The 56745-nt window shown below is 68.2% G+C and carries 54 protein-coding genes and 1 pseudogene (1 of these 55 running past the window's edge); 22 read left to right on the top strand and 33 right to left on the bottom strand.

Annotated features, from left to right (window positions below):
* Positions 1-291, bottom strand: partial view of an ABC transporter permease gene (locus WFH23_RS12500; RefSeq protein ID WP_176698266.1) — the beginning only. The gene continues 579 nt to the left of window position 1, outside the view; only the first 291 of its 870 coding nucleotides appear in the window; the start codon lies at positions 289-291; the stop codon falls past the left edge of the window.
* 373 nt (positions 292-664) lie between these two features.
* On the opposite strand from WFH23_RS12500, the gene WFH23_RS12495 reads away from it, so the two are divergent.
* From WFH23_RS12495 to WFH23_RS12485, 3 genes are all read left to right on the top strand, one after another.
* Positions 665-1156, top strand: a complete 492-nt coding sequence (locus WFH23_RS12495) for an Atu1372/SO_1960 family protein (protein ID WP_090146529.1) — start codon at positions 665-667, stop codon at positions 1154-1156.
* A 98-nt stretch (positions 1157-1254) separates the two neighbouring features.
* Positions 1255-2778: an aldehyde dehydrogenase family protein gene (locus WFH23_RS12490; protein WP_090146526.1), complete on the top strand. Its 1524-nt coding sequence runs from the start codon at positions 1255-1257 to the stop codon at positions 2776-2778.
* A 4-nt stretch (positions 2779-2782) separates the two neighbouring features.
* Positions 2783-3913, top strand: a complete 1131-nt coding sequence (locus WFH23_RS12485; protein ID WP_200330224.1) for a mannose-1-phosphate guanylyltransferase — start codon at positions 2783-2785, stop codon at positions 3911-3913.
* A gap of 13 nt (positions 3914-3926) precedes the next feature.
* Here the strand turns inward: WFH23_RS12485 and WFH23_RS12480 are convergent, their stop codons facing one another.
* Both WFH23_RS12480 and WFH23_RS12475 read right to left on the bottom strand, forming a co-directional pair.
* Positions 3927-4667: a hypothetical protein gene (locus tag WFH23_RS12480; protein ID WP_090146522.1), complete on the bottom strand. Its 741-nt coding sequence runs from the start codon at positions 4665-4667 to the stop codon at positions 3927-3929.
* 36 nt (positions 4668-4703) lie between these two features.
* The gene (locus WFH23_RS12475) at positions 4704-5510 is read right to left on the bottom strand and encodes a GntR family transcriptional regulator (protein WP_090146520.1); all 807 of its coding nucleotides are present in this window, start codon (positions 5508-5510) and stop codon (positions 4704-4706) included.
* A 175-nt stretch (positions 5511-5685) separates the two neighbouring features.
* Here WFH23_RS12475 and WFH23_RS12470 point away from each other — a divergent pair, with 175 nt between their 5' ends.
* From WFH23_RS12470 to WFH23_RS12455, 4 genes are all read left to right on the top strand, one after another.
* Positions 5686-6747 (top strand): ABC transporter ATP-binding protein, encoded by a 1062-nt coding sequence (locus tag WFH23_RS12470; protein ID WP_200330228.1) that lies wholly within the window; start codon positions 5686-5688, stop codon positions 6745-6747.
* Between the two features lie 50 nt (positions 6748-6797).
* Positions 6798-7973: an extracellular solute-binding protein gene (locus tag WFH23_RS12465; protein WP_090146516.1), complete on the top strand. Its 1176-nt coding sequence runs from the start codon at positions 6798-6800 to the stop codon at positions 7971-7973.
* A gap of 84 nt (positions 7974-8057) precedes the next feature.
* Positions 8058-8942 carry an ABC transporter permease subunit gene (locus WFH23_RS12460; protein ID WP_090146515.1) on the top strand — a complete coding sequence of 295 codons (885 nt, stop codon included), beginning with the start codon at positions 8058-8060 and terminating at the stop codon, positions 8940-8942.
* Between the two features lie 22 nt (positions 8943-8964).
* Positions 8965-9774 carry an ABC transporter permease gene (locus WFH23_RS12455; protein WP_200330232.1) on the top strand — a complete coding sequence of 270 codons (810 nt, stop codon included), beginning with the start codon at positions 8965-8967 and terminating at the stop codon, positions 9772-9774.
* 36 nt (positions 9775-9810) lie between these two features.
* Here the strand turns inward: WFH23_RS12455 and resB are convergent, their stop codons facing one another.
* The 4 genes from resB to WFH23_RS12435 are packed head-to-tail and all read right to left on the bottom strand — an operon-like array spanning position 9811 to position 13505.
* Entirely contained in the window at positions 9811-11478 is a 1668-nt protein-coding gene (gene resB, locus WFH23_RS12450; RefSeq protein WP_336662762.1) for a cytochrome c biogenesis protein ResB, read from the bottom strand.
* On the bottom strand, positions 11462-12235 hold the full coding sequence (locus tag WFH23_RS12445; RefSeq protein WP_336662761.1) for a cytochrome c biogenesis CcdA family protein: 774 nt from the start codon (positions 12233-12235) through the stop codon (positions 11462-11464). The genes resB and WFH23_RS12445 overlap by 17 nt, the downstream gene beginning before the upstream one ends.
* 2 nt (positions 12236-12237) lie before the next feature.
* Entirely contained in the window at positions 12238-12864 is a 627-nt protein-coding gene (locus WFH23_RS12440; protein ID WP_090146505.1) for a TlpA family protein disulfide reductase, read from the bottom strand.
* Positions 12861-13505, bottom strand: a complete 645-nt coding sequence (locus tag WFH23_RS12435; RefSeq protein ID WP_200330244.1) for a histidine phosphatase family protein — start codon at positions 13503-13505, stop codon at positions 12861-12863. The genes WFH23_RS12440 and WFH23_RS12435 overlap by 4 nt, the downstream gene beginning before the upstream one ends.
* Positions 13506-13658: 153 nt before the next feature.
* Between WFH23_RS12435 and aspS the strand changes: the two genes are divergently transcribed.
* Positions 13659-15002, top strand: a complete 1344-nt coding sequence (aspS, locus tag WFH23_RS12430) for an aspartate--tRNA(Asn) ligase (RefSeq protein WP_336662759.1) — start codon at positions 13659-13661, stop codon at positions 15000-15002.
* 324 nt (positions 15003-15326) lie between these two features.
* On the opposite strand, the gene WFH23_RS12425 is transcribed toward aspS, so the two are convergent.
* Complete coding sequence (locus tag WFH23_RS12425) at positions 15327-16046, bottom strand: class I SAM-dependent methyltransferase (protein WP_336662757.1); 720 nt, start codon at positions 16044-16046, stop codon at positions 15327-15329.
* Between the two features lies 1 nt (position 16047).
* Positions 16048-17043 carry an NAD(P)/FAD-dependent oxidoreductase gene (locus tag WFH23_RS12420; protein ID WP_336662755.1) on the bottom strand — a complete coding sequence of 332 codons (996 nt, stop codon included), beginning with the start codon at positions 17041-17043 and terminating at the stop codon, positions 16048-16050.
* Between the two features lie 64 nt (positions 17044-17107).
* On the opposite strand from WFH23_RS12420, the gene WFH23_RS12415 reads away from it, so the two are divergent.
* Complete coding sequence (locus tag WFH23_RS12415; RefSeq protein ID WP_090146478.1) at positions 17108-17656, top strand: helix-turn-helix domain-containing protein; 549 nt, start codon at positions 17108-17110, stop codon at positions 17654-17656.
* A 54-nt stretch (positions 17657-17710) separates the two neighbouring features.
* Here the strand turns inward: WFH23_RS12415 and pdxT are convergent, their stop codons facing one another.
* The 7 genes from pdxT to WFH23_RS12380 form a co-directional block, all read right to left on the bottom strand.
* Positions 17711-18418, bottom strand: a complete 708-nt coding sequence (pdxT, locus tag WFH23_RS12410; RefSeq protein WP_336662752.1) for a pyridoxal 5'-phosphate synthase glutaminase subunit PdxT — start codon at positions 18416-18418, stop codon at positions 17711-17713.
* Positions 18415-19332, bottom strand: a complete 918-nt coding sequence (gene pdxS / locus WFH23_RS12405; protein ID WP_336662751.1) for a pyridoxal 5'-phosphate synthase lyase subunit PdxS — start codon at positions 19330-19332, stop codon at positions 18415-18417. The genes pdxT and pdxS overlap by 4 nt, the downstream gene beginning before the upstream one ends.
* A 118-nt stretch (positions 19333-19450) precedes the next feature.
* Positions 19451-20767, bottom strand: coding sequence for an alkylhydroperoxidase domain protein (locus WFH23_RS12400; protein WP_090146474.1), 1317 nt, complete (start codon positions 20765-20767; stop codon positions 19451-19453).
* 22 nt (positions 20768-20789) lie between these two features.
* Positions 20790-22472 carry an ABC transporter ATP-binding protein gene (locus WFH23_RS12395; RefSeq protein ID WP_336662750.1) on the bottom strand — a complete coding sequence of 561 codons (1683 nt, stop codon included), beginning with the start codon at positions 22470-22472 and terminating at the stop codon, positions 20790-20792.
* Positions 22469-23332, bottom strand: coding sequence for an ABC transporter permease (locus tag WFH23_RS12390; RefSeq protein ID WP_336662749.1), 864 nt, complete (start codon positions 23330-23332; stop codon positions 22469-22471). Before WFH23_RS12390 ends, WFH23_RS12395 begins: the two co-directional genes overlap by 4 nt.
* Entirely contained in the window at positions 23329-24291 is a 963-nt protein-coding gene (locus WFH23_RS12385) for an ABC transporter permease (protein WP_336662748.1), read from the bottom strand. The genes WFH23_RS12390 and WFH23_RS12385 overlap by 4 nt, the downstream gene beginning before the upstream one ends.
* Entirely contained in the window at positions 24288-25931 is a 1644-nt protein-coding gene (locus tag WFH23_RS12380; RefSeq protein ID WP_090146466.1) for a TIGR04028 family ABC transporter substrate-binding protein, read from the bottom strand. Before WFH23_RS12380 ends, WFH23_RS12385 begins: the two co-directional genes overlap by 4 nt.
* Positions 25932-26118: 187 nt before the next feature.
* Between WFH23_RS12380 and WFH23_RS12375 the strand changes: the two genes are divergently transcribed.
* The 3 genes from WFH23_RS12375 to WFH23_RS12365 are packed head-to-tail and all read left to right on the top strand — an operon-like array spanning position 26119 to position 30135.
* Complete coding sequence (locus WFH23_RS12375) at positions 26119-28302, top strand: FAD/NAD(P)-binding protein (RefSeq protein WP_336662746.1); 2184 nt, start codon at positions 26119-26121, stop codon at positions 28300-28302.
* Positions 28295-29002, top strand: a complete 708-nt coding sequence (locus WFH23_RS12370; RefSeq protein WP_336662744.1) for an SDR family oxidoreductase — start codon at positions 28295-28297, stop codon at positions 29000-29002. Before WFH23_RS12375 ends, WFH23_RS12370 begins: the two co-directional genes overlap by 8 nt.
* Positions 28999-30135, top strand: coding sequence for an FAD-dependent oxidoreductase (locus WFH23_RS12365; protein ID WP_336662742.1), 1137 nt, complete (start codon positions 28999-29001; stop codon positions 30133-30135). Before WFH23_RS12370 ends, WFH23_RS12365 begins: the two co-directional genes overlap by 4 nt.
* Positions 30136-30174: 39 nt before the next feature.
* On the opposite strand, the gene WFH23_RS12360 is transcribed toward WFH23_RS12365, so the two are convergent.
* From WFH23_RS12360 to WFH23_RS12315, 11 genes and pseudogenes are all read right to left on the bottom strand, one after another.
* Positions 30175-31623, bottom strand: coding sequence for a purine-cytosine permease family protein (locus tag WFH23_RS12360; RefSeq protein WP_200330277.1), 1449 nt, complete (start codon positions 31621-31623; stop codon positions 30175-30177).
* 142 nt (positions 31624-31765) lie between these two features.
* On the bottom strand, positions 31766-33202 hold the full coding sequence (locus tag WFH23_RS12355) for an aspartate aminotransferase family protein (protein WP_336662739.1): 1437 nt from the start codon (positions 33200-33202) through the stop codon (positions 31766-31768).
* Positions 33203-33309: 107 nt separating this feature from the next.
* Positions 33310-34329, bottom strand: a complete 1020-nt coding sequence (locus tag WFH23_RS12350) for an amidase family protein (protein ID WP_336662737.1) — start codon at positions 34327-34329, stop codon at positions 33310-33312.
* A 31-nt stretch (positions 34330-34360) separates the two neighbouring features.
* Positions 34361-34702: pseudogene (locus WFH23_RS14125) on the bottom strand (amidase family protein); the annotation flags it as partial.
* Between the two features lie 58 nt (positions 34703-34760).
* Positions 34761-36179 (bottom strand): purine-cytosine permease family protein, encoded by a 1419-nt coding sequence (locus WFH23_RS12345; RefSeq protein WP_200330283.1) that lies wholly within the window; start codon positions 36177-36179, stop codon positions 34761-34763.
* A 33-nt stretch (positions 36180-36212) separates the two neighbouring features.
* Positions 36213-36983 (bottom strand): SDR family NAD(P)-dependent oxidoreductase, encoded by a 771-nt coding sequence (locus WFH23_RS12340; protein ID WP_200330285.1) that lies wholly within the window; start codon positions 36981-36983, stop codon positions 36213-36215.
* Positions 36984-37118: 135 nt separating this feature from the next.
* A complete protein-coding gene (locus tag WFH23_RS12335; protein ID WP_336662735.1) occupies positions 37119-38609 on the bottom strand; it encodes an aldehyde dehydrogenase family protein in 1491 nt (496 codons plus the stop codon).
* The gene (locus WFH23_RS12330; protein ID WP_336662734.1) at positions 38606-40066 is read right to left on the bottom strand and encodes an MFS transporter; all 1461 of its coding nucleotides are present in this window, start codon (positions 40064-40066) and stop codon (positions 38606-38608) included. Before WFH23_RS12330 ends, WFH23_RS12335 begins: the two co-directional genes overlap by 4 nt.
* Positions 40067-40148: 82 nt before the next feature.
* Positions 40149-41300 (bottom strand): M20 family metallopeptidase, encoded by a 1152-nt coding sequence (locus tag WFH23_RS12325; RefSeq protein ID WP_336662733.1) that lies wholly within the window; start codon positions 41298-41300, stop codon positions 40149-40151.
* Positions 41293-41970 carry a DUF1028 domain-containing protein gene (locus WFH23_RS12320; protein ID WP_336662732.1) on the bottom strand — a complete coding sequence of 226 codons (678 nt, stop codon included), beginning with the start codon at positions 41968-41970 and terminating at the stop codon, positions 41293-41295. The genes WFH23_RS12325 and WFH23_RS12320 overlap by 8 nt, the downstream gene beginning before the upstream one ends.
* Positions 41971-41974: 4 nt before the next feature.
* Complete coding sequence (locus tag WFH23_RS12315) at positions 41975-42397, bottom strand: Rid family hydrolase (RefSeq protein ID WP_090146444.1); 423 nt, start codon at positions 42395-42397, stop codon at positions 41975-41977.
* A 160-nt stretch (positions 42398-42557) separates the two neighbouring features.
* On the opposite strand from WFH23_RS12315, the gene WFH23_RS12310 reads away from it, so the two are divergent.
* Complete coding sequence (locus WFH23_RS12310) at positions 42558-43469, top strand: LysR family transcriptional regulator (protein WP_200330298.1); 912 nt, start codon at positions 42558-42560, stop codon at positions 43467-43469.
* 218 nt (positions 43470-43687) lie between these two features.
* The gene (locus WFH23_RS12305) at positions 43688-45013 is read left to right on the top strand and encodes a flavin-containing monooxygenase (RefSeq protein WP_336662730.1); all 1326 of its coding nucleotides are present in this window, start codon (positions 43688-43690) and stop codon (positions 45011-45013) included.
* Positions 45014-45127: 114 nt separating this feature from the next.
* On the opposite strand, the gene WFH23_RS12300 is transcribed toward WFH23_RS12305, so the two are convergent.
* The 4 genes from WFH23_RS12300 to WFH23_RS12285 all read right to left on the bottom strand — a co-directional run bounded on the left by WFH23_RS12300 (position 45128) and on the right by WFH23_RS12285 (position 46558).
* Entirely contained in the window at positions 45128-45430 is a 303-nt protein-coding gene (locus WFH23_RS12300; RefSeq protein WP_090146438.1) for a Dabb family protein, read from the bottom strand.
* A gap of 42 nt (positions 45431-45472) precedes the next feature.
* Positions 45473-45766 (bottom strand): glutaredoxin family protein, encoded by a 294-nt coding sequence (locus WFH23_RS12295; RefSeq protein ID WP_211649976.1) that lies wholly within the window; start codon positions 45764-45766, stop codon positions 45473-45475.
* Between the two features lie 113 nt (positions 45767-45879).
* Positions 45880-45978: a 30S ribosomal protein bS22 gene (locus WFH23_RS12290; RefSeq protein WP_005504750.1), complete on the bottom strand. Its 99-nt coding sequence runs from the start codon at positions 45976-45978 to the stop codon at positions 45880-45882.
* Between the two features lie 115 nt (positions 45979-46093).
* Positions 46094-46558: an ArsR/SmtB family transcription factor gene (locus tag WFH23_RS12285; RefSeq protein ID WP_090146433.1), complete on the bottom strand. Its 465-nt coding sequence runs from the start codon at positions 46556-46558 to the stop codon at positions 46094-46096.
* Positions 46559-46782: 224 nt separating this feature from the next.
* On the opposite strand from WFH23_RS12285, the gene WFH23_RS12280 reads away from it, so the two are divergent.
* Together WFH23_RS12280 and WFH23_RS12275 are read left to right on the top strand one after the other, a co-directional pair.
* Positions 46783-48156, top strand: a complete 1374-nt coding sequence (locus WFH23_RS12280) for a TrkH family potassium uptake protein (protein ID WP_090147381.1) — start codon at positions 46783-46785, stop codon at positions 48154-48156.
* Entirely contained in the window at positions 48149-48814 is a 666-nt protein-coding gene (locus tag WFH23_RS12275; RefSeq protein ID WP_176698264.1) for a potassium channel family protein, read from the top strand. The genes WFH23_RS12280 and WFH23_RS12275 overlap by 8 nt, the downstream gene beginning before the upstream one ends.
* Before the next feature lie 6 nt (positions 48815-48820).
* On the opposite strand, the gene proC is transcribed toward WFH23_RS12275, so the two are convergent.
* The gene (proC, locus tag WFH23_RS12270) at positions 48821-49684 is read right to left on the bottom strand and encodes a pyrroline-5-carboxylate reductase (protein WP_336662728.1); all 864 of its coding nucleotides are present in this window, start codon (positions 49682-49684) and stop codon (positions 48821-48823) included.
* A gap of 136 nt (positions 49685-49820) precedes the next feature.
* Between proC and WFH23_RS12265 the strand changes: the two genes are divergently transcribed.
* From WFH23_RS12265 to WFH23_RS12245, 5 genes are all read left to right on the top strand, one after another.
* Positions 49821-50783: a cation diffusion facilitator family transporter gene (locus WFH23_RS12265; protein ID WP_200330306.1), complete on the top strand. Its 963-nt coding sequence runs from the start codon at positions 49821-49823 to the stop codon at positions 50781-50783.
* 179 nt (positions 50784-50962) lie between these two features.
* On the top strand, positions 50963-52099 hold the full coding sequence (locus tag WFH23_RS12260) for an ABC transporter substrate-binding protein (RefSeq protein ID WP_336662726.1): 1137 nt from the start codon (positions 50963-50965) through the stop codon (positions 52097-52099).
* A gap of 95 nt (positions 52100-52194) precedes the next feature.
* Positions 52195-53040 (top strand): ABC transporter permease, encoded by an 846-nt coding sequence (locus WFH23_RS12255; RefSeq protein ID WP_336662724.1) that lies wholly within the window; start codon positions 52195-52197, stop codon positions 53038-53040.
* On the top strand, positions 53037-53879 hold the full coding sequence (locus WFH23_RS12250; protein WP_336662723.1) for an ABC transporter permease: 843 nt from the start codon (positions 53037-53039) through the stop codon (positions 53877-53879). Before WFH23_RS12255 ends, WFH23_RS12250 begins: the two co-directional genes overlap by 4 nt.
* Complete coding sequence (locus WFH23_RS12245; protein WP_336662721.1) at positions 53876-54970, top strand: ABC transporter ATP-binding protein; 1095 nt, start codon at positions 53876-53878, stop codon at positions 54968-54970. The genes WFH23_RS12250 and WFH23_RS12245 overlap by 4 nt, the downstream gene beginning before the upstream one ends.
* A gap of 334 nt (positions 54971-55304) precedes the next feature.
* Here the strand turns inward: WFH23_RS12245 and WFH23_RS12240 are convergent, their stop codons facing one another.
* The gene (locus tag WFH23_RS12240; protein ID WP_200331087.1) at positions 55305-55739 is read right to left on the bottom strand and encodes a nucleoside deaminase; all 435 of its coding nucleotides are present in this window, start codon (positions 55737-55739) and stop codon (positions 55305-55307) included.
* 56 nt (positions 55740-55795) lie between these two features.
* On the opposite strand from WFH23_RS12240, the gene upp reads away from it, so the two are divergent.
* Entirely contained in the window at positions 55796-56434 is a 639-nt protein-coding gene (upp, locus tag WFH23_RS12235; RefSeq protein WP_090146417.1) for a uracil phosphoribosyltransferase, read from the top strand.
* Positions 56435-56745 lie beyond the last annotated feature (311 nt).

Raw genomic sequence — 56745 nt, 5'->3', positions numbered from 1 at the left:
GGTCACCCAGGCGTGGTGGGCGAAGTAGTCGGGCTGAGCGAAGAGCTTCTCGAACGCGGCGATGGGCCCGACGAGCAGGTAGGTCGGTATCTGGAAGACGCGAACGATGAGTTCCCAGATGGCGAGGATCGCGAGCATGCCGATGGCCGCCTTGACGGCTTTGTCGACCCCGCTGGGCAGGACGCGCTTGCGCGCGGCCGGGGCGATGGAGATGGTCTCTGTGAGACTCGAGGGAGCGGCGATGCTCTGCTGATCCCTGACCGACGTGTGCTTCGAAGTATCGATGTTCATGGCCTTCCCAATTTCGACGTGTGGCGACCAGCTCTGGGCGAGTCGTTTCGGAAGCGCATCCACTCTCGACGAGTCCTCGACGATGAGGCGGACGAAGCATGACCATCAGTATTGAAGCCGTTCAAGATACCTGTCTAACACTCTTTCAGCATCCATTAAGTCCCTGGAGGCATCGACCAGGCAGTGATTGGGAATTTTTGCCGACAATACCAATACCGCATCGCTCCAGCTAAAAACGATACTGGACGCGACACAATGCCCAGGGTTTCACTGGCAGAGGACGCATGTTCCGCCCCAGCCCGCGCCGACGCGTCGGCGCACCGGTACTGCACCACTCCACTCCATCCGCTCCCCGAGGAACAGGAGCTCAGTGATGAGCGCATCGCCCACTCACCCCACCACCCCCGAGCAGCGCCTCACCGCACTCGGGCATCGGCTGCCGCAGGTCGCAGCCGGCTCGTATTCGTACGACCCCGTACTCGTGCGGAACGACACCGCCTACGTGTCGGGTCAGATCCCCAAACGCGACGGCGGGGTCGCGTTCACCGGGGCCGTGCGATCGGGAGAGGACGCCGCACGCGGTCGTCAGGCTGCGGAACTGTGCGCGCTCAACGCGCTCGCCCAGATCGAGCAGTCCGTCGGGCTCGACCGCGTCGCGCAACTGCTGAAGCTGCAGGTGTACGTCGCGAGCGGCGACGACTTCGACGACCAGCCGGCCGTCGCCGAGGGGGCGTCGCAGCTCCTCCGAGCGGTACTCGGTGAAGCCGGCCGCCACGCGCGAACCGCGCTCGGCGTGCCCCGGCTCCCCAAGAACGCCACCGTGGAGATCGATCTCACCGTGGCGCTCCACCCCACCGGTGACTGAGCGCGAGCCCGTCGGTCGGCGCCGGGCGTCCCGCTCAGGCACCGCCGAACCCAGCAGCAGCACCAGCACCACCACTCAGCAGTGAAACGGAGATCATCGTGCACACCTCACCCGAAGCACTCGAACAGATTCTGAGCCGTGCGGCGTCCGCGGCGCCCGTTCTGGCCGCCCTCCCTCCGCGGTCGCGAGCCGCACTCCTCACCGCACTGGGCGATGCGCTCGATGCCGAACGCGATCGTCTCATCACGATCGCCGAATCGGAAACCGGGCTCACCCCTGCTCGCCTCGGCGGAGAAGTCACGCGCACCGCGGTGCAGCTCCGGCTCTTCGCCGACGCCGTCGTCTCCGGTGCGCACCTGGACGCGCGCATCGACGAAGCCGATCCCGAGTTCGTGCTCGGCGCGCGCCCCGACCTGCGTCGCACGCACATTCCCGTTGGACCGGTCCTCAACTTCTCGGCGTCCAACTTCCCGTTCGCGTTCTCCGTGCTCGGGGGCGATTCAGCGGCGATTCTCGCCGCCGGATGCCCGGTGATCGTCAAAGCTCATTCGGGGCATCCCGAGTTGTCGGAGGCGACGGCAGCGCTCGCCCAGCGCGTCATCGCAGACCGCGGGCTGCCCGCAGGCACGCTCCAGCTCATCCACGGCCAGCAGACCGGAGTCGCCGCGCTGCGCGACCCCAGAGTCCGCGCCGGGTCGTTCACGGGTTCGACGCACGGAGGCCGCATCCTCGCCGACATCGCGGCGGCGCGCCCAGCACCGATCCCGTTCTACGGCGAGCTCGGCAGCGTGAACCCGGTCTTCGTCACCTCCGAGGCGCTCGCCTCGCGCGGTCCGGCACTCGCCTCCGAGTATCTTGCGAGCGTGGCGGGATCGGCAGGCCAGTTGTGCACGAAGCCCGGACTCCTGTTCGCCGCAGTCGACGACGCGTTCCTCGAAGCGCTCGCGGCCGCGGGCGCCTCGGAACTCGGCACGAGCGAGCATCGGCTCCTCGGTCCGCGCATCACGGACACCTACCTCGAGGACGTGGATCGCGTGCTCGCGGTCGACGGGGTGCAGCCGGTCGTCATCGGCACGAGTCGCGTGGACGAGGCCGGGAATGGATGGGTCACCCCGACGATCGTGCGGGTCACCCTGGAGACGCTGCGCGCCAACAGCGAGGTCCTCGCAGAGGAGCACTTCGGCCCGTTCTCCGTCATCGTGGAGGTGCCGGATGGCACGCCGCTCGCTCCGCTCGTCGGCGAGTTCATCACCGGGTCCCTCACCGGCACCGTCCACCTGGGAGAGCACGAGCGATCGGCCGCGGCCGGAGCCGACGCCGCGCTCTCAGACTTGGTCACCGCGCTCTCCAGACATGCGGGCCGGGTGCTCTTCGACGGCTGGCCGACCGGCGTCGCGGTGACGCCCGCTCAGCAGCACGGCGGGCCGTGGCCGGCGACGACGAACGACGCGAGCACCTCGGTCGGCACCGCAGCACTCGGGCGATTCCTCCGCCCGGTCGCCTTCCAGAATGCGCCGAGCGCATTCCTGCCCGCTGCGCTGCTCGACGAGAATCCGCTCGGCGTTCCACAGGAGCGCAGTGCCGCAGGCGAGTCGATCTCCTGGGGCCGCGCAGTAGGCTGAGCGCATGACCGAGAGCTCTGCGCGCATCCCAGCCATTGAACGTCTCACGTGCGTGATTCCGGCGGGCGGCGTCGGCTCCAGGCTCTGGCCGCTGTCGCGGGCGAACGCCCCCAAGTTCCTGCTCGACCTCACCGGGTCCGGCGACTCGCTGCTCCGGGCGACGTGGGATCGGCTCGCCCCGCTCGTGCCGGCGGAGCGCACCATGGTGGTGACCGGCATCTCGCATCGGGATTCCGTCGCCGAGCAGCTGCCCGAGCTGCTCGGCGAGAACCTCGTCACCGAGAGCGAGCCGAAGGACTCGTCGGCGGCCATCGGCCTCGCGGCCGCGATCCTGGAACTGCGCGACCCCGACGCGATCCTCGGCTCGTTCGCGGCGGACCACGTGATTCGGGGGGACGTGCTGTTCCAGCGCGCCGTGACCACGGCGGTGCAGGCCGCGGATCAGGGATACATCGCCACGATCGGCATCCACCCCTCGCACCCCGCGACCGGCTTCGGGTACATCTCGACCGGTGACGCGCGTCGCGATCTGGCGCCCTTCGACGTGTACGACGTGACGGAGTTCGTCGAGAAGCCCGACGCCGCGCAGGCGGAGGGGTACCTCGCGAACGGCGGATACCTGTGGAACGCCGGAATGTTCATCGCACGCGCGTCGGTGCTGCTCGAGCAGATGGCCCTCCAGCAGCCAGCGCTCGTCGAATCGCTGCGCGAGATCGCGGCCGCCTGGGACACGGAGCGCGGCGCCGACGTGCGCGAGCGCCTGTGGCCCACCCTTCCGAAGATCGCAATCGACTACACCGTCGCAGAGCCCGCGGCCTCCGCCGGCAAGATGGTCTGCGTCGCGGCCCACTTCGACTGGGACGACGTGGGCGACTTCGCCTCAGTCGCGAACCTGCTCACCCGGGGTCGCGGCAGTGATCTGGCGGTGCTGGGCGATGGCGCGCAGGTGCTCTCGGATGCGTCGAGCGGCATCGTCGTCTCGGAGAGCAGCCGGCTCGTCGCACTCGTCGGAGTCGAGGATGTCGTCGTGGTGGACACCGCGGATGTGCTGCTCGTGACGTCGAAGAGCCGAGCTCAGGATGTGAAGAACCTCGTCAGCCGCATGAAGGTGACGGGCGGAGGGCACCTGCTGTAGCGCGCGTCCCCTCTCAGGAGGTGACGAGGAGCGAGAACGGGTAGCGCTGAGACGAGAGCACCCGCACGTCGACGTTCGAGCGATCCAGCTCGCTCAGGCCGCCCTCGGGGTCCGCTCCCGGGTACCGGTCGCCCGTTTCGAAGTCGGGATCGTTCGACAGCACCACGCGGCCGTTCGCGTTCACGAGCGTGGAGCCCCGATGCCCGACGAACACTGGGAGCAGCGCGTCCTCGAGCGACGACACGAGGACATCGGCGCAGACGACTCCCCAGAAGTCACCCCCGACGAGCACGGGAACCGCCGACGTGATCGTCACCTCGTTCGAGCACAGGTAGTCGACGAAGGGGCCCGCGACGTGCCGGTCCCCCGTCGCCTCCGGCACCCGGTACCACTCGAGCCGCATGAGGTCGATCGCCGCCTGGCCCGGGCCGAACGTGGACGAGGCGAGCAGCGCGCGCTCGGGCCCCTGCCACCACGCCAGCGGGTTCCCCTCGCTGACGAGCTCTTCACTCGCGCAGAATCCTGCGCCGTAGAGCGGACGCCCCTCGGTGTCGAGCACCTGGTGGGCGCCGGGCTTGGCGATCGCGGCGAGCTGGGCGCCCGTCAGCGGGCCCGCCTCGGATTCGCGGCGCAGGGCCGATGCCAGCGACGGCACCCACCGGTCGAGCGGAGCGAATACTCCATCGAAGAAGTCATCGACGTGGCGCAGGGCCACCCGGAGCGGGGCATCTGCAATATCAGGCGCGGCGGTCACGGCACTCTCTTCCTCTTCTTTGAGGTCGCCGGAGAGTCACCCCTCCCGACGACGCGCTTCCAGTGTGCCACGAAGATCGGCATCGCGCGGCGCCGCGATCAAGTCTGTTCGGAGGCTCACGAGCCAGCGGGTCGAGGCGCGCACCGATGCGCGGATGGCGGATCGCGCAGCGTCGATGTCGCGCGCACGGGTAGCGCGGATCTGCGCGAGCAGCGCCCGCTGCGTCGCCAGTCGCGCTCCCTCGTCGAGGTCTTGGAGCGCGAGGAGGGGCGTGAACTCGGTCTGCACGCGCACGTGTTCCTTGGTGAGGCGCACGGACTGGCTGAGCGCCGCGAGCTCCAATTGGATCTCGGTGACGCGGCGTCGCCAGGCGACGCGATCGAGGTCGCGAGCGCGTTCGATCACGGCGGCCACGACGTCGATCTCCTCCGGCGTCGAGCGTTGGCACGCGTATTCGGCGCAGGCGCAGCAGACGGCCTCGTAGTGCACGGCGAGGTCGGCGAGCGCGACGCGCGGCATCGCCTGCAGTGCGCGCGCATTGACCTCCTCGACGGAGCCGTGACTCGGGCGCACGAAGCTGCCGCCGTTGCGACCGCGCCGGGTTTCGATGAGGCCGCGGTGGCGCAATCCGCTCAGCGCTTCGCGAACTGTCACCACGGCGACTCCGAGCAGGGCCGAGAGCTCGGTCTCGCTGGGGAGCCGCTCACCTTCGGTGAAGGCGCCGACCGAGATCGCCTGGACGATCCTGGATTCGACCAGCTCGATGCGGCCCTCGTCGCCGATCGGCGCGAGCGCTGCCGTGCGGAGCCGGCTCGGGGGCGCGGACGGCATTTGAGCGCTCACCGTTCTCCTCCGATTCTCGCGAACGTACCGAGTGTGTCACGAGCGAACTGAGATTTCGCCGCCGCCACTCCGTGATCAAACCGTGATGCGGAGAACTCCGAGCGCGTTCTAATCCTATAAAACCATATGTTATGTTTCATCTATCGGGCCGACAGCGACGTTGAGGAGCAACCGTATGACACACCACGCCCCCACCCCAGTACCGCAGGGGGACATCGCCGTATCGGTGCGCGGCGTTCGCAAACAGTTCGGCGACCTCGTCGCCGTGAACGACCTCGACATCGAGATCGGCGCCGGCGAGTTCTTCTCGATGCTCGGGCCTTCGGGATCCGGGAAGACGACCGTGCTCCGCATGATCGCCGGCTTCGAGGAGCCCACCGCAGGCTCGATCCTGCTCCACGGAACCGACGTCACGAAGTCGGCGCCGTTCGATCGCGACGTCAACACGGTCTTCCAGGACTACGCGCTCTTCCCGCATCTCACCATCGCCGAGAACGTCGCGTACGGACTCAAAGTCCGCGGCGTCTCCGCCGCCGAGCGCCGTCGTCTCGTGGCGGAGTCGCTCGAGCAAGTGCAGCTCGCGCACGTCGCCGACCGCTCGCCCGCGCAGCTTTCCGGCGGCCAGCGCCAGCGCATCGCCCTCGCTCGCGCCCTCATTCTGCGCCCCAAGGTGCTCCTGCTCGACGAACCCCTCGGCGCCCTCGACAAGCAGCTGCGCGAGCAGATGCAATTCGAACTCAAGCAGATCCAGCGCGAGGTCGGCATCACGTTCGTGTTCGTCACGCACGATCAAGAGGAAGCGCTCACGCTCTCCGACCGAGTCGCCGTGTTCAACAACGGGAAGATCGAGCAGGTCGGCAGTCCGCGCGAGGTGTACGAGTTCCCCCGCACCGAGTTCGTCGCCAGATTCCTCGGCATCACGAACCTCCTCGCGGACGACGCGGCGCAGCGCATCCTCGGCGAACGCACCCCTCACAGCGTGCGCCCCGAGCGCGTGCGGCTCGTCGACCCGACCGCCCCACTCGACCCTGCAGACATCGCGCTCCCCGGCACCATCCTCGAGACCGTCTACGCCGGCGCGCACACGCGCTACCTCGTCGAGACCGCCAGCGGCACCCGCTTCATCTCAGAAGCGCAGAACACGCACACGCCGCGCACCAGCCCGAGCATCTCGCGCGGAGACGCCGTGAGCCTCCGGTTCGCCCGCGATCACGCGGTCGTCGTGCCCAGCGCCTGACCCGCACCCAGACACCCCCGCAGTACCCAATCGCCTACGAAGGAGTAACGATGCACAAGAAACTCGCCATCCCGGCGGCGCTCGTCGCGGCCGCCGGACTCGCCCTCTCGGGCTGTTCCAGCAGCGGCGGTGAGTCCGCACCGGGAGAGATCTCGATCGACGTCCCCGACCTCCCCGCGCTCGAGTCGCTCGGAGACATGGAGTCCGAGCTCAACATCGTCGCCTGGTCGGGATTCGTGGAGCCCGCGTGGGCCGAAGAATTCACCGCCGAGACCGGGTGCAAGGTCAACCGCAAGGTGGCGGCGACGAGCGACGAGATGGTCCAGCTCATGCGCACCGGTGAGTACGACCTCGTCTCGGCCTCCGGCGACGCGAGTCTGCGACTGATCGTCGACGGCAACGTGCAGCCGCTCAACACGGAGCTGATTCCGAACTTCGGCGACGACATCGTCGAGGGGATGAAGGGCCAGCTCTACGACACCCTCAACGGCAACGTCTACGGCATTCCGATCGGCCGCGGCGCGAACATCCTCGAGTACAACTCGGACGTCGTCACCGAAGAACCGACCAGCTGGGACGTCGTGTGGGAGGAGGACAGCCCGTACGCCGGCAACATCGCCGCCTACGACAGCCCCATCTACATCGCAGATGCGGCGATCTACCTCATGGCGACGCAGCCCGACCTCGGCATCGAGAACCCGTACGCCCTCGACGAAGAGCAGTTGGCGGCAGCGGTCGAGCTGTTGCAGCAGCAGAACACCATGGTCTCCGAGTACTGGTCGCCCGCCACCAACGTGACGTCGTTCACCGGCGGCAATTCGGTCGTCGGCACCTCCTGGGAGGTGCTGCGCAAGGCCACGCAGGATGAGAAGTTCAAGAGCGTGCTCCCCGAGGAGGGCTCGACGGGGTGGTCCGACGCGTGGATGCTCGCGGCCGAATCCGAGAGCCCGAACTGCGCGTACGCGTGGATGGACTACACGAGCAGCCCGGAGGTGAACGGGCAGATCGCGATGAACTTCGGCATGGCGCCCGCCAACGCCGCGTTCTGCGAGACCAGCGACGAAGCCCGCGAGCACTGCGAGTACTTCAATGCAACCGACGAGGAGTACTTCGAGCAGGTGTGGTTCTGGACCACCCCGATCGACCAGTGCCTCGATGGCCGCACCGATGTGCAGTGCACCAACTACCAGGACTGGACCAGCGCCTGGGCAACCGTCAAGGGCTGACCGCCCGACGGCGGGTGACCGGGGCACGCCGCCCCGGTCACCCGCCCCACCCGCCACACCACGACCCGTCAGTGAGGAACCATCGTGTCGAACCAGCCGACCCTCGAGCGCCGCACCAAACCGGTGTCGACAGCGCTCTACCGCCACCCGCGCGGCCGTCTCGCATCGCTGCTGACGCTGCCGATGGCGTGGCTGCTCGGCGTGTACATCCTGTCGCTCGTGCTCCTGCTGATGACCGCATTCTGGACGACCGACCCGTTCACCTCGCGGGTGAAGCCGGGGTTCACGCTCGAGAACTTCGAGCAGCTCGTCACCGTTCCGGCCTACCTGTCGACGGCGCTGCGCACACTCGGAATCGCCCTCGCGGTCACCGCGATCTGCGCCGCCGTATCCATTCCGCTCGCCGTGTTCATGGCGAAAGTCGCGGGGCCGAGACTCCGGGCCGCACTCGCCGTGCTCGTCACCCTGCCGCTCTGGGCGGGCTACCTCGTGAAGATCATCGCCATGCGCCTCGTGTGGACCGATGAGGGATTCTTCAACTGGGCGCTATCGCCCTTCGGGATCACGGGCCCCGGCTTCGGCACCCTGACCGTCATCCTGACCCTCGTCTACCTCTGGTTCCCCTATATGGCGATTCCGGTATACGCCGCCGTGTCGCAGATCCCGACCAATCTGTTCGACGCTTCTTCCGACCTGGGCGCAAGCGGCGCCCGCACGATCCGCACCATCGTCGCCCCACTCCTCCTCCCCGCACTGATCGCCGGTTCCGTATTCACGTTCTCACTGAGCCTCGGCGACTACATCGCGGCCATGTACGTGGGCGGCTCGACGCAGATGATCGGCAGCATCATCGCGCAGAACATCAATCTGAATCCGCCCCTCGCCGCGGCATTCTCCTTCGTGCCGATCGTGCTCGTCATCATCTACCTGAGCGCGGTGCGCCGCACCGGCGCGCTCAACAACCTCTGACCGAGATTCGCAGGAGACCGCCATGCTTCGTCTGAACCGCACCACGCGCGTCGCGCTCGCCGTCATCACGGTGATCGCGCTCGGGTTCATGTACATCCCGCTGTTCGTGATCGTCATGAACTCGTTCAACTCGGGCCGCGTCTCGGGCTGGCCGATCCCCGGCTTCTCGCTGGAATGGTGGGGCAAGGCCCTCACGAATCCCGCCGTGCACGCCGCCCTGCTGAACTCGGTGATCGTGGCCTCGGTCGCGACGGCGTTCGCCCTGCTGCTCGGCACGCTCGCCGCGTTCGCGCTGCAGCGCTTCAACTTCTTCGGCAAGCACACCGTCAACCTACTCATCGTGCTGCCGATCACCCTTCCCGGCATCGTCACCGGTGTCGCGCTCTCGAACACGTACTTCCAGGTGCTGAAGCCCATGGGCATCAACGTCGGCTACTGGGGCATGATCATCGCTCACGCCACCTTCTGCGTCGTCATGGTCTTCAACAACGTGATCGCCCGCCTGCGCCGCATGCACCCGAATCTCGACGAGGCCTCGATGGATCTCGGAGCCGGCATCGGCCAGACCTTCCGGCTCGTCACGTTCCCGCAGTTCCGCAGCGCGTTCATCGCGGGCGGCCTGCTGGCGTTCGCACTCTCGTTCGACGAGATCGTGGTGACGATCTTCACCGCTCCCCCGGGCGTCGAGACCCTCCCCCTCTGGATCATGAACCAGATGGCGCGGCCCAATGAGGTGAACCAGGTGAACGTGGTGGCGACCGTGATGATCCTCCTCTCACTGATCCCGGTCTACTTCTCGCAGAAGGTCTCGGCGGTCAACGACGCGAAGTAGTTGGCGGCGCCCCGCGCGCGGCACGGGAGGCTCCCGCTAGAGGCGGTCGCGATGCTTGTCGCGCAGCTCCTCGACCGCCCGCTCGAGCGCAGGGTCGTCTCCGCGGGCGAGCGCCGCGTACTGGAGCACCAGGCCGTCTTCGGTGGGAACCGCCTTCATCCACATGCGACGACGCGCGACGAACAGCGACCACACCAGGCCGCCGAGCGCGAGCAAGGCGAACACGAGCACGTAGGTCTGCGCCGGGTTGCGCATCACGTCGAACGACGCGTAGCGCGGCACGTCGTCGAGCGTGATCGTGCCCATCCCGTTCGGCAGCTCGGCCGTCGAGCCCGGCACGAGCTCGATCGATTCCGCGTCGATCGCGCGCCCGGTGAGCTGCTCCATGTTCGACGTGTCGAGTGAATACACGGAGCGCGGCACACCGTCGTCGATGCCGAGGTCGCCGACGAACACGTCGAGTGTGAGCACCGGATTCTCGAGGTCGGGGTAGTTCGACGTATAGGCGCCCGTGTCGAGATCGGCCTTGGTCGGGTAGAAGAAGCCGCGCAGGCCGACCTGCACCTGATCCCCCGCCGCATCGGTGATGCCGTACGGCACCTTCACGACGCCGAGCGAGGTCATCGTCATGTTGTCCTGCGGAATGAACGGCATCGCCTCGCTGTAGACGACGGTGCCCTCCGCGTTCTTCACGGTGATCCGCGGAGCGTACCCGTTGGCGATGAGGTAGATCGGGGAGCCGTGCACGCGCAACGGGTGATTCACCTGAATCGTCTCGTCGCTGACGCTTCCGTCCTCGGGGTCGATGAGTTCGAGGTTCGCCGTGTAGTCGCGCACCTGACCGATCGCGTGCGTGTTGCCGTCATCGGGCGTGACGTACGTGACGTCGAGCGAGTCGAGCTTCAAGCCGAACGGGTCGAGGCTCGTCGAGTCGAACGCCCGGCCCGTGTTCACCGTGTCGTAGTCGATGAGCTGGTTCACCATCGTCTCCCCTTCGACGAGCACCTTCTGCCCGTTGAAGGTGAAGATCCCACCGACGCCCACGCTGATGAGCACGCCGAGCAGGGAGATGTGGAAGAGCAGATTGCCGGTCTCACGCAGGTACCCGCGCTCGGCCGAGACCGACACGGTCTCCACGCCGCGACGCGAGACGCGCTGGATCTCGGTGCGGTAGCGCATCTTCTTCAGGAGGTGAGCGGCCTCCTCGACGGCGCGCTCGGCGAAGGCCGCGCGATCCTCGTCGCTGGCATCGGGATTCACCAGACGCACCTCGGAGAAACCGGCCATGCGTTCGAGGCGAGCCGGCGTCTTCGGGGGTCGGCCGCGCCACGCCTTCCAATGGTGCGTGATGCGCGGGATGACGCAGCCGATCAACGAGATGAAGAGCAGCAGGTAGATCGCGGAGAACCACACCGATCCGTACACGTCGAACGCCTGGATCGGGAAGGCGTCCAGAATCGGGAAGAGCTTGGGGTGATCGGCCTGGTACTGCACCACGCCGTTCGGGTCGGCGCTGCGCTGCGGCACCAGTGAACCGGGGATCGCCGCGACGGCGAGCAGCAGGAGCAGCACGAGCGCGACGCGCATGCTCGTGAGCTGCCGCCAGAACCACCGCATCCAGCCGGTGAAACCGAGCTCGGGCGATTCTGCGCGAAGCGACCCGCCCGCGCCGGTTCCGTCGTCGTAATCAGAGGGGCGTGACATAGCCGCCAATCACCGCCTGCAGTGCGTACATCATCTTGCTCCAGAGGCCGGTCACCATGAGGAGACCGATGAGGATCAGCAGTCCGCCGCCGATCAGGTTCACGACACGAATATGCCGTTTGAAGAATGTCATGGTCCGCGTGAGCCACCCGAAGCCGAGCGCGGCGAGGATGAAGGGGAGGCCGAGACCGATGCAATAGGCGATCGCCAGCACGACCGATCGAGCCACCGAGCCCTGCTGCAAGCTCAACGTCATGATCACACCGAGCGTCGGGCCCATGCAGGGCGTCCATCCGACGGCGAACACCGCGCCCAGGAGCGGCGCCCCAGCGAGCCCGAGCTTCGGCTTGATGCGCATCTTCTTCGTCGTCTGCATCCGGTTGAAGAGCCCGACGAACACGAGCCCCATCACGATGATCACCGCGCCCATGACTCGAGTGATCACGGACTCCCACTCGAGGAGCCACACTCCGACCGTTCCCGCGGCCGCGAGAAACGCGACGAGCACGACGGTGAAGCCGAGCACGAACAGCACCGAGCCGAGCAGCACCCGACCGCGCGGCGCGCGCGCTCCAGGGACAGACCCGGCAGTCGCCACCCCGCGCTGCGCTCCGTGGGCTGCCGCGGTCGCGCCAACATACGCGAGGTAGCCGGGGACGAGCGGCAGCACGCACGGGGAGAGGAACGAGAGCAGCCCAGCGGCGATTGCGATGAGCGATGCGACGAGCAGTTGCCCGTCGGCGACGATGTGCTCCACCGCTACTGCTCGCCGGCGGTGTCGCTCGATTCGGCGAGCGTCTCGTCGATCAAGGTGCTCAGTTGAGAGGCGCTCGCGAGCTGCCCGAGCACGCGGTGCGCCACTCGGCCCTCGCGATCCAGCACCAGGGTCGTCGGCACCGCGTTGAGCGGCACCTGGCCGGCGAAGGCGCGCTGCACGGACCGGCCGCCCGCGTTGTCCATGATCGACGGGTACTCGATGTCGAACTCCTGCGAGAACTGCTGCGCCTGAGCCACCTGATCGCGCGTGTTCACACCGACGAACTGCACGCCCGCATCCGAGTACTCATCGAATGCGGTGACCAGATCGGGGGCCTCGACGCGGCACGGAGCGCACCCGGCGTACCAGAAGTTCACGACCGTCACCTCGCCGGCCGTGTCATCGGAGCCGAACGTCTCGCCGCTCTCGTCCACGCCGGAGAACTCGACAGGATCGGTGCGCTCCGACACCGGGATGCTCAGCGCGGAGCCGTCTCCGGAGACGTAGCCCTTGTCGCTCCCCTCCTGGTACTGCGAGGCGAGGTCGGCGCCCTCGCTGCTGCAGCCGACCAGCACGAGTGCGGCCGAGAGCGTCAGGGTGACAGCGGTTGCGGTGCGTCGCAGGCTCATACGGCTCCTACATCTACGGCGTCGTCGATCAGACCGGCGGCGGGGGTACGGTAGTCGACCTCGAACCAGCGCTCGCCGCGCTTCTCGAAGGTGGTGATGCTCGACAGGTCGCAACGTCGCGATGATGGATTGTGGAACAGGGGTTTTCCGGTGATGTCGAGGTGCGCCATCCAGATCGGCGACTGGTGCGACACCATCACGATGTCGCCATCACGCGTCGAATCCCAGGCGTCGTTCATCGCCGAGCGCACGCGATCCGCGATCTGCCGGTACGGCTCGCCCCAGCTCGGACGGAACGGATTGAGGTAGCGATACCAGTACTGCGGCTTCGTGAAGGCGCGGTCGGCGCCGGAGCTGACCATGCCCTCGAACGCATTGGTCGGCTCGATGATGCGTTCCTCGGTCGCGATCTCGAGGCTCAGCGCACTTGCGATCGGGCGCGCCGACTGCTGCGCGCGCTCCAGCGGCGAAGCGAAGAGCTTGGTGACGACCCGGTCGCTGCCCGCCAACTCGAGTGCTGCGGCCTCCGCCATCTGGTGACCGCGTTCTGACAGGCGGAAACCCGGAAGGCGGCCGTACAGCACGCGATCCGGGTTGTGCACCTCGCCATGGCGCACCAAATGCAGCAGTTTGTCGCTCACGTCTCCATTGTACGTTCGGGGTGTCTGGGAGTTCGGGGCCGAGCGCGGGCGCGGGTGGACGTGGGCTCGGGCGCGGGCCCGGGCTCGGGCGGCCTTCCATCTCACCATTCGGCCCCGTACGGCGCCTCGTGGCGCGACGGCTAGACTGTCCGGGTGACTGAGCGTGTATTGATCAAGGACCTGGCCGCCCGCGAAGACGGCACCGTACGAGTCTCCGGGTGGGTGGAGAAGGTTCGCGACCAGAGGTACGTGCAGTTCGTCGTGCTGCGCGACGAGTCGGGAGCCGTCCAGCTCGTCAACGGCGGCGTGCTGCGCGAGCCGGATCCCGAGAACCCCCGCTCGGACGTGCTCGTGCCCCGCACCACCACGATCTCCGAACTGACCCAGGGTTCGTTCGTGACGGTCACCGGAGAGCTGCAGCACAACGAGCGCGTGAAGCTCGGCGGCGTCGAGGTGCAGATCGAGGAGATCGAGGTCGTCACGGCTTCGCTCCCCGACAACCCGGTCGCCGGCGACTCGAACATCGACGTGCGTCTCGACTGGCGCTTCCTCGACCTGCGCCGACCCGAGCAGAACCTCGTCTTCCGCGTGCAGACCGCGTTCCTGCACGCGCTGCGCCAGGTCTGGGTCGATCGCGGTTTCATCGAGATCCAGACCCCGAAGCTCATGGCGAGCGCCTCCGAGTCGCGCGCCGAGCTCTTCGAGGTCGAGTACTTCGAGGGCAAAGCGTTTCTCGCCCAGAGCCCCCAGTTCTTCAAGCAGATGGCTCAGGCCGCGGGCTTCGGCGGCATCTTCGAGGTGGGGCCCGCCTTCCGCGCCGACCACTCGTTCACGTCGCGGCACGCGACCGAGTTCACCTCGATCGACACCGAGCTGAGCTGGATCGACTCCCCGGAAGACGTGATGGAGCTGCATGAGGAGCTGCTCGTCGCCGGCCTGACCGCGGTGAAGGAGCAGCTCGGCGCTGAGATCGAGAAGCTCTTCGGCATCGAGGTCGAGGTGCCGTCGCGCCCGTTCCCGCGCATCCCCCTCGCCGAGGCGAAGGAGATCGTGAAGGCGGAGGGCTACGAGGTGCCTCGCGCCGACGCCGATATGGACCCGGAGGGCGAGCGCCGCATCGCGGCTCACGTCAAGAAGAAGTTCGGCCACGACTTCGTGTTCCTCACGGACTACGACGCGTCGATCCGCCCGTTCTACCACATGCGCAACGCTGAGAACCCGCAGCTCACGCAGAGCTACGACCTCATCTACCGCGGCACCGAGATCTCGACGGGCGCGCAGCGCGAGCACCGCATCGAGGTGCTCGAAGCTCAGGCCGTCGAGAAGGGAATGGATCCGAAGGAGCTCAGCTTCTACCTCGACTTCTTCCGCTACGGCGTGCCCCCGCACGGCGGCTTCGGCATGGGCCTCAACCGCGTGCTGATGCTCCTGCTCAAGCAGCAGTCGATTCGCGAGGTCACGTACCTCTTCCGCGGGCCGAATCGCCTGCTCCCCTAACCGCGTGCACACCTCGATGTCGCCCTCCGCTCCGGCGGATGGGCGCCATCGTCGTTCACGCGGCCGGCGTCATGCTGCACGTCGGAGGCTGCAAGCCCAGCGCGACCCAGCTGCCGGTGACGGTACGCTGGTTCGAGATCCAGCCCGAGGGATCGCGCGTCTCCACAGAGAGTGTTCGAATCGCTCCCAACGCCGCGTTGAGCAGTCCGCCGATAAGCGTCGTCTCATAGACTCCTGCGACCGGTAGGACAGGTATCGGTGCGGGGGGAAAAGACGGATAATGCGGGATCCGGCGGGGAGCGTCATCGCCGCTCCCCGCATCGGTCAGCGCCTCCGCGCCACCACCACGGAATCGCTGAGCAGGTGCGCCGTTCCGTCGGGGCCGCGCCCGGAGCGATCGCGCACTTCTGCGACCTCGACGGTCCACGCGTCCGGGCGCAGCCCGAGGTCCGCGAGCTCCGTCGCGGGCGTCGGGAAGTCTTCGTCGTGATGCGACGACCACTGGGGCGCGGCGGCGTGGGCGATGAGCACGAGCCGCCCTCCGGGGGCCACGCGGCCAGCGGCCGTCCGCAGAATGCGGTCGCGGGGCAGCGCGACCGGTGATTGGAAGAAGCTCGCTGTGACGAGATCGAACGGTGATGCGCTACCGTCGACGCCGGCCGGATCGTCGCACCACTCGCCGAGGTCTGCGGCGATGAAAAGCGCCCGCGCGAGACCCCGCTCCGCAGCCGCGGCCCGCGCCCGGGCGACGGCGGTCGACGAGAGATCGATGCCAGTCGCATCCCATCCGCGCTCCGCGAGCCAGAGCACATCACCGCCTTCTCCGCTTCCGAGGTCGAGGGCGCGCCCCGGCGCCCAGTCATGTGCGAGATCTGCGAGCGTACGATTCACCGCACCCGACCAGATCCGGTCGGCCGAGCCGTACCGCTGCTCCCAGAAGGCCACCGGATCCGACGGCACTGCGCTCGCATCGGTGTGCCCGTGCGCTTCGTCCCCCGAGCGCTGCTCGCCAGGGGCGTGCGGTCCGTGCTGGTGCGCGCCCACCTCAGTTCACCCCAGCTGCGGCGAGCGCGTAATCCTCATCGACGAGCGCGGCATTCGCCGCTGCACCCGCCATGTTGCCCGCACCCATCACGAGGGGCACGGAGGCCGCGGGGCTCACGACGTTCCCCGCAGCCCAGATGCGCGGGTGGCTCGTGCGCTGCATCGGATCGACCGAGATCGTGAGGCCCATCGGGGTCTCGCTGCGGTCGAGCGCGACGCTGGAGAGGAACTGATCCTGCGGCACCATGGCGAATCCCGTGAAGACCGCGTCGATCTCGAACTCCCGCCCGTCGGCGGTGCGCACCCCGCTGACATCGGCACCCGATCCGACGACCTCGACGACCGGGGCCGAGACCAAGCGCACGCCCCGGGCCCGCATTCCGCGTTCGGTATCGGCATCGAGCACGCTGTCGCCGCGCGCGTCGACGAGTCCGGCCGTGAACACGGTGACGTCATCGCTCCACTGCCGCAGCAGCTTCGCCTGGTGCATGCCGAGCGGCGAGGTGGTGATCACCGCGATTCGCCTGCCCCGAACCTCCCAGCCGTGGCAGTACGGGCAGTGCAGGACGCTCGTGCCCCATCGCTCCGCGAGTCCGGGGATCTCGGGCAGCACGTCGGTCACACCCGTCGCGACGATCAGAGCCCTCGTCTGCAGCACCTCTCCCGATCCGAGTTCGACGGACATCGAACCGCCCGGGCTGCCAGCCTCCAGGGAAGCGGACGACGTCTCCCCCTTCGTATCCCGCACCCCGCGCACGTCCGCCTGCCGGAACTCGACCCCGTAGGTCTCGGCCTCGGCGCGTCCGCGTGCGACGAGCTCGAGCGGCGGAGTGCCGTCGAGGCCCAGCACGTTGTGCATGTGAGAGGCGAAGCGGTTGCGCGGTGCGCCCCCGTCGATCACGAGGGTGCGCCGAAGCGAACGTCCGAGCGCCTGCGCCGCACTCAGTCCTGCCGCCCCGCCGCCGATCACAATGGCATCCCATTCAGTATTCGTCATGGTCCCAGCCTCGGGGGAATGTGCAATAATTGCAATCTGATTTGCGATAATGGCAAGGAGCATCATGGATGAACTGCAGCGCCTCGGGCCGAGACTGCGCGCCGCGCGGCAGGATCGCGGATGGACTCTGGAGGACCTCGCGGCTCGGGCCGGGATGTCCACGAGCACGCTCTCACGGCTGGAATCCGGCAAACGGCAAGCGAGCCTCGAACTCCTGCTCCCCGTCACCCGACAGCTCGGCATCCGCGTCGATGACCTCCTCGACGCTCCGGATCGAGACCCTCGCGTGCACCGCACCACGATACGTCGCGACGGGATGACGATCGCTCCGCTCACGCGGGAGGCCTCGGAGGTGCGCGCGTTCAAGATCACCTACCACCCCGGAGCTCCCGAGTGCGAGTTGCAGGTGCACGAGGGACACGAGTGGCTCTACGTGCTGTCGGGCAGATTGCGCCTCTCACTCGCCGAGCGCGAGCACGTGCTCGGTCGAGGCGAGGCGGCGGAGTTCGACACGACGGTGCCGCACCTCATGCAGGCCGAGGGGACGACGCCGTGCGAGGTGATCAGCATCTTCAACACGGTCGGCGAACGGCTGCACCTGCACAGCACGTAGGCCGGCGCGACCCTCCGCTTCCCCCCCCCTTCCCCGCGCCCGCACGCCATGCGATCAGCGGACCTGCGCGAGGAGCGCCCTGTGGAAGGCCGCGTCGCCCGTGAGCTCCGGATGGAAGGCGATGCCCGTCACCGTACCGAGCCTGCGCCGAGCGTCGCGAGCGCCGATCCTGCCATCCGTGTCGCGCTCGGGCCCCGCGTCCGAGTCACCCCCGGGCGCCGCCGTCGTGGCGCCGAGCACGTGCCCGTCGACTCGGCAAATCGCGCGAGCGCCGATTCCGACTGAAAGCACCTCCGGAGCGCGGATGAGCGCCGCACGTACGCGGCCGTCCTGCCGCCCGATCACCTCAGCCGCGTCGACCGCGATGTCGACCTCGTGCGACACCAGCTGCGGGCCGAGCGCATTGCGTCGCACGGCGACGTCGAGCACGTCGAGCGATCTCTGAGAGGGTGCCGCATCCCGCACCTCTCGGGCGAGCAGCACGAGCCCGGCGCACGTTCCCAGCGTGGGGAGCCCCTCCGTGATGATCGATCGCAGGCCCTCAGCCATATCGAAGAGGCGGAGCAGCCGATCCTGTGCGCTGGATTCTCCGCCGGGCAGCACGAGCGCATCGATGCGCGCCCCGTCAGCACCCGCGAAGTCGCTCTCGCGTCGCACCAGCACGACGCGCGCGCCGAGCTGCTCGAGCACGTCGCCGTGCTCCGACACGCCCCCCTGCAGCGCGAGCACCCCGACGACGGGTGCCGAGCGGGGCTCCGTCACCACCCTCGCGCGGCCAAGCGGTGCGGGGCGGGCAGGTCGGCGACGTTGATGCCCACCATGGCCTCTCCCAGTCCGCGGGAGGCCTCTGCGATCGCGCCGGGGTCATCGAAACGCGCTGTCGCTCGCACGATGGCGGCGGCACGCTTCGCGGGGTCGCCCGACTTGAAGATGCCGGATCCCACGAAGACCCCGTCGGCGCCGAGCTGCATCATCATCGCCGCATCCGCGGGCGTGGCCACCCCGCCCGCGGTGAAGAGCACCACCGGCAGGCGGCCACCGGCCGCGACCTCTCGGACGAGGTCGTACGGCGCAGCCAGGTCCTTCGCCGCGACGTACAGCTCATCCGGACCGAGCGCGGAGAGGCGGGCGATCTCCCCGCGAATGGTGCGGATATGCTTGGTCGCCTCCGAGACGTCGCCGGTGCCGGCCTCGCCCTTCGAGCGGATCATCGCCGCACCCTCTGAGATGCGGCGAAGCGCTTCGCCCAGGTTCGTCGCCCCGCACACGAACGGAACCGTGAACCGCTGCTTGTCGATGTGGTTCACGTAGTCGGCAGGCGACAGCACCTCCGATTCATCGATGTAATCCACCTCGAGCGCTTCGAGCACCTGCGCTTCGACGAAGTGCCCGATGCGGGCCTTCGCCATCACGGGAATCGAAACGGTCGCTCTGATGCCGTCGATGAGGTCCGGGTCGCTCATGCGCGCCACCCCGCCCTGTGCGCGGATGTCCGCCGGAACGCGCTCGAGCGCCATCACGGCGACGGCACCGGCGTCTTCCGCGATCCTCGCCTGTTCGGGGGTGACGACGTCCATGATCACCCCGCCCTTGAGCATGTCGGCGAGGCCTCGCTTGACGAGGGGCGAGCCGGTGGTCGGAGCTGCGGTGGACGCTGATGCCTGGGATTCGGTCATACGCACCAGCTTGCCCGGCTGCATTGGTCTGCCTCAAGGTCCACAAGTGCCAAGTTGCAGGAGACCAATCCTTCGGCCCCGCCGGCTCATCGATAGATCGGGGAGCCGGCGGTGCGCCTCAGGCCGTCGTGGGTTCACCGATCGAGAGCATCAGGCGGTTCGCCCAGTTGAAGAAGGCCCCCGCCTGAATCGCGTCGAGCAGTTCGAGCTCGGCGAGCCCCACGTCGCGCAGGGCGGAGATCTGGGGCTGCCCGAAGCGCGGCGGCGTCGCCGTCAGAGCGACGGTCGCGTCGACGATGGCGTCGATCCTCGTCGAGATCCGCGCCCCCACCCCTTCGTCGAGCAACCGCTGCACCTCGGCACGATCGGCGCCCTGCTCCGTCGCGAACCGCGAATGCACCGAGGCGCAGAACACGCACCCGTTGAAGCGCGAAGCGGCGGCCGCTGCGAGTTCGCGCTCGGCGCGAGGCAGCCCGGCGTCGGTGTTGAAGAAGATGTCGAGGTCGGTGAGCGTGCGCTCCCGCAGCGCTTCGGGATCACGCGCGAGCAACCGGAAGTACGGCATGTGCACGCGGTCGCGCTGCACGAGCGCGTCGTAGTGCGCCTCGGTGAACTCGGCGACCGGCAGGGGCTCGAGCCACGGCTTCCACCCCAGCACGTCTTGCGTGAAGCGTGCTGGCTCGTCGACACGAGGCGCAGCTGGCAGTGCCTCTGCAGCCGCAACCGGCGCCTGTTCGGTCGACGCCCCTGCACGTTCGCGCGCCACCGCGGCGACGTCGGCGGCGAGCGCCGGGAGGTCTTCGGCGCGCGTCGCCGCGGCGCCGCCGACGCTCTCGCGCAGTTCGCGCAAGCCGTGGGCGACGCGCAGTTGGAACGCGAGGAACGAGATGAGCTGGGAGAGCGTGACGATACCGGTGCTGCTCCATCCGGCGTCGAGCAGCCGACCGAGGCGCTCACGATCGGCGTCGCGGGGGTGGAGCACCAGCATGTGCGCGTGCTCGAGCGCCGCTGAGAGCCGATCGCCCAGCGCATAGGCGGCTTCGACCGAGGCGACGCTGTACTCGGGCCCGGCTTCGCTCTCGGGGGCGTTCTCCGCGCGGAACGCCCCGTACGGGCCCTGCCCAGCAGCGCGCCCGGCCTCTGCGACGATCAGGGGCTCGAGCCCGGCACCACCCCCCGTCTCGCGCAGCAGCGCACCGTAGAACGCGACGGCCTCCGGCTCCTCGTGCAGCCGCGCGACGAACAGCGCGACCGCGGCCCGCTCGGCCAGCGACACCTCAGAGGCGTCGAGCGGCACGAAGAGCGCCTCGAAGCTGCCCTGCGCGTGCTGCTTCGATTCCGGGCGGCGATCGCGCGCCCGATCGAGGGCGTCGCCCGGGGAGATGCCGGTCAGTGCGGCGATGATGTCGGTGTGGACGAATGCGGGAAGGGTCATTGCGGTGGTGCTCCTTCTAGTGTCAGATCTCCCAGTGCCCCGACGACAGCGATGCGCCGGGGATCGCCTCGATGAGGCGCTGGGTATAGGGGTCTTGCGCATTGCTGAACACGTCTTCGGTGCGGCCGTGCTCCACCTGGCGGCCGCGCTGCAGCACGGTCACCGTGTCGGAGATCTGGCGAACGACGGCGAGATCGTGCGAGATGAAGACATAGGTGAGGCTCAACTCGTGCTGCAGGCGCGCGAGCAGTCGAAGAATCTGCGCTTGCACCGTGACGTCGAGCGCCGACACGGCTTCGTCGAGCACCACCAGCTCGGGCTCGACGATCAGTGCGCGGGCGATGGCGACCCGCTGCCGCTGCCCGCCCGACAGCTCGCGGGGGCGACGCTGAGCGAACTCGGCAGGCAGCGAGACGATCTCGAGCGCGTGGGCGACCCGCTCGACGCGATCCGCGCGACTCCCAGTGCCGATGCGGAAGTTCTTGAGCGGCTCGGCGAGCGTCTGCCCAACGGAGAGACGAGGATCGAGCGAGCCGTACGGGTTCTGGTAGACCATCTGCGTGGTCCGCCGGAACTCGCGCAGGCCGGAGCGCCGCAGCTCGGTGACCTCTGCACCGTCGACGCTCACGCTGCCCGCCGTCGGAACGGAGAAGCCGGCGATCGCGCGACCGGTGGTGGTCTTGCCCGAACCCGACTCGCCGACGAGGGCGTGGGTGGTGCCCCGCGCCACCGTGAACGACACCCCGTCGACCGCGACGAAGGCGTCTGAGCCGCGCCCGAACACCTGATGCAGGTCGCGCACTTCGACGAGCGGGGCCGCCGGCGCAGGTGATGCGGGAGTCGCAGCTGCACCGCCGGGAACGGATGCGACAGCGATCGACTCCCGCTCGACGAGCTTGCCGAACGAGGGCGCATCGGCCATGAGCTGCTTCGTGTAATCAGACGACGGCTTCGCCAGTACCTGCGCTGCCGGGCCGGACTCTTGCACCTCGCCTCCGCGCATCACGACCACGCTGTCGGCGCGATCCGCCGCCACCGCGAGGTCGTGCGTGATGAACAGCACGCCCGTTCCCATCTCCTCGCGCAGGCGGTCGATCAGATCGAGCACGGTGCGCTGCACGGTGACGTCGAGCGCGGAGGTGGGCTCGTCGGCGATGATCAGCTCGGGATCATTGGCGAGCGCCGCCGCGATGAGGACGCGCTGACGCATGCCGCCGGAGAACTCGTGCGGGTACTGCTTGGCCCGCTTGATCGGCTGATCGATGCCGACCTGCTCGAGCAGTGCGTGGACGCGGTCGTGCACCTCGTCGCGACTCGGCCGACCGTGGATGCGCAGCGATTCGCTGATGCTCTTTCCGACCGGTTGCACCGGGTTGAGGGAGTTGCCCGGATCCTGCGGAATGAGCCCGATGCATCGGCCGCGCAGGTCGCGCCAGCGCCGCTCGGGAAGGCCGACGAGTTCGGTCGACCCGAGGCGTCGCTCGTTCAGCGTGACGCTGCCGGCGGTCACCCGCCCGTTGGCGGGGAGCAGGCCGATGACCGATTGGGCGACCGTGGTCTTGCCGGATCCCGACTCGCCCACCACGGCGGTGACCTCGCCGGCGCGCACATCGAAACCGATGCCGCGCACGGCGTCGATGTGTCCCTGCCGGGTGCGGTACTGCACGGCGAGATCGCGGATGCTGAGCAGCGGTTCGACGCTCATGCGTTGCCTCCATCGCTGATGGCCCGGCTCAGTCGGTTGCTCGCGAGCACCACGAACACCACGACGATTCCGGGAAGCACGGTCAGCCACCACGAGGTGGCCAGGTAGTTGCGCCCCTCCGCGATGAGCAGGCCCCACTCCGGCGTGGGCGGCGGCGCTCCGTATCCCAGGAATCCGAGCGTCGAGATCTGCAGGATCGCCGAACCGAGCTGCAGCGCGGCGAGCGCGATCACGGCGGTGAGCGAGTTCGGCAGAATGTGCCGCCAGAGCACCCCGAAGAACGTACCGCCGGAGCCGTAGGCGGCTTCGACGAACTCGCTCGCGCGTACGCTCACGACCTGGGATCTCGACAGTCGGGCGAACACTGCGATCGACGTGGCTCCCACTGCGATCGCAGCGTTCGCGGTGCCGAAGCCGAGCAGGATCACGATGCTGAGCGAGAGCAGCAGGGTCGGGATCGCGAGCAGCACGTCGACCACGCGCATGAGGGTCTCATCCACCCAGCCGCCGACGGCGCCCGCGGTGATGCCGATGAGCGAGCCTGCGACGAGCCCGACGAGTACGGCGATCAACGCGGCGCTGATCGACTGCGAAGCGCCGTAGATCACGCGTGCGTAGAGGTCGCGCCCCGTCGCGTCGGTGCCGAACCAGTGCTCGGAGCTCGGCGCCTGCAGTGCCGGCCCGACGCTCGCGGTCGGGTTGACGGAGGTGAACAGCCCGGGGGCCACGGCCCACGCGAGTGCGATGAGCAGCACGAGCGCCGGCACGATGATGCCCGGGCGCCGAAGGGCGCGCCACGACCAGGCGCGCGCCCCGGTCGGCGGCACCGCGCGTGCGGCTGAGACGTCGATCGCGGTCATGCGGTCGCTCCTATCGACTTGCGCGCGGTGCGCTGCCTGAGCCGCGCATCGAGCACGGGGTAGAGCAGATCGACCACGAGGTTGATCGTGACGAAGACGACGGTCGCGATGACGACGACCGCGAGCAGCACGGGGGTGTCTCGGTTGGCGACCGCCTGCGCCGTGAGCGCGCCGATGCCGACGCGTCCGAAGACGGCCTCGGTGACGATCGCTCCGCCGACGAGTTCCCCGAAGAGCAGACCGGCCATCGTCATCGCGGGCAGCAGGGCGTTCGGGGCGACGTTGCGCCACAGCAGCCAACTGGTGCTGGCTCCCCTGGCGCGCACCACCGCGACGAACGGCTGCTCGCTCACCTCGTCGATGCTGCGCAGCAGCACCTGCGCGAGGGGCGCCGCGATCGGGATGGCGAGCGTGATGGCGGGCAGAATGAGCGCCTGCAGCTCGGTCGCTCCGATCGTCGGCACGAGACCGAGCTGGAACGAGAAGACTTGGATGAGCACGATGCCGATCCAGAAGACCGGCAGCGACACGAAGAGCGGCGGCAGGTTGCGGAACGCGCGGCGCAACCAGCTGCCGGCTCCGTAGCTCGCAGTGAACGCGATGACGACCGCCAGGAAGACGGCGAGGATCAGCGCGACCACCGCGAGCGTGAGCGTCGACGGCAGCGCCTCGGCGAGGAGAGTGGAGACCGCCGCCCCGCTCTGCACGGAATACCCGAGGTCACCCTGCAGGAACGCCCCGACCGAGTCGAAGAACCGCACGAGGAATGGGCGATCCTCCCCGTAGCTCGCCCGAATGTCGGCGAGCTGCTCGGCTGAGAGCCCGAGGTCGGGGTTGCCGAAGCGTGCCATCACCGCGTCGCCCGGCAGCGCCGCGAGCAGCACGTAGGCGGCGGTGTACGCGAGCGCGAGGACCAGGATCGCCTGGCCGACGCGTCGCAGCAGCGCCGCCCGACTCACTTGCCGAGCTGCACGTCGTAGAAGGAGGGCCTGCCGATCGACTCGGTGGCGAAGCCCTGCACGGAGGCCTGGAGCCCGAAGACCTGGGGCTCCTCGAAGAGCGGCAGCACGTAGGCCTGCTCGGCGATGCGCTGCTGCGCCTTCGCGGATGCGGCGGCGCGCTCCTCAGCCGTCGGCACGGAGGCGATCTCGGCGAGCGCGGCGTCCAGTTCGGGGTCGTGGATGGTCCCGGACTCCGTATCGAGGTTCAGGTTCGCGTTGCGGTTCGTCGAGTAGATCTGCGACTTCAGCACGTCGTAATCCGCGCGGCCGACCATGGAGTGGTAGACCTGGATCGTGTCGGCGTCGAGTCGCGCCTCGTCTTGCGCGGCCTGATCGCCCGGGAAGAGCTCGACCTCGATGCCGAGCTCTGCGAGCTGCTCCTGAATGAGGGTGACGACCTCCTTCGAGCGAGGCTGCGGCAGCGCTTCGTTGAAGGTGATCGAGAGGCGCTCGCCGTCCTTCTCACGAATGCCGTCCGACCCCGGCGCCCAGCCGGCCTCATCGAGCAGCTGCTCCGCCTTCGCCGGGTCGTACTCGTAGAACTCGGAAGTATCCGTGTAGCCGAGAGCGGTCTCCGCGAGGATGCCGGTGGCGAGCGGGTAGTTCTCGGTGAAGAGGGTGCTCACGATCGCCTCGCGGTCGATGCCCGCGATGATCGCCTGTCGCACCTTGATGTCGGTGAGCGGGGCGTGGGCGAAGCGGAAGCTGAGGCTGTTGTTCACTCCATTCGTGGCGGCGTGCACGAGCGCCAGGTTGTCGCCGGCGAACTGCGCCTCGTCGGGTGCTGGAATCGATCGAGCGATCTGCGCCTGACCCGAGGTGACCGTGCCGACGCGCACACTCGACTCGCCGGCGACGATGATGTTCACGGCATCGAGGTGGGCGCGACCTTCGTGCTCGCGCGACTCCGGCGCCCAGTCGTAGTCCTCGCGCACCGCCAGGTCGGTCTGCTTGCCGATCTGCTCGTCCGAGATCACGAACGGCCCGCTGCCGATGATCTCGGTGGCGTTGCCCGGCCCGAACTCCTCGTTCGTGCGGTCGAGGCTCGCGTTCGCGAGCAGGCCGGAGTTGATCGTCGACGTCGCCTGCGCGAAGCCAGGAGACGGGGCGGTGAAGAAGAACTTCACCGTGTACTCGTCGATCGCCTCACCGTGGTCGTAGTTGTTGATGGCCTCGGAGATCGACAGCGCGCGGTCGGTGTCGCCCTTGCCGTAGAGATCGAAGTTCTTGACGACGTTCTCCGCGTCGAGCGGTGTGCCGTCGGAGTAGGTCACTCCCTCGCGGAGCTTGAACGTGTACTCCGTCGCATCCGCATTCACCTCGGGCAGTTCGCTCGCGATCCACGGCTCGAGCTCGAGCGTCTCGGGGTTCTGGTAGAGCAGGCGATCCGTCACCTGGTTGACTACGCCGCCGTTCGGGTAGAAGCCCGCGGCCGGCGGGTAGAGCGTGTTCCAGGTCTGCGGTTCGAGGTAGGTGAGCGTGCCGCCCTCCTGCGCCGCGCCGTCGCCGGAGCCGCCGCCAGCGTTCGCCGAGCACCCGGTGAGCGCCATCGCGGCTACTGCCATCGTGGCGATCCAGGCGATGCGGTGCTTCTTCATGGTGCTCCTTCTGCGAACTCGTGAATCTGTGGTGCTGTCTCTGCGTCATGATGCAGGCAACCCGGCTAATGTTATAGCTCTCATAAGCTAGCGGAAATCCTCGGTGTCACAGAACTTCATGAACTCCTCGCGTCATAAACGGTCATCCGATCAGACATCCGGGCCCCCGGCCGCGTATAACGGAACCATGACCCCTCTGCCGACGATCGCCATCATCGGAGTCGGGCCGCGCGGCACGTCGCTCGTCGAGCGCATCGGAGCCCACCTGCACGCAGCCGCCTCCGAGCCCGACACCGCGGGCACTGGTCGCGCCGCACCCGCACGCGACCTCGAACTGCACCTCATCGAGGAGACTGCATTCGGCGCCGGGCGCATCTGGCGCACCGACCAGACCCGCGAGCTCTGCATGAACACCCTCGCCGACGCCGTGACGCTCTTCACCGAGACCGGCAGCTCCATCACGGGTCCGGTCCGCGTCGGCCCCACACTCTACGAATGGGGGCTGCTGGCGCTCGCAACGCAGCCGGCGAACGAGTCGGCGACGCGCACGACGGTTTCGGATGCGCTCGCCGCGGCGATCGACCGCATTCCGGCGGCGCACGCTGCGGTGGTCGACGCCCACCCGATCCGACCCGGATTCGCCGATGCGTACCGCCGCGAGCTCGAGGCGTTCCGCCCGGAGTCGCACCCGAGCCGAGCACTCTACGGCGAGTACCTGGAGTGGTGCCTCGAGCGAGCGATCGCAGAGTTGCCCGATGGCGTGCGCGTGATTCGCCACCGCGAGCGCGCCGTGAGCGTGGCCCAGGGCGATGCAGGGCGGCAGCGCATCGGCCTGCGCGACGGCGGTGCGGTCGAAGCGGACGCCGTCGTGCTCGCGACCGGGTGGCTGCCGACCATCGAGACAGCGGAAGAACGCGAGTTCACAGCAGTACTCGCCGAGCGACCCGAACTGTCGTGGGTGCGACCGGCGAGTCCCGTCGAGCAGGACCTGAGCGGAGTGAGTTCGGGAGAGCACGTGATCGTGCGCGGAATGGGCATGGGGTTCTTCGACACCATGGCGCTGCTCACGCTCGGGCGCGGCGGCGAGTTCGTCGCCGACGCGCGGGCGCGCGGCGGGCTGCGCTACGAGCCCTCGGGGCGCGAGCCCGTGCTGCATGTGACCTCGGGGCGCGGAGTCCCGTTCCGCGCGAAGACGCTCTACGGTTCGCTCCCCCCGCGACCAGAGCAGCGCTTTCTCGCCGGCGTCGACTGGGCGACGGCACCTCGACCCATCGACTTCGACCGCGAGTTCTGGCCGCGCATCGTCGCCGACGCGCACTTCGACCACTACCGCACACTGCGACGCGTGCGGCCGGACGCGGCGTCGGGCACCGCCGATGACGTCGAGACGGTGATCGCCGCCGCGATCCAACCGCATCTCGCCGCCGCTCCCGTCGCGAACCCCGCCTCGGATCGCGACGCCGCTGACGCAGATGCGCTCGAAGCGGTCGCCCAGGACGTGGCTGACGCGGTGGCGCCGTTCATCGCGGATGCCGCCGACCGACTCGATCTGCTCGGCGAGATGCGCCCGGTCCGACACGTCTTCGACAGTGCGGAAGCCTTCGACGCCTGGGTGACGGGACGCGTGTCCCATGATCTCGATGAGGCCGCGCTGGGTCGCGACAGCGCCTGGAAGGCGGGGCTCTGGTCGGTGAGCTCTGCGCGGGGGGTCGCCAACCGCGTGGGTTCGCTCGGAGGCTTCGACGCCGAATCGAGAGCCTCGGGATTCGCGATGCTCATGGCCGTCGGCGGCATGGCAGGATCCGGACCGCCCGCGTTCCGCAACCGCCAGCTGCTGGCGCTCGCCGAGGCCGGGTTCGTGCGCTTCATCGGCCCGAGGGCCCGTGTCGCCATCTCCGACGCGGGGTTCACGGCCGCGTCGCCGTGCGTGACCGATTCGCAGGTGACCGCTGCGACACTCATCGATTCCTGGATGCACTTCCATCGCCTCGCCGACAGCTCCGACCCGCTCGCGCTCGGCCTGGTCGAAGCCGGGCGAGCGCGGCCGTTCCGCATCAGCGCGCGATCCGGGGAACCCCGCGAGACCGGCGCCTTCGACATCGATCCGGCGACCGGGCTGCTCGTGCACGCCGACGGCTCGCTCGACGACGCGGTGCACGTCGCCGGCATTCCGGTCGATGCGGCGCTCCACGACACGGTGATCAGCCCGATGCCGGGAACCGATCCTCCGATGCTGCGCGAAACCGATCGCGTGGCGCGCAGTCTCATCGTCGTCGCCCGACGGGCCCGATCCGGGCTCTCGCCGAGCCACGGCGCGGCCGCAGACTCCGCCGCGCATCCCCGACCACTCGAAGGAGCCCACCGTGCCTGACCACCGTTCGAACGACCGCCCCATCGCTCTCGTCACAGGTGCTTCCGGCGGCATGGGGCGCGAGATCGTTCGCGAACTCACCCGCACCCATCGCGTCATCGCCGTCGGGCGCAACGCCGGGCGTCTCGACGCGGTCGTCGCAGAGACCGGCGCCACCGCGTGGCAGCTCGATGTCACCGACCACGAAGCGTTCTCGCGCAGGATCGCCGACCTCGACCGACTCGACGTGCTCGTGCACGCTGCGGCGATTGGCGAGCATCTCTCAGTCGAGACAGCCGACGCATCGGCTTGGGAACGCCATTTGGCCAGCAATGTGACCGGGCCCGCGCTCATCACCCGCGCAGCGCTCCCCCTCCTGCGCGCCGCCGCTGCGACCGTCGTCTTCATCGGTTCGGGCGCGGGCACCCGCCCGGTCGCGGGCAGCGCCGTCTACACCGCGTCGAAGCACGCTCTGCGCGGCCTCGCCGACGTCCTGCGCATCGACGAAGAACCGCACCGGGTGCGCGTCGTCACGATCGCTCCCGGGCAGACGAACACGGACATGCTGCGCGCCGGCATCCCGGCGGATCAGTACCGGCCCGAGCGATACATCCGCCCGCAGTCCGTCGCGGAGACCGTGCGCTTCGTCGTCGACGCTCCCGCAGACGTCCAGCTCACCGACATCGCCGTACGCCCGCGACAAGAGATCGCACGACTGTGAGCGAGCCCACCGACCACCTCGTGATCGGCGGCGGCGCCATGGGCCTCGCCACGGCTCGGCAGCTCGCCTCCCGCGGAGCGAGCGTGCGTCTGCTCGAACGCTTCGAAGCGCACCACACTCGCGGCGCGTCGCACGGCTCGACGCGCAACCTCAACAACGCGTACGACGAGCCCGCGTACCTCGACCTCTTCGACGAGGCGACCACGCTGTGGCGCGCGCTCGAATCAGAGACCCGCACCGAGCTGCTCGGCCTCCACGGCCTCGTGACGCATGGAGACGAGGGCGTGGTCGCGTCCGCACACGATGCGCTCGTCGCGCGCGGAGCTGCGGTGTCGCTGCTCTCGGCCGACGAGGCAGGCGCCCGCTGGCCGGGGATGCGCTTCGCAGGCGGCGCGCTGCTCAGCGCGGAGGCCGGCATCGTGCACGCCGCACGTGCGCTCGCAGCGCTCGAGACGAGCGCGATCCGCCACGGGGCGATCGTGGAGCGCGGCGAACAGGTGATGCGCATCGAGCCGAGCGCGAACGACGCCCGGGTGCGCGTGACGAGCCGCGGCCGCGAGGGCGGCATCCGCGAGCTGGTCGCCGATCATGTGACCGTCGCCGCCGGCGCGTGGACGGCGCCGCTGCTCGACGGCCTGGTCGAACTGCCGTCGCTCACCGTCACCGAGGAGCATCCGGCACATTTCGCGCCGCGATCGGCGTCGATCCCGTGGCCGTCGTTCAACCATCTGCTGCCGCCCGAGCTGCTGGCGAGCTTCGCCGCTCCCGTCTACGGGATGCCGAGCCCCCAAGAAGGCGTGAAGGTCGGTTTCCACAGGGTCGGCGAGACCGTCGACCCTGACGCCCGCCCGTTCCGCGCGAGCGATGCCCAGCGCGCGACGCTGCGGCGGTACGTCACCGAATGGTTCCCGGGGCTCGACCCGGACTCGCCGACCGAGATCAGTTGCACGTACACCTCGACCGACTCGGGGAGATTCGTGCTCGACACGGTCGGCCCGATCACCGTGGGTGCGGGGTTCTCCGGCCACGGGTTCAAGTTCACACCCGCGATCGGTCGCGTGCTCGCCGACGCGGCGATGGGGCACTCGACTCCGCCCGAGTTCTTCCGGCTGGCAGCCCACGGGGCCCGGTAACCGCCGGTTTCCCGCCGAACCCCTGTGGGCGCGCCGCGCTCAGGCGGAGCCGGTGTGCGACTCCGAGGCGGTGCGCGACTCCGAGGCCGACGCCGAGTCCTGCTCGAGCGTGCGGCGTTGGGCGCGGCGGCGTACGAGCAGCAGGTAGACCGCTGCCGTCACCGCGAAGCCGACGAGCCAGGCGATGTCGATGCCCTGCAGCGGTTCGGCGAGGGGCCCGGTGAACAGCGGGGTGATCATGAACGGGACCTGTGCGAGCAGTCCGATCCCGTAGCTCGAGAGCCCCACGGCGTTCCACTTGCCGTAGCGGCCACCGGTCGGATCGAAGAGATCCGCGACCACGTAGTGCCCCTTCTGCACGATGAAGTAATCGGCGAGGTTGATCGCCGACCACGGAATCAGCACGTACAGCAGCAGCGTCAGGAAGCTCTCGAACATCGTCATGAAGTCCCCCTGACCCAGAATCGCGATGAGGGTGGCGAGTACGCCGCAGACGATCGTGGTCCAGACCCGCGTGCCGGAGGTGATGACGGTCTTGAAGTTCGATTGCATCACCGTGAGCGCGTTCATCACTGCCGAGTACAGCTCGACGCCGTTGATGAGCGCTGAACTGACCGCGAAGATGATGAGCACGACCATGCCGACCGGGCCGAGGAAGTCGCCGAGGGCCGCGAGCGGGTTCTCCGGGTTCGCGGCTCCGAGCAGCACACCGAGCGTCATCACGAACACCGAGCTGACCACGAGCCCCAGGTACGTGCTCCAGAACGCGGTCTTCGGTCCGGTCGCCTTCGGCAGGTACCGCGAGTAGTCGGAGACGTACGGCGCATACGCGAGCTGCCAGACGATGCCGATCGCGAGCATCGCGAAGAAGCCCTCGTAGGTGAACGCGGCTTCCGCCCGCTGCGAGGTCACCTCCGGCTTCGTCCAGAACATGATCATCGACACGGTGACCGCCACCGCGATCACGATCGACAACCACACCATCGTCTTGCGCAGCAGGTCGTAGCCGAAGACGCAGAGCACGATCCCGATCGCAGCGAAAGCGAGGATCGCGACCGTCCCGTTGAAGTCGGGGAAGACCGCCGCGAGCGCATCTTTCGCGACGATCAGGATGCTCGCGAAGAACCCCATGAACATCACGAATGCGATCAGCGCGAAGAGGCTCGCTCCGAGATATCCGAATTGCGCGCGAGCCTGCAGCATCTGCGGGATCCCGAGATGCGGCCCCTGCGAGGCGTGCAGGGCGGAGCCGAACGCGCCGATCACATTCCCCGCGAGAATCGCGACGATGCTCCACCCGATCGGCAGCCCGTACGCGCCGCTCGCGACGGCACCGGTGACCACGGTGAGCGGCATCATGTTCAGCCCGACCCAGATCGCGAAGAGCGACCAGTTCGTGCCCGTCCGCTCGTTCTCGGGAATGGGCATGATGTGCTGTTGTTCGAATCGCACGAATGTCTGCGTGACGACGGGTGGTTCCTGCGTCATGATTCTCTCCTTTGAGGCTTCGCCGCGCGGGAACCGTCCCGAGCAGCACAGGATCGCCCCCGCTATCCGCGTGAGGCGTGAAGGGCGACTCGGGTCGAGCATCCACGATGATGCTCGGCCGAGCCGCCCACGAGCGCAGCCGCTAGAGGCCTGCTCCGTCGGAGGCGATGGTGAAGGCCTGGTCGAGCAGCGACGCGAGCTCGTCGATGTCTTCGCGCGTCATCACCAGGGGCGGCGACACCTGCACGAGCGGGTTGCCCTCCGCGTCGATCGCGACGCGGCAGATGAGGCCGACCTCTGCGAGCGCCGGGTTCAGATACCCGCTGACGAAGTCGCCCGCAGAGAGGGGATCAGCGGCCCAGCGCTTGGCCGCGTGGTCGGTGACCAGCTCGAAGCTGCGGTGGAAGCCGTCGCCGCGCAGGTCGCCGACGATCTTGACGTGCTTCGCAGCGACCTCGCCGAGCTTCTCGCCCAGGTACGGGCTCAGGGCTGCAACGTTCTCGACGACGCCTTCGCGCTCCATGATCTCGAGGTTCTTCAACGCCGCTGCACACGCGACGGGGTGCCCGCCGTAGGTCAGCGCGTGGTTGAACATGCCGACGGGCCCGTCCAGCACGGTCTCGATGATCCGGTCGCTCGCGATGACGCCGCCGAGGGGAACGTACGCCGACGCGATTCCCTTGGCGAACGTGATCATGTCGGGCTGGAACCCGTAGTGCGCGGAACCGAACCATGACCCGAGACGGCCGTATCCGGTGATGACCTCGTCGGCGATGAGCAGGATGCCATATGTGTCGCACAGCGCGCGCACGCCGGCGAAGTACTCGGGCGTCGGAGGCGTCAGGCTGCCCCCGGCGTTCTGCAGCGGTTCCATGATGAGCGCAGCGATCGTATCCGCGCCCTCCTGGACGATCAGCGACTCCAGCTCACCGAGTAGGAAGTCGGTGGTCTGCGCCGCGGTCTCGCCTTCAGGCCGACGGTAGCGCTTCGTGTTGTGCGTGTGCCGCACTCCGTTCATGAGCGGCTCGAACATCTTGCGCACGTCGGTCATGCCGTTGAGCGACATCGCGCCGAAGCTGGTGCCGTGGTACGCGACACGACGCGCGATGAACTTGTACCGCGCGTGGTCACCGCGAGTGATGTGGTACTGGCGCGCGAGCTTGATCGCGGCCTCGTTCGATTCGCCGCCGCCCGACGCGAAGAACACGCGGTTCAGGTCGCCGGGCGCGAGTTCGGCGATCTTCTGCGCCAGTAGGGCTGCGGGTGGATGCGTGACGCTCCACGTCGTCTGGAAGGGGAGCGTGGCGAGCTGCTCGCGCACCGCGTCGCCGACCTCTGCGCCATGGGTGTAGCCCAGCTGCACGCAGAAGAGACCGGCGAGACCGTCGAAGAACCGGCGCCCGCTCTCGTCGAAGACGGAGCAGTGCTCCCCCCGCACGAACACCGGGAGATCATCGTCGCGATACTTGCTCGCCGGCGTGAAGTTCATCACGAGATGACGCTTGGCGATCTCGGCGATTCCGCTCGGCACCTCGGCCGCGGCCTCGTGATCCGAGAGCGTCTCTGGCTGCAAAGTCATGTTCTGTGTCCTTTCAGTCGTCGGTGACTGGACGGAAGACCGTCATTGGTTCCCAATGGTTCCAGGGCCCGATCGATCAGTAAAATAGTCTTTTGATGTGATCTAGATCATTTCAATTGATCGGCATGTTCGTGTAACCGGCGGGCCACGCGTCCGGCCACCTCGATGAGCCGGCGATCGGCGAAGCGCGCCCCTTCGAGTGTGAGCCCCACAGGGAGACCTTCGGAGTAACGGGGCGCTGGCACAGTGAGAGCCGGGGCGCCCGCCACCGAGCCCGGGTTCACATTCCGCGTTGCGCGCGCGAAGACTTCGGCATCGCCTGGCGCCCGCTCGCCCATGGCCCCCTCGGCCCGTGGACGAGGAGCCTCGAGCAACGAGGCGACCATCGGCACGGATGGGTAGAGCAGGGCGTCGAGCGCATACGCTGTGTGGAACTCCGCGTGCATGCGCTGCAGAGCGCTGCGCAGCCTCAGCGCCGCCGCGTACCCGTGCCGATCATTGCGGTGCCCGAGCGACTCGTCGAGCAGACCGCGAACCTCCGCGCGGGCAACTCGATCGCGAAGCTCGCCGAACGGGATCGGCTCCGGCAGCCGGCCGAGGTAGCGCGTCAGCTCGTGTGAGATTTCGCAGAGCTCGATAGTGGCTCCGCACGACCGCTCCGCTCGGTGCAGGCCCGGATCCACCACCGGTACCAGCTCAATGTCGGGTACTTGGGCGAGAATCAGCAACGCCTCCATCCATGCACGCGCGACCTCGGCGTCGCAGTGCGTCACCCATTCTGAGTCCTCATCGGGAATCCCGATGCGCAACCGAGAGCGCTTCGGTGGACGCCCGCTTCGGTGCCCCTGGTATCGGGGGGCGACCACGCGATCCACCTCGGCGATCCACTGCACGGATTCGGCGATCACGCCGACCGTATCGCGCGTGCTCGAGAGCGGCACAGTCCCCTGAGCTGACCAGCGGCCCGTCGATGGGCGGAAGCCGTAGACTCCGCACCACGCGGCTGGAATGGTGATCGATCCCCCCGTGTCGGTGCCGAGCGCGAAGGGGACGATCCCCGCGGCCACTGCTGCACCCGAGCCCCCCGATGAGCCACCGGCGCTCCGACGCGAATCCCGCGGATTCACGGTCGCGGGGGGACGCGGCTGCGCTCGACGTGACGCCGAGTGCGAGCTCGTGCATGCCCGTCTTGCCGATCAACACCGCACCTACAGCGCGAAGCGCAGCGACCGCCGGGCTCTCTGCAGTGCCCGACGTGCCGAGCAACGCCGGAGTATTCGCGGTGGTCGGGAAGCCGCGCGCTTCGAGATTGTCTTTCGCTGCGAAGGGCACCCCGGCGAACGCGGCTCGGGGATGAGACAACTGCGGCGCCGACTCCGCCACGGCGATGAAACTTCGAAACGGGTCATGCCGAGCCCGCTCGAGCGCGTGCAGCACGAGCACGCCGTCTTCGCCCGTCGACCGGGTGAGCCCGTCGCCGGCATCCGCAATCGTACTCATCAGCGCTCCCTGGCTCGAGGCCGCCCGCCTCCGGCGGCCTCGAGCGGATTCGATCGGCTCAGACCTCGACCGGAATGCGACGTTCCGCCTGGCGGCGTTCCACAGCGCGCTGCGCGAAGAAGTAGATCGGGCAGATCACGATGAGCCCGACGATCCACGAGATATCGACATCACCCAGCGCGGCTCCGATGGGACCGGTGTACAGCGCCGTCACCATGAATGGGATCTGGATGACTGCGCCGAGGACGTAGCAGCCGATCGCCACCCAGTTGAATCGGCCGTAGATGCCGCCGTCCTGTTTGAAGAAGTCGGCGACGCGGTAGTCGCCGTGCTTCAGCAAGTAGTAGTCCACCAGGTTGATCGCCGTCCACGGCACGAGCACGTACAGCAGCAGGGCGAGGAAGTTCGAGTAGTACACGAGGAAGTTGTCGGCCCCGATGAGCGCGAGGCCGAGCGCGATCGCGAAGATGATGACCGCCGTCACTGCACGGGTCTTTGCACGCGGCGTCCACGAGGGCTTGAACGACTGGACGACGGTGAGCGTCGACAGCACGCCGCAGTACAGATTCATGGAGTTCGTCGCCGCGACGCCCAAGGAGAAGATGCCGACGATCACGACGGTCACCGGCTGGAGCAACTGTCCCATTCCTTCGACCACGTTGTCCGGGTTCATTCCGGCGGCGAGCAGCTTCGCACCCACGAGTGCGCCGAGGATCATCGGCAGCGTCGCGCCGAGCACGCAGCCCCAGTAGGAGGCCCAGAACGCCGCCTTCGGGCCCGTATCGCGGGGGAGGTACCGCGAGTAGTCGGAGACATAGGGCGCGTAGGCGATCTGCCAGAGAGCCGCTACCGAGACGGTTCCCATGAAGCCGCCCCAGCTGAAGCCGCCCACGACGCCGAAGTCGCTCCCCGTCGCCGACATCGCGAGCAGCACGAATGCGACCACGAGCGCGATACCGGAGACGATGCTCAAGATCTTCGTATAGGCGTGGATCAGGCGGTATCCGTAGATCGTCGCGATGACGCTCACGATGCCGATGATGATGATGCCGGCGTTCACCGGCAGCCCGGGAATGATCGTGGAGAGCGCCTGGCCTCCGAGTACGAGGTTCGCCGCGAAGAAACCGACGTACATGAGCACGGTCACGATCACGACGAGAAGTGCGCCGTACGATCCGAACTGGCCACGCGTCTGCACCATCTGCGGAACGCCGAGTTGAGGCCCCTGCGCTGAATGGAGCGCCATGAAGACGGCGCCGAGGAGGTTGCCGATCGCGACGGCGATCACCGCGCTCCAGAAGTCGAGCCCGAACACCGTCGTGCTGAGGGCGCCGGTGACGATCGTGAGCACCATGATGTTCGAGCCGAACCAGATGGTGAAGAGGTCACGTGGTTTGCCGTGACGCTCGTCGAGGGGGATGGGTTGGATCGTTTTGTCTTCGATCGTGGGAACGTGAGGTTGCGACGTTGCACTCATGGTTGCTGGCTTTCTCCAGTGGCTGCTTCCGACCTACTTGGTCAGGAAGCCGCCGTCGATGGGAAGTGAGACCCCGGTGATGAATGCAGCGTCATCGGAGAGGAGGAACGTGATTCCCGAAGCGATCTCCTCGGGCTGAGCGAGCCGTCCGAAGGGGATGGGCGCGGCGAGTTCTGCCTTCGCAGTTTCGAGCGCGGCGCCTTCGACGCCGAGAAGACCCGCGATGAGCGGCGTATCGCAGTCGGACGGGAGCACCGCGTTGACGCGCACGCGATCCTGCGCGTGCTGCACCGCCATCTGGCGCGTGAGGTTGATCACCGCGCCCTTCGAAGCGGCGTACCCGCACTCATCCGGGTTTGCAACCATGCCGAAGACGGACGCGATGTTCACGATCGAGCCGCCACCCGCTGCGATGATGCGGGGAATGGCGTACTTGCCGGTGAGGAAGATGCTCTTGACGTTGATCGCCATGGTCTTATCCCATGCGTCCTCAGTGCAGTCGACGACGCCGCCTTCGCCGAGCGCCACCCCGGCGCAGTTCACCACGAAGTGCACGGCATCGTACGCGTCCACGAGGCGTTCGACTCCTGCCTCGACCTGCGCCGCCGACGTGACATCGGCGACCACGGCGATCGCTTCGCCACCACCGGCCACGATTTCCTCGACGACTGATTGAGCCGCCGCTTCGCGCAGGTCAACGACGCCGACCTTCGCGCCCTCCCGCGCCAGGCGGAGCGACACCTGCCGCCCGATGCCCGAGCCTCCGCCCGTGACAAATGCAACCTTTTCTGCCAGACCGTTCATGTTCGTTTCCTCTTCTGCTGTGTTGAATGCCGCGTCGACATCGGTTCGCACTTCGGTGTGAAGTGGCCTCTGACGCGTTCACTGGTGTGTTCCGGTGCGATCGTGTCGTGAATCACCTGGCGCGGTCCACGGTGCTCACCCCCACTGCAGCCACGTCGTCTTGTAGTCGGTGTAGTTCTCGAGCGCGTGCACCGACAGGTCTCGCCCGAAACCGGACTGCTTGAATCCGCCGAAGGGGGTGGTGAAGCCGAGTGCGTCGACGGTGTTGACGGAGACGGTGCCGGCCACCAGGCGCTGCGACACCCGGTGCGCCCGCGAGAGACTTCCCGTCCAGAGCGAGGCCGCGAGGCCGAACGCGGTCTCGTTCGCTCGCGCGATCGCTTCGTCTTCCGAGTCGAACGGTGTCACGACAGCGACGGGTCCGAAGATCTCTCGCGTGTGCACCTCATGGTCGGCCGGCACGTCGGTCACGATCGTCGGCTCGATGAAGGCGCGCGAGCCGTTGATCTCGGGCCGGGTGCCGCCCGCGGCGATCCTGCCGTCGGTGCGGGCCCGTTCGATCGTCGCCCACACCTCGTCGGCGTGCCTCTCTGAAACGAGCGAACCGATTCCCGACGCAGGATCCAGCGGGTCACCGGGCGCGTACGCCAGAGCCGCTTCTGCGTAGAGCGCGAGAAATTCTTCGTAGACCTCCCGCTCGACGAAGATGCGGGAGTTCGCCGAGCAGACCTCGCCCTGGTTGTAGAAGCTTCCAAAGGCGGCCTTCTCGGCTGCAGCGCGCAGGTCGTCGCAGTCGGCGAAGATCAGATTCGAGCTCTTGCCCCCCGCTTCGAGCGCGAGTCGCTTCATGTTCGACTGCCCGGCGTACTGCTGCAGCTGTTTGGCGACTTCGGTCGAGCCGGTGAATGCGAGCATATCGACGTCCTCGTGCCGACCGAGCGCACGTCCCACGGTGGATCCGCGCCCCGTGACGACGTTCAGCACTCCGGCGGGGATGCCGGCTTCGATCGCGAGCTCGGCGAGCAGCAGCGTCGAGTGCGAGGCCTCCACCGGAGGCTTGACCACGACCGAGTTCCCTGCGGCGAGCGCGGGAGCGAGCTTCCACGTCGCGATCTCGAGCGGATAGTTCCACGCCACGATCACCGCGATGACGCCGAGTGCTTCGCGCGTCACCAGCGCGGTCGACCCCGGCGGCGTGACCGGGATCAGATCCTCCTGCTTCTCGATGGCCTCGCCGTAGAAGCGGTAGAGGGCCGCGGATCCGGGTGCGTCGATCGACGCGGACTCGCGCACCGGCTTGCCCATGTCGAGAGAGTCGTAGAGCGCGAATTCATCTGCCCGCGCTTCGATCAGCCGCGCGAGTTCGAGGAGGCGTTCGCGGCGGAAGCCGGCGCCGGCCCGCGACCACGCTCCCGACTCGTAGGCGGCCCTGGCGGAGGCGACCGCGGCGTCGACCTCGACGTCGCTGCACGCGTGAATCTCCGAGAGAGCGGCGCCGGTGGCTGGGTTCGTCTTGGTGATGGTCTCACCGGTGCTCGCGGCGACTCTCACGCCGTCGATCACCGGTCGGCCATCGAATTCGAGTGCGGCCGCGGCTGCCTGCCACTCTGCGAGGGTTCTGGTCATGACTGGTCTCCTTCGATGCGGGTGCTGGAAGTGCCGGGGGTGCCGGAATTGCCGGGGATGCTGGAAGTGCTGGGGGTGCTGGAAGTGCTAGCAGTTCCGGAGGTGCGAATATCGGGGATCGTCACGGTCGCCGTCTCGAGATCCTGCGCTTTGAGCAGCGGGATGCCGCGGGTCTCGGGCAGGCTGAGCACCGTCACGACGCCGACGAGCCCGACTCCGACGAGGAAGTAGCCGGGGACGAGCTGATCGCCCGTTGTGTCGATGAGCCAGGTCAGCAGGTACGGTGCGGTGCCGGCGAACAGTGCCGCCGTGAGGGCGTAGGCGATCGAGAGGCCCGTCTGCCGCGTGCGGGTCGGGAAGAGTTCGACGACGGTGACGGCGTGGGTGCCGAGCACGATGGCGAGGATCAGGGCGAGCCCGAGCGTCGAGACGAATGTCGCCCACGGCGCTGGGTCGTTCATCAGCATGAACAGCGGAACGGAGAGCACCGTGAGCGCGACCGCGGCCGTGAGCAGCACCGGCTTGCGTCCGACGCGATCCGATGCGATCCCCGCGAGCGGCACGACGATGAGTCCGAGCGCTGAGGCGAGCGTCGAGAGAAGCGCCGCGTTGCCGGCATCGATGCCGACGGTCACCTCCTGGTACGTGAGCAGATAGACGAGCACGACGTAGAACGTGACGTTCATGAAGGTCTCCATGCCGCAGGTCTGGATGAACTCCTTGAAGTTGCGCTGGAACACCTCCTTGACGGGGGCGTGCGAGACGGTCTCGAGCTCCTGCAGCTGCTGGAACTCGGGGGTGTCCTCGATCTTGCGGCGGATGTAGAGGCCGATGAAGCCGAGCGGCACCGTGATGAGGAACGGGACGCGCCAGGCCCAATCGGCGATCTGCTGCTGATCGAAGGCCAGGTTCAGCAGGAACACTGCGAATGAGGCGAGCAGGAACCCGAGGAGGCTGCCGAACTCGAGCCAGCTGACGCCGAAGCCTCTGCGCTTCGCCGGCGAGAACTCGCCGAGGAAGGCTGCAGCGCTGCCGAACTCGCCGCCGGCAGCCAGCCCCTGCACGATGCGCGTCGCGATAAGCAGGATCGGAGCCAGGATGCCGATCGTGGAGTACCCGGGCAGCAGCCCGAGCACGAGCGTCGAGAGCGCCATCGCGAGGATCACGATCGAGAGGGTCTGCTTGCGGCCGAGTCGATCGCCGAGCCGCCCGAAGATGATGGCGCCGATCGGGCGCACGAGGAAGGAGACCGCGAAGACGGCGAAGGTCGCGAGCAGGCCGGCGGTCGCACTCTCCTCGGGGAAGAAGACGGAGGCGATGGTGCCCGCGAGGTAGGCGTAGACGGCCCAGTCGAACCAGTGCACCAGCACGCCGATGGCGCCGGCGGCGACGCTCTTGCGCAGGCTCTTCTGGTCGACGAGGTCGCTGAGCTCTCGAATGGGTTCGGAGGTCGACATTGACGGTTCCTTTACTCCTGGATGTGGTGTTTCGCGGTTCGCGGGCGTTCAGCGCCTGCGGGGGCGCCGGTCGGGCTGCGGCCTACGCGGAATGCCCGCGCGTACGGGCGACGTCGAGGGCCGTCCACGCCAGCGCGGTGGCGCCGTCGCGGAGGGTCTGCTCGGCGATCGGCCCGACGCACGCGTCGGCGAAGGCCGGCTGGTGGTTGGACGCCGCCCCGCCGACTCCGATGTAGGGGTGGATGGCGTCGACGACGGCTGAGACATTGCCCATGTCCGTGGAGGCGCGATTCATCGTGGCCGCCTCGGGCGGGACGTCGAAGTCGCGGCCGAGTGCGACGGCATTGGCTCGGTAGACGGCGAGCGCCTCCGCATCGGTGCGCATCTCGGCGTATCGCTTGCTCTCCGGGGTGACGGTCAGCTTCGCGCCGGAGGCGAGCGCGCCCGCCTCGAAGCACCGCAGCACCCGCGATTCGAGTGCGAGCAGCTGTTCCATCGTCTCGGCGCGCACGTACCAGCGCCCCTCCGTGCGTTCGGGAATCGCGTTCGGCGCTTCGCCTCCGCGCGTCTGCACCCCGTGCACGCGCACGCCGGAGGGGAGTTGCTGACGCAGGAGTGCGATCGCGGTCTGGGCGATGATGAACGCGTCGTTCGCGTTCACCCCGCGCTCGGGATACGCGGCGGCGTGCGCCGCGACGCCGTCGAACTGCACGTGCCAGTGCGCGACGGCGAACGGACGCGCCTCGGCGACATCGACGGGTGCCGGGTGCGCCATGAGCGCGAGGTCGAGCTCGGTGAACGCCCCGCGCTCCAGCAGCTCGATCTTGCCACCCCCGCCCTCCTCGGCCGGCGTGCCGATCACCTCGACGGCGATCCCGAGCTCATCGGCGACCGCTGCCAGCGCGATCGCGCCACCCGCCGACATCGCGGCGATCAGATTGTGCCCGCAGGCGTGCCCGAGCCCCGGAAGCGCATCGTACTCGGCGAGGAAGCCCACGGTGAACCCGGCGGACTCCGGATCGCCGAGCGTCGCTCGGAACGCGGTCTCCAGGCCGAGATACGGCTGCTCGACCGCGAATCCGTGAGACGCGAGCACCGCGGCGACCGCTGCCGACGAGCGGTGCTCCTGCCATCCGAGTTCGGGGTCGCCGTGCAGACGATTCGAGAGTGCGACGAGATCGTCGTCGATGCGCTCCCGCTGCGCGACGATCCGCTGCTTCAGTGCGTCACTCATCGCCGGGCACCCCGTACGACGGTGCGGCTGCCGGGTCGAGCCCGCGGTTCACGTACGCGTCGCGCTGCGGCAACCACTCGTCGAGTGCGCGCCCGAGCTCGGCGATCGGGTCGTCGGACCAGTCCACCCGGAGATCCGTGACCCGCCAACCTGCATTCGCGACGACGGAGATCCCGGCGGAGTGCACGGGACCGGCCTCGCCGCCTGCGGCGATCGCCGCCTGGAGCGCTGCGAGCAGCCGCTCTTCGATCGAGCCGTGCGATGTCAGCGCCGTCTCGACCAGCGCATCAAGCACGTCGAGGTTCGCCAGCATGTTGCCGCCCGCGACGGCGTTCTCGCGCTCCGTCGCCCCGAAGATTCCGAGCGCCCGCTCCCCCGAGTGGACGGCGGTTCTGCCGTCGGCGTCGAGCACGAGCAGCTGGCGGTATGCGATCGAGGTCTGGTCGGTGGAGGAGACGACCGCCGAGAGCGCCTCAGCGGCCGTCGCCCCCGCGCGGAGCTGCTCGATGATCCGGTGCCCGAGCCGCGGGTCGGTGACGTTCTGCGAGTGCGCACCGCCGATGCCGTCGGCGAGGTTCACGCACCGGGCCGCCACGGCGGGGGACGACGACGAGATGGCCGATCCGAATTCTCCCGACTCGGGATCGCGCAGCAGCAGTGAGAAGGTCATGCGCTCACCGCTCGCTGAGCACGGCGGTCGCGTCGATCTCGACGAGCCACTCCGGGCGGGCGAGCGCTTGCACGACGATGCCCGTCGAGACGGGGTAGACGCCTGTCAGCCACCTGCCGACGGTGCGGTACACGTCTTCGCGGTATCGCGGATCGATGATGTAGATGGTGACCTTCACAATGTCTTCGAGGCGGCTCCCCGCTTCGTCGAGCAGCATCTTGATGTTCGACATCGCCTGCTCGGTCTGCGCGACGACATCGCCGATGCCGACCGATTCCCGGGTGTCGAGATCCTGACCGATCTGCCCGCGCAGGTAGACCACCCCGCCCGCGACGACGGCCTGGCAGAGATCGTTGTCGAGATTCTGCTCGGGGTACGTCTCTTTGGTGTTGAACTTGCGCAGGCGCACGTGCGTCGTTTCCGTCACAGGATCCTCCTCGTCGAGTGGCGCTCTCACGCCCGGCTTTCCCCCATTCTTCGAGCGAATCCGGTATCTGTAAAATAGCTAAAAGTTACTCACCATATCTATTCATCAGATCGACTGTGGCGGCGAGAACGCTTCGTTCGTTCGAGCAAGGAGGCCCGACATGGTGCAGCGGTTCCCGATCACCCTCACGCAACTCGTCTATTTCGCCGAGTGCGCCAAGACCCTCAACATGACGGCGGCCAGTGCCGAGCTGCATGTCGCGCAATCGGCGGTCTCGACGGCGATCACGCAGCTCGAGCGCTCCCTCGGCGCCTCGCTGTTCATCCGTCAGCACTCGAAGGGGCTCATCCTCACGACGGCCGGCGAGACGCTGCTGCGCGACGCGCACCACCTGTTCGGCACCCTCAACGACACGATCGATTCGATCCGCTCCGACCAGCGCGAGGTGCACGGCTCCATCACCATCGCCTGCTTCAAGACGCTCGCGCCGTTCGTGCTTCCGCGCCTGCTCAGCTCGGTGCGCGAGACGCACCCGGGGCTCGACGTCACCGTCTTGGAGGGCGATCACTCGGAGTGCCTGGCGGCGCTCCGCGACGGGAGGGCCGAGCTCGCCGTCACCTACGACCTCCCGAGCGGGGACGGCATCGAGAACACCCTCGTCGCGGAGTTCCGGCCGCACGTGATCCTCGCACGCTCCCACCCGCTCGCGCAGCGGGAACGGATCGCACTCGCGGAACTCGCCGACGAGCCGTTCGTGCTGCTCGATCTGCCGAGCAGCAGCGACTACTTCGTCCGGATTCTCACCGATGCTGGCATCTCCCCGAACCTCAGATACCGGAGCACGAGCTACGAGACCGTTCGCTCGATGGTGGCCATGGGCCTCGGCTTCTCCATTCTCAACCAGCGCCCGCGTACCGCGCAGACGTACGCCGGGGCCGAGATCGCCGCCGTCGAGATATCGGACGACGCCGCGGGGCTCACGATGGAGGTGTCGTCGCTCGCGCAGGTGCGGCGATCGAGCCGCGCGCGCGCCGTCGAGGAGGCGATCGGAGCCCTGTTCTCCCCGAACTGAGCCTCCCTCGCCCCGCAACCGGGGCATCCCCAAATCCGATGCTCTCCCTGGGATCGATCTACTGCGGTGATCGAGTGTACCGCGAACGTGTATTGGCCAGATGCTCATCTCGTGAGGTTATCTGAGAGGCACCCGGGCAAGGATCTCGCCCGGAGCGTCTCGGGGCGTTGCACCCGAAACGCGTCAGCAGCGAAGCGATGCGAGTGGAGAAGTAACGTATGACGAGCCAGCAAATCGAGGCCACCGAAGTCCTCGTCGTCGGCGCCGGCCAGGCCGGAGTAGCCATGAGTGAACACCTGTCCCAGCGGGGCATCGCGCACATCGTGCTCGAACGGCGTCGCATCGCCGAACGCTGGCGCTCAGAGCGCTGGGACTCGCTCGTCGCCAACGGCCCCGCCTGGCACGACCGTTTCCCCGGCCTGGAGTTCACCGGCGTCGATCCCGACGCGTTCGCACCGAAGGAGCGCGTAGCCGCGTACTTCGAGGAGTACGCGGAGCGCTTCGAGCTGCCGATCCGCACCGGCGTGAACGTGACGAACGTCCGCAAAGCCTCAGGGGCGCCCGGCTTCATCGCCGAGACATCGGCCGGTCCGATCCGGGCGCGCTACGTCGTCGCGGCGACCGGCGCATTCCAGAATCCGTCCATCCCGCCGCTCGTGCCGAGCGATGCGGGCGTGCATCAGATCCATTCGAGCGGATACCGCAACCCGGAGCAGCTGCCGGACGGCGGTGTGCTCGTCGTCGGCGCCGGTTCCTCCGGAGTGCAGATCGCCGACGAACTGCGGCGATCCGGCCGCGACGTCGCACTTGCCGTTGGCCCCCACGACCGCCCGCCTCAGCGCTACCGCGGCCGCAACTTCGTCTGGTGGCTGGGCGTGCTCGGCAAGTGGGAGGCCTCGGCACCGCCGCAGGGCGCCGAGCACGTGACGATCGCGGTGAGCGGAGCGAACGGTGGCCGCACGATCGACTTCCGCGAGCTCGCCGATTCGGGAATCACGCTCGTCGGCCGCGCGAACGCCTTCTCAGACGGCGTGCTGCGCTTCGGCACCGATCTCGCCGCGAACATCGCGCGCGGCGACGACAACTACCTGTCGCTGCTCGACGAGGCGGACGCGTACATCGAGCGCAACGGACTCGATCTGCCGGAGGAGCCTGAGGCGCGTGCGTTCGGGCCCACTCCGGAGTGCGTCGCGAATCCCATTCTCGAACTCGACCTCGCCGCTGCGGGGATCACCTCGATCGTGTGGGCGACCGGCTTCACCGTCGACTACTCCTGGCTCGAGGTCGATGCGTTCGACGAACGCGGTCGACCGGTGCAGCAGCGCGGGGTGTCCGTCGAGCCCGGCGTCTACTTCCTCGGCATACCGTGGCAGTCGCGCCGCGGGTCGAGCTTCATCTGGGGCGTCTGGCACGACGCGAAGTACCTGGCCGACCAGATCGAGATTCAGCGCGGCTACGTCGCGTACGAGGGAGACTCGTACCCGGCCGATGCCGACTCCCTGCCCACGCACCCGGCCCCTCCCGAGATCTCGTACGCAGGATAGAGCCTCGGTACTCCGACCGGGTCTCGGCGCTCCGACACGGCGTCGGCTCGAGGACCGGGCGTCGGCTCGACGACCGGGCGTCGGCGGAACGCACGCGGACGTGCCGGCCGACGCTCAGATCGTGAAGTCGCTGGCGGCCCTGGCTGTGGCGATGCCCTTCACCAGGTCGATCACCGGCAGGTGCTCGGGGTGCGACGCGTACTCGGCGAGCCCCGCCTCATCGTCGAAGTCGGCGATGAGCGTCACGTCGTAGTTCGCTCCGTCGAACAGCTCATTGCGATGCACGGAGAGCGCGCGCACCGAAGGCACGAGATCTCGGAGCGGCTCGATGGCGGCGATGGCCCGAGCAGCGTGCGCGTCGCGCTCCTCCCGGGTCTCTCCGGCGAACTTCCAGCTGACGATGTGGCGCAGTGCCATGGGGACTCCTCGGGTTGCGAACGTACGGTCGGGGATACGGGGCTATCGGCGACGCAGCGCACGCAGCGGATTGCGGGCGGCCTTCGTCACGGCGGCGGCGAGGCGATCCGGATCGACGCGCCAGATCGCGTGACGTCGCCCGTCGATCTGCACCACCGGGATGTGCTCGGCGTGCAGCTCGGCGAGGGCCGCGTCACGAGTGATGTCGTGCTCGTCGAGCGTCGTCGCGACGCCGGCTGCATCGAGCCGCTCGCGCACCTCCTCGACGACCAATCGAGCGTCGTCGCACAGGTGACAGCCCGGCTTGCCGATGAGGGTCAGGCGTACGGCAGACATGATGCGTCGAGTCTACGCGCACCCAGAACGGTCTGACATTCCGGGCACGAGAAAGGCGCCGACCCGGGATGGGCGGCGCCTTTCATCGATCCGCCGTCTTCTGACGGCGTCGACTACTTCTTGTTGCGACGCTGGTGACGCGTCTTGCGAAGCAGCTTGCGGTGCTTCTTCTTTGACATGCGCTTACGACGCTTCTTGATTACTGAACCCACATTAACCTCACAACGTCTCTCGGGCCGCTGGGAGTCGGGGCCCATAAAACATAGATCTTACCTGGCGTCGGCCGCAGATGCGAACCGAGCGGTGCGAGCGGCCGCCTCGAGCCGCTCAGCCGCGCAGTTTGAATCGCGCGACAAGTTCTTTCACCCGGTGCTCTGCACGCGCCGCAGCCCGGCCGATCCGCTCTGCTGCTGCGGTCGCCTCTTCGGGCAGCACCTCGTCGAACTCATCGTGCTCGCCTGGCCCGTGCACGCGCTCACCGCTCTCCGACAGGTACTCCACCGTCACTTCCGTCTCGAACCCGGCCGAGAGGAAGGGGATCACGAAGTCCTCCACCATCTCGAGCGGCTCGGGGTCGAGCGAGTAGAACCGGTGCTGCCCTTCTTCGCGCACGACCACGAGTTCGGCCTCGCGCAGCACTTTGAGATGCTTCGACACGGTGGGCTGACTGATCTCGAGCCTGCCCACGATTTCAGACACGCTCATCTCGGCCTGCTGCACATGCTTCTCGAGCAGCGCCTGCAGAATGTCGCGCCGGGTCGCGTCGGCGATGACTCCGAAGATATCTGGCATAGGCACCAGAGTAGTGGGAGGAGCCCGGATCTGTCCCGGCCCGCGAGCGCCATGCGCACGTGTCGCGCTCATGAGGACTCCGGGATGTGTACCATGACAGCATCGAGTCGAGGCCGCGTCATGCTTCGACTCTCACCATCGCCCCGAAAGCAGGAGTCGTGAGGACACGCGCTGCGAGCGCCCGGTTCACCGGAGCGCTCTCGCTGAAGTCGTGGATCGGAAGCCTGATCCATTCGTCGCCTGCACGTGTGGCGCTTCTGGTGTTCACCGGCTTGATCCTGGTCTGGACGGCGCTCCTCTCGCTTCCGATCGCGAGCAGCACGCGCGAGGTCACCCCGCTCGCCGACGCCCTCTTCACCGCGGTATCGGCCATCTGCGTCACCGGGCTCTCCACCGTGGATATGGCGACGCACTGGTCGCTCTTCGGCGAGCTGCTCATCCTCGGCGGCCTGCAGATCGGCGGCATCGGCGTCCTCACGCTGGCGAGCATCCTAGGCCTCACCGTCACTCGTCGGTTGGGGCTGCGCTCGCGCCTGCTGGCCGCCGGAGACACGAACCCGATGCGCATGGGGCGGGACGTGTCCGAGAGCCAGGCCGTCGGCCTCGGCGAGATCGGCGGCCTCCTGGCCGCGGTCGCGACGAGTCTCGTCGTGATCGAGCTCGCGCTCACCGCGTTCATCACCCCGCGCCTCATCGCAGAGGGGTACACCTTCTGGCACGCGCTGTGGAACGGGTTCTACCTCGCCGCATCCGCTTTCACGAACACGGGGTTCGTGCCGCTTCCAGGCGGTCTCGAACCGTTCGCGACCGATACCTATCTCCTCAGCGTGCTCGCCGTCGGCGTCTTTCTCGGCAGCATCGGCTTCCCCGTCATCTTCGCCCTCTACCGCTACGTGGTGGGCGGGGGCTGGCGGGCGCACAAGCGGCTCGGGCTGCATGCGAAGCTCACGCTGACGACGACGCTCCTGTTCGTCGTCTTCGGGTGGATCGCGATCGCGGGGCTCGAATTCAACAACACCCGCACCCTGGGCTCCCAGGGGCTCGGCGACACGCTCTTCAGCTCGGTCTACATGTCGGTGATGACGCGCTCAGGCGGGCTCGGAGTCATGGACCCGTCCGACATGAACGGGTCGACGCTGCTGGTGATGGACATGCTGATGTTCGTCGGAGGCGGATCTGCCTCCACGGCCGGCGGCATCAAGGTCACGACGATCGCCGTACTGTTCCTCGCGGCCTATGCCGAAGCGCGCGGGTACAAGGACATGCAGGCCTTCGATCGGCGCATCCCCAACGAAGTGCTGCGCGTGGCCGTCTCCGTGCTCATCTGGGGCGCGACCATCGTGCTCGCGGCCTCCGTCGCGATCATGCATCTCACTCGAGAACCGCTCGACATCGTGCTGTTCGAGGTGATCTCGGCGTTCGGCACCTGCGGCCTCTCGACGGGCCTCTCCAGTGAGATCGATGACCCGGGCAAGTACATTCTTGCCGCTACCATGTGGGCAGGCCGCGTGGGAACCGTTACGCTGGCGGCGGCTGTCGCAGCGACGAGCCGCTCACGCATGTTCCGCCTCCCCGAAGAAAGGCCGATCGTTGGTTGATATTCGCAGTGATGCCCCGGTGATCGTCATCGGTCTCGGGCGCTTCGGCGCTGCCACCGCCGGGCAGCTCGATCGTCAGGATCGCGAAGTGCTGGTCGTCGACACCGACCCCGGCCTCGTGCAGAAGTGGGCCGACCGCGTCACGCACGCGGTGCAGGCCGACGCCCGCTCCATGGAGGCGCTCAGGCAGATCGGCGCGGACGAGTTCCAGATCGCGGTCGTCGCCACGGGCGCTTCGATCGAGTCGAGCGTGCTGATCGCGGCGAACCTCGTCGACCTCGGCGTCCCGCAGATCTGGGCGAAGGCGATCTCGCTGTCGCACGGCAAGATCCTGGAGCGCATCGGCGTGCACCACGTCATCTACCCCGAGCGCGAGGCCGGCGAGCGGGTCGCGCACTTGTTGAGCGGCAGCATGCTCGACTTCATCCAGTTCGACGACAACTACGTCATCGCGAAGATGTACCCGCCGCGGTCCATCCGCAATCGCTCCCTCAGCGACAGCGGCGTGCGCACGCGCTATCGCGTCACCGTCGTCGGCGTGAAGACGCCGGGGCAGCCCTTCACCCACGCGACGCAGGACACGATCGTCTCGCGTCACGACCTGATCATCGTGAGCGGCACCGCCGCAGACGTGGAGCGTTTCGCCGCGATCGGATAGCCCGGCTCACTCCCCCCGCTCGATCTCCTCTGAGCGACGGATGTTGGCGGCGAGCGCACGGTCGAAGAGGTCGGCCCAGCCACCGCGCTGGAGTTCGAGCACGGCCTGCTCGGTCGTGCCCTTCGGGCTGGTGACCTTCCGCCGGAGCGTCTCGGGGCGTTCGTCGCTCTGCGCCCACAGCTGGGCTGCGCCCACGATCGTCTGCTTGACGAGTGCGCGAGCCTGATCCTCGTCGAATCCCGCGCGTTCCGCTGCCGCCGTCATCTCCTCCGCGTAGAGGAACAGATAGGCCGGGCCGGATCCCGACACCGCAGCGACGGCGTTGATCTGATCCTCGCGCACGACCAGCGCTTCCCCTACTGTGGCGAACATGCGCTGCACGAGCGCGACGTGCTCCGAGGTGGCCGAGGCGCCGCCTGCGATGCCCGTTGCCCCGAGGCCGACGGTCGATGGCGTGTTCGGCATCGCCCGCACCACGGGCACCCCCTCGGGCAGCTCGGCCTCGATCGCGGAACTCGGCACGCCGGCGGCCACGCTCACCACGACCGCGCCCGGTTCCAGGTCGGCGGCGATCTCGCGCACGACGTCGCGCATCATCCACGGCTTGACGCCGAGCACGACGAGCTCGGCGCCGCGCACGGCGCGCCGGTTGGCGTCCGGATCCCGCTCCGACGACGTCGCCGTCACGTCACTCGCGTCGGCGAAGGCCCGCGCGCTCGCCTCGGATTTCGTCGTCACGACGATCGGGCGCTCGATGTCGACGTCGGGTGCGCGCAGGCCCTCGAGAATCGCGCCTCCCATCGAACCGACACCGATCATCGCGGTGCGAGGCAGGCGGGCAGTGGTACGGGGAGCTGTCGATTCGTCCATGCCCCCAGTGTATGGAGCACCTCCGACAGAATGAGACGTTGACCTTGTCCGTTTCCATACCGTCCCGACGCGGGGTCCGGCATAGACTTGGGCCAGCAATTCGGACACTCGAGGTCCATCATGGGAGGCATCTGGAATGAGCGCGTCAGGCGGCAGCAAGGCGATCATCGCGGCGTTACTCGCCAACTTGGGAATCGCGGTGACGAAGTTCATCGCGTGGGCGTTCTCGGGCTCCTCCTCGATGCTCGCAGAGGGCGTGCACTCGCTCGCCGACTCGGGAAACCAGGTACTGCTGCTCGTCGGCGGCAAGCGAGCGCAGCAGAAGGCCGATAAGGAGCACCCGTTCGGCTACGGTCGCGTCAGATACGTCTACGCCTTCGTCGTCGCGATCGTGCTCTTCTCGATCGGCGGCGTCTTCTCCGTCTACGAGGGCGTGTCGAAGATTCAGCACCCCCACGCGCTCGAGGTGTGGTGGCTCCCGCTCGCCGTGCTCCTCATCGCCATCGTGCTCGAGAGCTTCTCGCTGCGCACCGCGGTGCGGGAGAGCCGGCCGCACAAGGGGACTTCGAGCTGGTTCCAGTTCATCCGCCGATCCAAGGCGCCGGAGCTGCCCGTCGTGCTGCTCGAAGACCTCGCCGCACTGCTCGGTCTGGTGTTCGCGTTCATCGGCGTCGGCCTCACGGTACTCACCGGCAACGGGCTCTTCGACGGCATCGCAACCGTCGCGATCGGCGTGCTGCTCGTGGCCGTCGCCATCGTGCTCGGCATCGAGGTCAAGAGCCTGCTGGTCGGCGAGGGCGCGAACGACGACGACGTCGCCAAGATCGAGGCGGCGCTCCTCAAGTCGCAGGACATCATTCGCATCATCCACATGAAGACCCTCTATCTCGGCCCCGACGAGTTCATGGTCGGCGCGAAGGTCGACATCGCCCCGACGAAGACCATGAACGAAGTCTCGGTCATCATCAATCTCGCCGAGCGACGCGTGCGCGAGGCCGTCCCCGCCGCACGCGTCATCTACATCGAACCCGACGTCTACCTCGACCCCGATGCCGCCACACTGTCGACGAGCTCGATCGTCATGCTGTCGAGCGACTGACCGCCCGATCCGCGCTCCTGCTGCATCGGGTGCACGCACCGTTCACCCAGCAGCCACCGCGTAGCTCCGTCCCGGCCACCGCGCACTTCTAGCGTGGGGTCTCGGATCGGCCGCCCCTCACGGGCGAGTCCGCACGCGCCTCCCGGCGATCCGAACCCCATCTGTTGGAAGGAACACCCGTGACCTCTCGCGCTATTGTGCGCTCCGCCGCCGTGATCACCACCCTCCTCATCGGCGGCTCGCTCGCCGCCTGCTCCACGGCGAGCAACGCCGAAGGCGGATCGAGCTCATCGACCGACGCAGCCACCGCCACCAGCGCCGAAGACTTCGGCGGCATGGATGCACTCGTGGCCGCGGCGCAGGAGGAGGGCGAGCTCAACGTCATCGCGCTGCCAGAGACCTGGGCCAACTACGGCAAGATCATCACCGGCTTCGAAGACAAATACGGCATCACCGTCAACTCGGCGTCGCCCGATGCATCGAGCGCCGAGGAGATCCAGGCCGCGGAGAACCTGCAGGGGCAGGACACGGCGCCCGACGTCTTCGACCTCGGCACCGCGGTGGCGCTCGACAACCTCGACAAGTTCGCGCCCTATCAGGTGGAGACCTGGGACGACATTCCCGCAGGCAACAAGGAGTCGACCGGCCTCTGGGTGAACAACTACTCGGGGATCATGTCGATCGGCTACGACGCCGACGCGCTCGCCGAGCCGAAGGCGCTCGACGATCTGCTGGATGCGGAGTACCAGGGATCCGTCGTGCTCAACGGCGACCCGACGCAGGCCGGTGCGGCGTTCGCCGCCGTCGGCTCGATCTCCGCGCTGAACGGCGGAGGCGTCGACGACTTCGGCCCCGGCATCGACTTCGTCTCCGAGCTGCGGGACGCGGGCAACCTGCTGACCGTCGACCCGACGCCGGCGACCATCGCCTCGGGCGAGACGCCGCTGGTCTTCGACTGGTCGTTCAACAACATCGCGGCCGCCGCTGACAAGCCCAGCTGGAAGACCACCGTGCTCGAAGGGCCAGCGTACGTCTCCTTCTACAACGAGGCCATCAACAAGGACGCCCCCAACCCCGCTGCCGCCCGGCTGTGGCAGGAGTGGATCTTCTCCGACGAGGTGCAGAGCCTGTACCTCGAGGCGAATGCGGTTCCGGTGCGGGCCGACGCGCTGCAGCAGGCCGGTTCCGTCGACGAGTCGCTCCTCGAGGCCGCCACGTTCGGCACGAGCAGCGACGACTGGATCACCCCGACCGAAGACGACACGGCCGCCGCCAACACGCTCCTCGGGGAGCGCTGGGCCGACGCCATCAAGTAGTCCCCGATCCGTGCGGTGGGGGCGCGATCAGCCCCCACCGCACGCGTGCGTCTGCACCATCGTCATCTCAGTTCGGCCGACCGCCCGGAGCCCACGTGAAACGCCTCATCTCGCTGATCGGGCTCGCCCCCTTCACCGTCTACATCCTGCTGTTCCTCGCCGTACCCACGATGCTCGCCGTGGGCAGCGGCTTCACCGATGATCAGGGATTCACCCTCGCAAACCTTCAGGTGCTCACCGCGCCGGCGACACTCAGCGCTTTCGGCGCGAGCGTCGGCGTCAGCTGCATCACCGCCGTGGTCGGCGCCCTGATCGGAGCGATTCTCTGCTGGGCGCTCGCCGGGCTCCCGGAGAACGGACCGCTCCGACGCGTCATGGATGCTGCGAGCTCCGTGCTGGCTCAGTTCGGCGGCGTCATGCTCGCCTTCGCCTTCGTGGCGACGATCGGCATCCAGGGGCTCGTCACGGTCACCCTCCGCGATCGCCTCGGCGTCGACATCTACGCCGAAGGGGTCTGGCTGTACGAACTGCCCGGGTTGATCCTGCCCTACCTCTACTTCCAGGTGCCGCTGATGGTCATCACCTTCCTGCCAGCCGTCGTCGCCCTGCAGCCGGGTTGGGCTGAAGCGGTCGCGACGCTCGGCGGCAACAGCTTCAGCTACTGGTGGCGGATCGGCCTGCCCGTACTCGCCCCCGCGTTCCTCGGCTCGCTGCTCCTGCTCTTCGCGAACGCGTTCTCGTCGTATGCCACGGCGGCCGCACTCATCAGCCAGGGCGCGCAGATCGTCCCGTTGCAGATCCGCGCGGCACTGATCGGTGAGACCGGCGGATCGAACTCAGCGACTGCCGGCGTACTCGCGCTCGGCATGATCGTCGTGATGACCGTCGTGATGCTCGCCTACGGCAGACTCATGGCCCGTGCGGGGCGGTGGCAGCGATGAGCACGCGCATGCCCGGTCGCCCGTCACGAGGCGTCGCCTACGCCGTCGTCGGCGTCATCGGACTCGTCTTCCTCATTCCGCTTTTCGCAATGCTCGAGTTCACGCTGCGGCAGACCACCGGCGGGTACGGCCCCGACCACTGGCTCGCGCTCTTCGACCCCGATAACGTCCGCGCGTACCGGCCGCTGTTCCAGGGCCTCGGCAACTCCTTCCTCCTCGCCGCCCTCACTCTCGTGATCGTGCTCGGCGTGTTCTTCCCGACCGTCGTGCTCGTGCACCTGAGGTTTCCCCGACTCGAACGAGCGCTCGACCTCCTCACCGTGCTGCCCATCGCGATCCCCGCCATCGTGCTCGTCGTCGGGTTCGCGCCGATCTACCGCGCACTCGGCTCCGTCGTCGGCTCCGGAGCATGGACCCTCTCGCTCGCCTACGGCGTGCTCGTCCTCCCCTTCGCCTACCGAGCGATCAACTCGGACCTGCAGGGCATGGACGCCCGCACCCGCGCCGAGGCCGCCCGGTCGCTGGGTGCCGGATGGGGCACCGTTCTCGTGCGGATCGTCACGCCCGGAGTGCGGCGCGGGCTGCTCGGGGCATCGCTCCTCACCATCGCGATCGTGCTCGGCGAGTTCACCGTGTCTTCACTGCTCAACCGCGTCACGCTCCAAACGGCGCTGCTGCAGATCTCGAAGTCGGACCCGTTCGTGGCCGTCGCGGTATCGTTGCTCTCGCTGGTCGGCGCCTTCCTCGTTCTTCTCCTCGTCAGCAGCACCGGGGGCGCTCCGCGCCGTCGCACGCGACGCGGTTCCCGCTCGAACACTTCCCAGGAGTCCTCCTCATGAACGGCACGATGACCCAGACCCGATCGGGCGCCGCCGTGCGCCTAGAACAGGTGACCAAGGCGTACGGGGCGACCACCGTGCTGCACGGCATCGACCTGGCGCTCGAACCCGGCGAACTCGTCTGCCTGCTCGGCCCGTCGGGCTGCGGGAAGACGACGGCGCTGCGCTGCATCGCGGGCCTCGAAGACGTGACGTCCGGGCACGTGCGCATCGGCGACGACGACGTGACCGGCGTGCCAGTGAACCGACGCGACATCGGCATGGTCTTCCAGCAGTACTCGCTCTTCCCCCACCTGACCGTGGCGCGCAACGTCGAGTTCGGGCTCGGCATGCGCAAAGTGCCGAAGGCCGAGCGCGTCGCACGCATCGGCGAGATGCTCGAGATCGTCGGGCTGACCCACCTCGCGGAGCGCTTCCCGCACGAGCTCTCCGGCGGGCAGCAGCAGCGCGTCGCCCTGGCGCGCGCGCTCGTCACTCGCCCACGGGCACTCCTGCTCGATGAGCCGCTCTCGGCGCTCGACGCCAAGGTGCGGGTGCGGCTCCGCGAGCAGATCCGCATGATCCAGACGGACCTCGGCATCACGACCGTATTTGTCACGCACGATCAGGAGGAGGCGCTCGCCATCTCCGACCGGGTCGCGGTGATGGAGGGCGGCAGGATCGCGCAGCTCGGCACCCCCGAAGACCTCTACCGCCGGCCGGCGTCGCCCTTCGTCGCCGACTTCGTCGGGCTCTCCAACCAGCTCGAGGCGACGCAGGAACGGGAGCTCGTCAACATCCGCGGCGCCCGACTCCCGACGATCGCTCCGGCGGGAACCGGTACGACCGGCGTGGCCGGCGCCCGAGTGGTGGCGTATGTGCGCCCCGAGCACGTGCGGCTCGCGGCAGAGACTCCGGGATCCTTCGCCACGCCGCTGAGCGGGGTCGTGCTGTCGAGTGGGTTCCTCGGGCCCATTCGCCGTACCGTCGTGCAGTTCGACGACGGCACCGAACTGGCGTCGCAGCACGCGGCGGACGAGTCGTTCCGCGCAGGAGACCGCGTCGTCGTGTCGTTCGCCGCCGAACCGGTCACGGTCGCGCCCAGCGTCTGACGGGGCCCGGGGCGGCTCGGCGCCTCCGCCTCCTACTGAGCCTCCGCCTCCGCCACCGCCACGCGGGTCACTTTGGGAGAGTGTTGCGCCGCGCGACCGCGCCGACACCCTCCCAAAGTGACCCCGCTGGCCGTGAGATGCGGGGCGCCCCGGCGCGGCACCCCGCCCACTGCCGCGGGAGCGGGGGGGGGGGGGGGGGGGGGGGGGGGGGGGGGGGGGGGGGCCCCCCGCCGCCCCCCCGGCGCCGCCGGGGGGGGGGGGGGGGGGCCGCCCCACCCCCCCCACCTGCCCCCCCGCTCGCAGAAGGTGTGCGCGGCGCGGCGCCCGCGCGCCGCTAGCGGCGGCGCTCGAAGAAGGCGCGGAGCAGCGCGGCGCACTCGTCGGCGCGCACCCCTCCCACCACCTCAGGCACCGCGTGCGGCAGTCGCCCGTCGCGCAGCAGATCGTAGACACTGCCGACAGCACCGGCCTTCTCGTCCCAGGCTCCGATCACGACGCGCTCGATGCGCGCAGCGAGGATCGTGCCGGCGCACATGACGCAGGGCTCCAGCGTCACGACGAGCGTGCAGCCGTCGAGCATGCGACTTCCACGCGCAGCTGCCGCCTCGCGAATGGCGAGCACCTCGGCATGGCCCGTCGGATCCGGCACCGACTCGCGGGCGTTCCCGCCCGCACCGATGACGACCCCGTCGGCATCGAGCACGAGCGCTCCGACCGGAATCTCGCCCGCATCGAATGCCTCGCGCGCCTGGTGGAGCGCGAGTCCCATCGACTCGAACTCGGCGCGCGATGGGGGGATGGGGGTCACGCCAATAGAATAGGTCCATGCGAGTCTTCGTTGCGGATCATCCCCTCATCACCCACAAGCTCACCGTGTTGCGTGACACGAAGACCTCCCAGCCGACGTTCCGGCTCCTCATCGAGGAGCTGATGACGCTCCTCGCCTATGAGGCCACGCGCGAGGTGCGCGTCGAACCGCACGCGATCGAGACGCCGGTCGCGCCCACGACGGGCGTGAAGCTCAGCGAGCCGCTCCCGCTCATCGTCCCGATTCTGCGCGCCGGGCTCGGAATGCTCGAGGGCATGGTGAAGCTCGTCCCCACCGCCGAAGTCGGATTCCTCGGCATGGCACGCGACGAAGAGACGCTGCAGCCCACGACGTACGCCGAGCGGCTGCCCGATTCGCTCGCCGGGCGTCAGTGCTTCGTGCTCGACCCGATGCTCGCGACGGGAGGATCACTGGCGGCAGCGATCAAGTTCCTGTTCGATCGCGGCGCCGACGATGTGACGGCGATCTGCGTGCTCGGCACCCCTGAGGGCGTCGAGGCGATCAAGCAGGCAGCGGGCGACCGCGAAGTGACGCTGGTGCTCGGAGCGCTCGACGACGGCTTGGACGAGCACGCGTACATCGTCCCCGGCCTGGGCGACGCCGGCGACCGCCTGTACGGCACCGCCGACCACTGACCCGGCCGCGCGACCGCTCAGTTCTGCTGCATCCGCAGCTTCCGCTTGACACTCGGAGCAATGCTTTGCTTAACTTGCGGTTATGCATGAGACCATTCGTCCCCAGTCCGCCTTCGAGGTGAACTTTGGGAATCCCGGCATGATGATGGCCGGGCAGAGTGTCATGCGTTGTCGAATGTGGATGTGAACGTCTTCTAGCAGTACGTCCACCCCGCGACATCTTCCCGTCGCCGCGATCTCGGGTCGCCGCTTCCACTGAGACTCCTCGGAAGCGCCGCCCGCTTCGCCCGCACCACTGGCCGGTCACCGGC

This window comes from Leucobacter sp. USHLN154 (assembly GCF_037145595.1).
Taxonomy (GTDB): Bacteria; Actinomycetota; Actinomycetes; order Actinomycetales; family Microbacteriaceae; genus Leucobacter; species Leucobacter alluvii.
The sequence above is the reverse complement of the archived record's forward strand: the minus strand, read 5'-3'. Positions and strand labels throughout refer to the sequence as shown.

Coding starts and splice junctions, on each gene's coding strand:
- WFH23_RS12470 (WP_200330228.1), top strand. CDS start 5,686: ATGACACACCACGCCCCCACCCCAGTACCGCAGGGGGACATCGCCGTA.
- WFH23_RS12345 (WP_200330283.1), bottom strand. CDS start 36,179: ATGAGTGCAACGTCGCAACCTCACGTTCCCACGATCGAAGACAAAACG.
- WFH23_RS12390 (WP_336662749.1), bottom strand. CDS start 23,332: ATGACCGCGATCGACGTCTCAGCCGCACGCGCGGTGCCGCCGACCGGG.
- WFH23_RS12240 (WP_200331087.1), bottom strand. CDS start 55,739: ATGGGACTCGCGCTCCACCAGGCGCGCGAGGCATTCGATGCGGGCGAG.
- WFH23_RS12440 (WP_090146505.1), bottom strand. CDS start 12,864: ATGAGCCTGCGACGCACCGCAACCGCTGTCACCCTGACGCTCTCGGCC.
- WFH23_RS12395 (WP_336662750.1), bottom strand. CDS start 22,472: ATGAGCGTCGAACCGCTGCTCAGCATCCGCGATCTCGCCGTGCAGTAC.
- WFH23_RS12310 (WP_200330298.1), top strand. CDS start 42,558: ATGGTGCAGCGGTTCCCGATCACCCTCACGCAACTCGTCTATTTCGCC.
- WFH23_RS12335 (WP_336662735.1), bottom strand. CDS start 38,609: ATGACCAGAACCCTCGCAGAGTGGCAGGCAGCCGCGGCCGCACTCGAA.
- WFH23_RS12380 (WP_090146466.1), bottom strand. CDS start 25,931: ATGAAGAAGCACCGCATCGCCTGGATCGCCACGATGGCAGTAGCCGCG.
- WFH23_RS12305 (WP_336662730.1), top strand. CDS start 43,688: ATGACGAGCCAGCAAATCGAGGCCACCGAAGTCCTCGTCGTCGGCGCC.
- pdxS (WP_336662751.1), bottom strand. CDS start 19,332: ATGACCGAATCCCAGGCATCAGCGTCCACCGCAGCTCCGACCACCGGC.
- proC (WP_336662728.1), bottom strand. CDS start 49,684: ATGGACGAATCGACAGCTCCCCGTACCACTGCCCGCCTGCCTCGCACC.
- WFH23_RS12375 (WP_336662746.1), top strand. CDS start 26,119: ATGACCCCTCTGCCGACGATCGCCATCATCGGAGTCGGGCCGCGCGGC.
- resB (WP_336662762.1), bottom strand. CDS start 11,478: ATGTCACGCCCCTCTGATTACGACGACGGAACCGGCGCGGGCGGGTCG.
- WFH23_RS12355 (WP_336662739.1), bottom strand. CDS start 33,202: ATGACTTTGCAGCCAGAGACGCTCTCGGATCACGAGGCCGCGGCCGAG.
- WFH23_RS12485 (WP_200330224.1), top strand. CDS start 2,783: ATGACCGAGAGCTCTGCGCGCATCCCAGCCATTGAACGTCTCACGTGC.
- WFH23_RS12495 (WP_090146529.1), top strand. CDS start 665: ATGAGCGCATCGCCCACTCACCCCACCACCCCCGAGCAGCGCCTCACC.
- WFH23_RS12415 (WP_090146478.1), top strand. CDS start 17,108: ATGGATGAACTGCAGCGCCTCGGGCCGAGACTGCGCGCCGCGCGGCAG.
- WFH23_RS12265 (WP_200330306.1), top strand. CDS start 49,821: ATGAGCGCGTCAGGCGGCAGCAAGGCGATCATCGCGGCGTTACTCGCC.
- WFH23_RS12360 (WP_200330277.1), bottom strand. CDS start 31,623: ATGACGCAGGAACCACCCGTCGTCACGCAGACATTCGTGCGATTCGAA.
- WFH23_RS12295 (WP_211649976.1), bottom strand. CDS start 45,766: ATGTCTGCCGTACGCCTGACCCTCATCGGCAAGCCGGGCTGTCACCTG.
- WFH23_RS12325 (WP_336662733.1), bottom strand. CDS start 41,300: ATGAGTGACGCACTGAAGCAGCGGATCGTCGCGCAGCGGGAGCGCATC.
- upp (WP_090146417.1), top strand. CDS start 55,796: ATGCGAGTCTTCGTTGCGGATCATCCCCTCATCACCCACAAGCTCACC.
- WFH23_RS12245 (WP_336662721.1), top strand. CDS start 53,876: ATGAACGGCACGATGACCCAGACCCGATCGGGCGCCGCCGTGCGCCTA.
- WFH23_RS12285 (WP_090146433.1), bottom strand. CDS start 46,558: ATGCCAGATATCTTCGGAGTCATCGCCGACGCGACCCGGCGCGACATT.
- WFH23_RS12320 (WP_336662732.1), bottom strand. CDS start 41,970: ATGACCTTCTCACTGCTGCTGCGCGATCCCGAGTCGGGAGAATTCGGA.
- WFH23_RS12400 (WP_090146474.1), bottom strand. CDS start 20,767: ATGACCCTTCCCGCATTCGTCCACACCGACATCATCGCCGCACTGACC.
- WFH23_RS12420 (WP_336662755.1), bottom strand. CDS start 17,043: ATGACGAATACTGAATGGGATGCCATTGTGATCGGCGGCGGGGCGGCA.
- WFH23_RS12300 (WP_090146438.1), bottom strand. CDS start 45,430: ATGGCACTGCGCCACATCGTCAGCTGGAAGTTCGCCGGAGAGACCCGG.
- WFH23_RS12330 (WP_336662734.1), bottom strand. CDS start 40,066: ATGTCGACCTCCGAACCCATTCGAGAGCTCAGCGACCTCGTCGACCAG.
- WFH23_RS12340 (WP_200330285.1), bottom strand. CDS start 36,983: ATGAACGGTCTGGCAGAAAAGGTTGCATTTGTCACGGGCGGAGGCTCG.
- WFH23_RS12455 (WP_200330232.1), top strand. CDS start 8,965: ATGCTTCGTCTGAACCGCACCACGCGCGTCGCGCTCGCCGTCATCACG.
- WFH23_RS12465 (WP_090146516.1), top strand. CDS start 6,798: ATGCACAAGAAACTCGCCATCCCGGCGGCGCTCGTCGCGGCCGCCGGA.
- WFH23_RS12250 (WP_336662723.1), top strand. CDS start 53,037: ATGAGCACGCGCATGCCCGGTCGCCCGTCACGAGGCGTCGCCTACGCC.